The 51547-nt window shown below is 39.4% G+C and carries 53 protein-coding genes; 35 read left to right on the forward strand and 18 right to left on the reverse strand.

What is annotated here, in order from left to right:
* Positions 1 to 70 precede the first annotated feature (70 nt).
* Positions 71 to 634 carry a histidine phosphatase family protein gene (locus tag ACYQ28_RS08405; RefSeq protein ID WP_460049337.1) on the forward strand — a complete coding sequence of 188 codons (564 nt, stop codon included), beginning with the start codon at positions 71 to 73 and terminating at the stop codon, positions 632 to 634.
* A gap of 247 nt (positions 635 to 881) precedes the next feature.
* Here the strand turns inward: ACYQ28_RS08405 and ACYQ28_RS08410 are convergent, their stop codons facing one another.
* The 15 genes from ACYQ28_RS08410 to ACYQ28_RS08480 form a co-directional block, all read right to left on the reverse strand.
* Positions 882 to 1253: a hypothetical protein gene (locus ACYQ28_RS08410; protein ID WP_460049335.1), complete on the reverse strand. Its 372-nt coding sequence runs from the start codon at positions 1251 to 1253 to the stop codon at positions 882 to 884.
* Positions 1247 to 1513, reverse strand: coding sequence for an N-acetylmuramoyl-L-alanine amidase (locus tag ACYQ28_RS08415; RefSeq protein ID WP_460164703.1), 267 nt, complete (start codon positions 1511 to 1513; stop codon positions 1247 to 1249). The genes ACYQ28_RS08410 and ACYQ28_RS08415 overlap by 7 nt, the downstream gene beginning before the upstream one ends.
* Before the next feature lie 58 nt (positions 1514 to 1571).
* Positions 1572 to 1853 (reverse strand): hypothetical protein, encoded by a 282-nt coding sequence (locus ACYQ28_RS08420; RefSeq protein WP_460049333.1) that lies wholly within the window; start codon positions 1851 to 1853, stop codon positions 1572 to 1574.
* Positions 1846 to 2271 carry a hypothetical protein gene (locus ACYQ28_RS08425; RefSeq protein WP_460049332.1) on the reverse strand — a complete coding sequence of 142 codons (426 nt, stop codon included), beginning with the start codon at positions 2269 to 2271 and terminating at the stop codon, positions 1846 to 1848. The genes ACYQ28_RS08420 and ACYQ28_RS08425 overlap by 8 nt, the downstream gene beginning before the upstream one ends.
* A gap of 212 nt (positions 2272 to 2483) precedes the next feature.
* Positions 2484 to 2693 carry a DUF7336 domain-containing protein gene (locus tag ACYQ28_RS08430; RefSeq protein WP_460049330.1) on the reverse strand — a complete coding sequence of 70 codons (210 nt, stop codon included), beginning with the start codon at positions 2691 to 2693 and terminating at the stop codon, positions 2484 to 2486.
* A 503-nt stretch (positions 2694 to 3196) separates the two neighbouring features.
* Positions 3197 to 3775, reverse strand: a complete 579-nt coding sequence (locus ACYQ28_RS08435; RefSeq protein WP_460049329.1) for a hypothetical protein — start codon at positions 3773 to 3775, stop codon at positions 3197 to 3199.
* Positions 3776 to 3875: 100 nt separating this feature from the next.
* Positions 3876 to 4412, reverse strand: a complete 537-nt coding sequence (locus tag ACYQ28_RS08440; protein WP_460049328.1) for a hypothetical protein — start codon at positions 4410 to 4412, stop codon at positions 3876 to 3878.
* A 1-nt stretch (position 4413) separates the two neighbouring features.
* A complete protein-coding gene (locus tag ACYQ28_RS08445) occupies positions 4414 to 4668 on the reverse strand; it encodes a DUF4747 family protein (protein ID WP_460164704.1) in 255 nt (84 codons plus the stop codon).
* Positions 4599 to 5312, reverse strand: a complete 714-nt coding sequence (locus ACYQ28_RS08450; protein ID WP_460049327.1) for a DUF4747 family protein — start codon at positions 5310 to 5312, stop codon at positions 4599 to 4601. Before ACYQ28_RS08450 ends, ACYQ28_RS08445 begins: the two co-directional genes overlap by 70 nt.
* Positions 5313 to 6009: 697 nt before the next feature.
* The gene (locus ACYQ28_RS08455) at positions 6010 to 6696 is read right to left on the reverse strand and encodes a nucleotidyltransferase family protein (protein WP_460049326.1); all 687 of its coding nucleotides are present in this window, start codon (positions 6694 to 6696) and stop codon (positions 6010 to 6012) included.
* Between the two features lie 23 nt (positions 6697 to 6719).
* Entirely contained in the window at positions 6720 to 7850 is a 1131-nt protein-coding gene (locus ACYQ28_RS08460) for an XdhC family protein (RefSeq protein WP_460049324.1), read from the reverse strand.
* Positions 7783 to 10119: a xanthine dehydrogenase family protein molybdopterin-binding subunit gene (locus tag ACYQ28_RS08465; protein ID WP_460049323.1), complete on the reverse strand. Its 2337-nt coding sequence runs from the start codon at positions 10117 to 10119 to the stop codon at positions 7783 to 7785. The genes ACYQ28_RS08460 and ACYQ28_RS08465 overlap by 68 nt, the downstream gene beginning before the upstream one ends.
* A 2-nt stretch (positions 10120 to 10121) precedes the next feature.
* On the reverse strand, positions 10122 to 10583 hold the full coding sequence (locus ACYQ28_RS08470) for a (2Fe-2S)-binding protein (RefSeq protein WP_460049322.1): 462 nt from the start codon (positions 10581 to 10583) through the stop codon (positions 10122 to 10124).
* A 292-nt stretch (positions 10584 to 10875) separates the two neighbouring features.
* Positions 10876 to 11853, reverse strand: coding sequence for an AraC family transcriptional regulator (locus tag ACYQ28_RS08475; protein ID WP_460049320.1), 978 nt, complete (start codon positions 11851 to 11853; stop codon positions 10876 to 10878).
* Between the two features lie 392 nt (positions 11854 to 12245).
* Positions 12246 to 14135 (reverse strand): sigma-54 interaction domain-containing protein, encoded by a 1890-nt coding sequence (locus ACYQ28_RS08480; RefSeq protein ID WP_460049319.1) that lies wholly within the window; start codon positions 14133 to 14135, stop codon positions 12246 to 12248.
* A gap of 267 nt (positions 14136 to 14402) precedes the next feature.
* Here ACYQ28_RS08480 and cynS point away from each other — a divergent pair, with 267 nt between their 5' ends.
* From cynS to ACYQ28_RS08495, 3 genes are all read left to right on the forward strand, one after another.
* Complete coding sequence (gene cynS / locus ACYQ28_RS08485) at positions 14403 to 14843, forward strand: cyanase (protein ID WP_460049318.1); 441 nt, start codon at positions 14403 to 14405, stop codon at positions 14841 to 14843.
* A 267-nt stretch (positions 14844 to 15110) separates the two neighbouring features.
* Positions 15111 to 15584 carry a nuclear transport factor 2 family protein gene (locus ACYQ28_RS08490; RefSeq protein WP_460049317.1) on the forward strand — a complete coding sequence of 158 codons (474 nt, stop codon included), beginning with the start codon at positions 15111 to 15113 and terminating at the stop codon, positions 15582 to 15584.
* Positions 15585 to 16359: 775 nt separating this feature from the next.
* On the forward strand, positions 16360 to 16764 hold the full coding sequence (locus ACYQ28_RS08495) for a hypothetical protein (protein ID WP_460049316.1): 405 nt from the start codon (positions 16360 to 16362) through the stop codon (positions 16762 to 16764).
* Positions 16765 to 17044: 280 nt separating this feature from the next.
* On the opposite strand, the gene metE is transcribed toward ACYQ28_RS08495, so the two are convergent.
* Complete coding sequence (metE, locus tag ACYQ28_RS08500) at positions 17045 to 19324, reverse strand: 5-methyltetrahydropteroyltriglutamate--homocysteine S-methyltransferase (protein ID WP_460049315.1); 2280 nt, start codon at positions 19322 to 19324, stop codon at positions 17045 to 17047.
* Positions 19325 to 19436: 112 nt separating this feature from the next.
* Between metE and ACYQ28_RS08505 the strand changes: the two genes are divergently transcribed.
* From ACYQ28_RS08505 to ACYQ28_RS08530, 6 genes are all read left to right on the forward strand, one after another.
* Positions 19437 to 20333 (forward strand): LysR family transcriptional regulator, encoded by an 897-nt coding sequence (locus tag ACYQ28_RS08505; protein WP_460049314.1) that lies wholly within the window; start codon positions 19437 to 19439, stop codon positions 20331 to 20333.
* Between the two features lie 356 nt (positions 20334 to 20689).
* Complete coding sequence (locus tag ACYQ28_RS08510; RefSeq protein WP_460049313.1) at positions 20690 to 21253, forward strand: DJ-1/PfpI family protein; 564 nt, start codon at positions 20690 to 20692, stop codon at positions 21251 to 21253.
* A gap of 101 nt (positions 21254 to 21354) precedes the next feature.
* A complete protein-coding gene (locus ACYQ28_RS08515) occupies positions 21355 to 21819 on the forward strand; it encodes a ribbon-helix-helix domain-containing protein (RefSeq protein WP_460049311.1) in 465 nt (154 codons plus the stop codon).
* A gap of 399 nt (positions 21820 to 22218) precedes the next feature.
* Positions 22219 to 22974 (forward strand): molybdate ABC transporter substrate-binding protein, encoded by a 756-nt coding sequence (gene modA / locus ACYQ28_RS08520; protein ID WP_460049310.1) that lies wholly within the window; start codon positions 22219 to 22221, stop codon positions 22972 to 22974.
* Between the two features lie 249 nt (positions 22975 to 23223).
* On the forward strand, positions 23224 to 23718 hold the full coding sequence (locus ACYQ28_RS08525; RefSeq protein WP_460049308.1) for a TOBE domain-containing protein: 495 nt from the start codon (positions 23224 to 23226) through the stop codon (positions 23716 to 23718).
* A 160-nt stretch (positions 23719 to 23878) separates the two neighbouring features.
* On the forward strand, positions 23879 to 24307 hold the full coding sequence (locus ACYQ28_RS08530; protein ID WP_460049307.1) for a TOBE domain-containing protein: 429 nt from the start codon (positions 23879 to 23881) through the stop codon (positions 24305 to 24307).
* 264 nt (positions 24308 to 24571) lie between these two features.
* Here the strand turns inward: ACYQ28_RS08530 and ACYQ28_RS08535 are convergent, their stop codons facing one another.
* On the reverse strand, positions 24572 to 25384 hold the full coding sequence (locus ACYQ28_RS08535) for a TOBE domain-containing protein (protein WP_460049305.1): 813 nt from the start codon (positions 25382 to 25384) through the stop codon (positions 24572 to 24574).
* A gap of 269 nt (positions 25385 to 25653) precedes the next feature.
* A complete protein-coding gene (locus ACYQ28_RS08540) occupies positions 25654 to 26571 on the reverse strand; it encodes a LysR family transcriptional regulator (protein WP_460049304.1) in 918 nt (305 codons plus the stop codon).
* Between the two features lie 109 nt (positions 26572 to 26680).
* On the opposite strand from ACYQ28_RS08540, the gene ACYQ28_RS08545 reads away from it, so the two are divergent.
* From ACYQ28_RS08545 to ACYQ28_RS08665, 25 genes are all read left to right on the forward strand, one after another.
* The gene (locus ACYQ28_RS08545) at positions 26681 to 27706 is read left to right on the forward strand and encodes a zinc-binding alcohol dehydrogenase family protein (protein WP_460049303.1); all 1026 of its coding nucleotides are present in this window, start codon (positions 26681 to 26683) and stop codon (positions 27704 to 27706) included.
* A gap of 762 nt (positions 27707 to 28468) precedes the next feature.
* A complete protein-coding gene (locus ACYQ28_RS08550; RefSeq protein ID WP_460049302.1) occupies positions 28469 to 29227 on the forward strand; it encodes a hypothetical protein in 759 nt (252 codons plus the stop codon).
* A 5-nt stretch (positions 29228 to 29232) separates the two neighbouring features.
* Positions 29233 to 29991 carry a TerC family protein gene (locus ACYQ28_RS08555; RefSeq protein WP_460049300.1) on the forward strand — a complete coding sequence of 253 codons (759 nt, stop codon included), beginning with the start codon at positions 29233 to 29235 and terminating at the stop codon, positions 29989 to 29991.
* Positions 29992 to 30227: 236 nt separating this feature from the next.
* Positions 30228 to 32117 (forward strand): bifunctional glutathionylspermidine amidase/synthase, encoded by a 1890-nt coding sequence (gss, locus tag ACYQ28_RS08560; RefSeq protein WP_460049299.1) that lies wholly within the window; start codon positions 30228 to 30230, stop codon positions 32115 to 32117.
* A 1150-nt stretch (positions 32118 to 33267) separates the two neighbouring features.
* Positions 33268 to 33618: a hypothetical protein gene (locus ACYQ28_RS08565; RefSeq protein ID WP_460049298.1), complete on the forward strand. Its 351-nt coding sequence runs from the start codon at positions 33268 to 33270 to the stop codon at positions 33616 to 33618.
* Positions 33619 to 33732: 114 nt separating this feature from the next.
* A complete protein-coding gene (locus ACYQ28_RS08570) occupies positions 33733 to 34575 on the forward strand; it encodes an AAA family ATPase (protein WP_460049297.1) in 843 nt (280 codons plus the stop codon).
* Between the two features lie 30 nt (positions 34576 to 34605).
* On the forward strand, positions 34606 to 35379 hold the full coding sequence (locus ACYQ28_RS08575; protein ID WP_460049295.1) for an ATP-dependent nuclease: 774 nt from the start codon (positions 34606 to 34608) through the stop codon (positions 35377 to 35379).
* 91 nt (positions 35380 to 35470) lie between these two features.
* The gene (locus ACYQ28_RS08580) at positions 35471 to 36799 is read left to right on the forward strand and encodes a GmrSD restriction endonuclease domain-containing protein (protein WP_460049293.1); all 1329 of its coding nucleotides are present in this window, start codon (positions 35471 to 35473) and stop codon (positions 36797 to 36799) included.
* Positions 36800 to 36944: 145 nt separating this feature from the next.
* On the forward strand, positions 36945 to 37343 hold the full coding sequence (locus tag ACYQ28_RS08585; protein ID WP_460049292.1) for a molecular chaperone DnaJ: 399 nt from the start codon (positions 36945 to 36947) through the stop codon (positions 37341 to 37343).
* Between the two features lie 104 nt (positions 37344 to 37447).
* Positions 37448 to 37801 (forward strand): hypothetical protein, encoded by a 354-nt coding sequence (locus tag ACYQ28_RS08590; RefSeq protein WP_460049291.1) that lies wholly within the window; start codon positions 37448 to 37450, stop codon positions 37799 to 37801.
* 167 nt (positions 37802 to 37968) lie between these two features.
* Positions 37969 to 38325, forward strand: a complete 357-nt coding sequence (locus ACYQ28_RS08595; RefSeq protein ID WP_460049290.1) for a hypothetical protein — start codon at positions 37969 to 37971, stop codon at positions 38323 to 38325.
* A 561-nt stretch (positions 38326 to 38886) separates the two neighbouring features.
* Positions 38887 to 39417 (forward strand): hypothetical protein, encoded by a 531-nt coding sequence (locus ACYQ28_RS08600; RefSeq protein ID WP_460049289.1) that lies wholly within the window; start codon positions 38887 to 38889, stop codon positions 39415 to 39417.
* Entirely contained in the window at positions 39414 to 39941 is a 528-nt protein-coding gene (locus tag ACYQ28_RS08605) for an endonuclease V (RefSeq protein WP_460049287.1), read from the forward strand. The genes ACYQ28_RS08600 and ACYQ28_RS08605 overlap by 4 nt, the downstream gene beginning before the upstream one ends.
* Before the next feature lie 124 nt (positions 39942 to 40065).
* Positions 40066 to 40263 carry a hypothetical protein gene (locus ACYQ28_RS08610; RefSeq protein ID WP_460049285.1) on the forward strand — a complete coding sequence of 66 codons (198 nt, stop codon included), beginning with the start codon at positions 40066 to 40068 and terminating at the stop codon, positions 40261 to 40263.
* Positions 40264 to 40424: 161 nt separating this feature from the next.
* Positions 40425 to 40838 (forward strand): hypothetical protein, encoded by a 414-nt coding sequence (locus ACYQ28_RS08615; protein ID WP_460049283.1) that lies wholly within the window; start codon positions 40425 to 40427, stop codon positions 40836 to 40838.
* A 318-nt stretch (positions 40839 to 41156) separates the two neighbouring features.
* Positions 41157 to 41498 (forward strand): hypothetical protein, encoded by a 342-nt coding sequence (locus ACYQ28_RS08620; protein WP_460049282.1) that lies wholly within the window; start codon positions 41157 to 41159, stop codon positions 41496 to 41498.
* A 1528-nt stretch (positions 41499 to 43026) separates the two neighbouring features.
* Positions 43027 to 43302 (forward strand): hypothetical protein, encoded by a 276-nt coding sequence (locus ACYQ28_RS08625; protein ID WP_460049281.1) that lies wholly within the window; start codon positions 43027 to 43029, stop codon positions 43300 to 43302.
* A gap of 100 nt (positions 43303 to 43402) precedes the next feature.
* Positions 43403 to 43717: a hypothetical protein gene (locus ACYQ28_RS08630; RefSeq protein WP_460049279.1), complete on the forward strand. Its 315-nt coding sequence runs from the start codon at positions 43403 to 43405 to the stop codon at positions 43715 to 43717.
* A gap of 469 nt (positions 43718 to 44186) precedes the next feature.
* Positions 44187 to 44543 carry an ATP-dependent Clp protease adaptor ClpS gene (locus ACYQ28_RS08635; RefSeq protein WP_460049277.1) on the forward strand — a complete coding sequence of 119 codons (357 nt, stop codon included), beginning with the start codon at positions 44187 to 44189 and terminating at the stop codon, positions 44541 to 44543.
* Positions 44544 to 44663: 120 nt separating this feature from the next.
* Positions 44664 to 45023, forward strand: coding sequence for a hypothetical protein (locus tag ACYQ28_RS08640; RefSeq protein ID WP_460049276.1), 360 nt, complete (start codon positions 44664 to 44666; stop codon positions 45021 to 45023).
* A gap of 68 nt (positions 45024 to 45091) precedes the next feature.
* Positions 45092 to 45457, forward strand: coding sequence for a hypothetical protein (locus ACYQ28_RS08645; protein WP_460049275.1), 366 nt, complete (start codon positions 45092 to 45094; stop codon positions 45455 to 45457).
* 516 nt (positions 45458 to 45973) lie between these two features.
* On the forward strand, positions 45974 to 46603 hold the full coding sequence (locus tag ACYQ28_RS08650; RefSeq protein ID WP_460049274.1) for a hypothetical protein: 630 nt from the start codon (positions 45974 to 45976) through the stop codon (positions 46601 to 46603).
* 1639 nt (positions 46604 to 48242) lie between these two features.
* The gene (gene hflK / locus ACYQ28_RS08655; protein ID WP_460049272.1) at positions 48243 to 49301 is read left to right on the forward strand and encodes an FtsH protease activity modulator HflK; all 1059 of its coding nucleotides are present in this window, start codon (positions 48243 to 48245) and stop codon (positions 49299 to 49301) included.
* Complete coding sequence (gene hflC, locus ACYQ28_RS08660; RefSeq protein WP_460049270.1) at positions 49298 to 50272, forward strand: protease modulator HflC; 975 nt, start codon at positions 49298 to 49300, stop codon at positions 50270 to 50272. Before hflK ends, hflC begins: the two co-directional genes overlap by 4 nt.
* A 546-nt stretch (positions 50273 to 50818) precedes the next feature.
* Complete coding sequence (locus tag ACYQ28_RS08665) at positions 50819 to 51436, forward strand: D-alanine--D-alanine ligase family protein (RefSeq protein WP_460049269.1); 618 nt, start codon at positions 50819 to 50821, stop codon at positions 51434 to 51436.
* The last annotated feature ends 111 nt before the right edge of the window (positions 51437 to 51547 follow it).

Below are 51547 nucleotides of genomic sequence, written 5' to 3' on the forward strand. Positions count from 1 at the left end.
TTTATTCCTATCTAGAGTTATTCTTTTTTTGGGATTTTTGGAAAACCTTCTATTAAATAAGGAAATTTAAATGCATAAATATGTATTGGTATTATTCGGCATTTTGTTCTCTCACATATCATTTGCGGACAACGACAGCAACGTTTGGCAAGCACTTAAATCACCAGGCGCGGTTGTTGTTTTAAGACACAGTCAATCACCTAAAACTATTGATCCAGCGCTGGCTAAAATTGACAGCTGTGCAGAAGAACGTAATTTAGACGAACAAGGGCGCTCTCAGGCAAAAGCGGTGGGTGAGGCGTTTAAGGCGCATGCAATATCGGTAGGTACTGATTTCTCAAGCCCTGCCTGTCGAACCCGTGATACCGGTATTCTTGCCTTTAAAGAAGTCGAGAATTGGGAAGCCTTAAAAGGCTCAAAATCGGATGAAAGTCTGCTTGCAGTACGCATGGCAGAAACTAAAGATAAATTACAAACCATTCACGAAGACAAACCCATTGTTCTTGTTACCCACGGCAGTGTTGTTTATGAATTGGTTGGTAAAAATCTTGCGATGGGAGAATTCGCTGTTTTATTACCCGATGCAAACAATTCTTATACCGTAGCGGGTTCTGTTTTGGTTCCAGCACAATAATTATTGTTTAACCTCACAAGAAGCCGTCTTAATGGCGGTACTTTGCGTTTATTTTTAGCCAAAACTTAAAATCTAATTATTTAAACGTTCAATTTTATATTTACGTGATTATGTAAAACCATAGACGTTATTGGCAGTACTCATACGCGTAATTAAAGTTACAATTCAGATAAGAATTACCTAAAAAAATGGCTTTAGATAAGTTACAGCAGGGAGTTAGCGTATATCCACTTCTCTACAGTGCACGTTAGTCTGGTATAGACAAACAGTCTTCACAAGCCATGGTAATTGATCTATCTTCACACATAATGCTGCTTGTACCGCCAGCTCTAATTTCCCATTCACACTTTTTAGTGCCCATGTATCCCACGCCTTTTACAAAACAAGGCAAAAATGAATAGTTATCATGTATATCTTTTGGGGAAACTTGCATAGCATTGTTGAAAAAGTATTGAGCTTCATTTTTTGTTAAAGAAAAATTGACACAAAACTCGCCAGATATACCATCGTTACCCTTAGCAACAATATCAGTCACATTAATAACAGAGTTCTTGGTATCTAACCCTTTACATGCAGCCAAGAATGTCAAAAACAAAGAGATTACAACTATCCTTACCATGTCGCAGTACCTGCTTCTGTTGGCATTTTGTACGATACTTCTGGGTGACGGTAAACATCTGCTTTAGTAATAGAAAATAGCATAAAAAGTTCTGCAATGAGCCACTGTAACGACTGGTTTTGTAATGGCGCCACATTTTCATAGGCTTTTGTTTTGATGTCGTAATTTCCAACAATTTCTATACCAAGCGAATCAGAGTTTAAAGGGTATCGATCTGGGTAAGCTTTAATTTTTTCGTTATTGCAATCGAGCGAAGCGATACATAAAAACTAACATAACAGTATGTGTCAGCGCCAGTGGTTCGTTATGTCACTTAATTCAAATATCAAATCCGGCTTCGGTTAATACATCTGTCACTAAGTAAACAATCATTTCTGCATCTGCGTTTATGTCTTCGTCTACACCTTCAATATCAGGATGATTTTTAACAACAAGCTGACAAATAGTAGATGCAAAGTTATTTAACAGCATTGCCTCTTCTTTATTTGATACAATTATTTCAGTGGGGCCACCTTTTGAAATAATTTCGTAAACTTTCACATCATACTCCTCAGCTAAAGACAAGAATGCGCTTTTCTGCTCTTTTGTGAAATTACTCATAGCGAACAAACCTTCCCATTATTCTCCAGTTTTTAATAATACCTTGAACTTTTCGTTCATACTCTTCTTTAGCCATTTGACGCGTTACAACAATTGACCAATGATGTGCATTGTCTTGTTGCAATCTAAAGCCCTCTGGCATTACGCTGTTACGATCTACAGCTAAGAGCCACTTTTTAATTCCTGGCCGAACTATTCTATCTAATTGCTTGAAACTTGCAGCAAGCGAAATTCCCGTTCTGGAATTTGGTAGTACGTACCTGCCAGTTGAATCGTAAGTGATCTCTTTCCCAGATCGAAGCGGATTCTGTGGATTCTGCTTAGAATTGGCAGTGCGAATTACATTTTCCTTTAGCTCCCTTTCTATGAGTTCGAGCTCTTGCTCAAATATGAGCAAAGACTCATTGTTGTGTTTCATGTTTACTCCTATCTTTGATGATGGTTTGCATATAACACCTGCATTTAGGGTCGGTTTGGAGCTAGGTAGAAAACCAGTCACGCAACAAGGCATTGTTATGTATTTTCTTTCGCTTTAATTGCACATTTTTTATGTAGAGCTCTATATTATAGAGATAACCAAAAACAGATGCTGACTTGTATTGCTATTGACAACAAAAACTCATTCTCACACTACACGCCAAAACCTTCACTCCAATTTGTTTCATTAATTTCGTATTCATCAATACTGAAGCCGTCTGGGTAGTCTTTGAAACCCGGCAATTTAATAAGTCGATTAATAGCTTCCTGAGCAATATTTTTGGAGCTATATACACCGATTAGTTTTACATCTTCGTGTGTATGATCTTCGTAGGAGTGTTGTAATACAATTATTTTTCGCATACTTTCCTTACTGTCTATATATAACGCCTCGTGCATCGGCTGAGTGGAGTGAAGATTAAGGAAATTCAGACCAAAGCCCGAAAGTGGTGGCGCTTGTTATGAGTTTTACTGACCATTTCTTTCTGGGTTAATATTTTTTGGACTTGAGTTTATTATCTTGTCTACCATGTCACAAACTTGTTTTTCAGGGACATAAAAAAACTATTAACTGCCAGACTGAACAACAAAACCCACGAGCCAATTAAGAGTCCCGATTATAGGCCGAATAATTGAATGTCAAAAATTTGAAGAAACATAAAAAGCACAACCAAAGACACAATATACTTTTGTATAGCAAGCTGCTTCTTAGCGCGCTTATATTTCTTAAGTTCAACCGTATTAAATGTCATACGCAGTATACTCTGGGTTCGTAACGGCTTGGTAAATTGACCCCATTTGAGAGTGAAGTTTTGCGGTAAAGTGGCGAAGCCACCGCAAAACGTATCGTAGGAATACGGTCAATTTTACCGATTTGTTAAGCGTGACTTGCCCCATGCTACAAGCTTTTTTATATTTACACCAATGCCAGCAAAATTTGGCTCAAGGATTAAAGCGTCCACGAGCGCACCATGTTCGGAAGCGCGTAACTCTTTAGCGATCGTGAAGTTTTGGATCTCCTTCTTTTCACTTATATCGGTAAATATTTTTTCAATTAGATTAATCACATCAGATGGCTGCTTGCAAACCTCTCGAATCTTTAAGAATATTAGTGAATCACTGATTTTTGATTCGGGTTTGATTTCATCAGCGTCTATAAAATATTTTGGATGAATCGTAGTTATCATCAATGCTGGTAATATTGTATTCGGTCCCTGACCATTAATTTTTACCCAATTAAGTACCTCAGAATAAAAATGACTATCAGGAAGACCACGCACCATAACAGAATTGTGTTTTGCACATAGGGATTCTATTTTTGGTAAATTATCTACCAACGTATTCGATATTGGTTCTTCCCAATTGTAATAATCGAGCACGTACAGATAGTAATCTCTTTCTTCTGAAAGAGGTAAATCTGAGATTGAGTTTACGTGAAGTCCCATGTATTTCCTATCCGTTTAACGTCGCCAACACAGTCCTCGCGTAGCGAGGTGCAACGGGTTTTAGCATTGTATGATTGTGCTTGGCGTTGTTATACCTCACCTATTTGCCCTTCATAAATTCGTCATACCATGATGAGACTCTGAGAAGCGATAAGGTCGCCGCAACAGCAGAGAGAAGAGCGTATATAAAGATAAAATAACCTAAAAATGCACCAAATTTGCATATGTAGTAAAAATAATGGCCAAAAATTTTTAAAATACAACTATCTTTTGGCAATGTAAAATTATATGCGTCCGCAAATAACGCTGAAAGGATTGCGAGTATTTGTAGAAGGATAAAATGGACAAAAGCCGCATTGACTGACATAAATGGCGATGGCCCACCGGACTCTGACCCACCACTAATTAACTTTCTAAAATTTTCGTCACCCAAAGCTATCCACATTGCATAACCACCTAAAGAAAAACCAAGTACACTGGGCATAATAGATAGCACGTGCTTCCACCACTCAGAGTTTAACCAATGAGGAGCTAATATAAGACTGATAAAAATTGCCCCATAAAAGTAGTAACTACGGAATAATGCTTTAAACCCTCCATAAGACTTCCAGTATCTTTTTATAATGCTTTCGTTCATCTCATTTAAACCAAGACGCTATTTCATCTTTTACAGAGAGAACTTTTACTACGAGCATATCGAATGCTCTCTCCACTGCCGGATCGTAATAAAACTTATCTTTCCAAGGGTGACTTGAGGTCGTATATTCAATTGGTTTTGATAACGCATCTTTTCCTTTTGCATGTACATTACCAAATTTAGCAGCTATGTTAGCAAGAGTTCTAAGATCTTTATCCGGTTCAATTGAATGTCCGGGTATGGCTTTGTATTGTATTCTTGCTTTTGCTCTTCAACCTTGAGAGCGTTCATCCTTCGCAATACCTCTTTCTCTGCTTCACTTTGGTCATCCGGGTTTGGCCTTCTAATTTCCAGATCAAGTCGTTCTAATGTTTCCATACCAAGCGCCTTTTCAAGTTCGTCCTTACAAGGCATTGAGACGACATCCACCTTCCCATAATCATCAAATAATTCCGGGGCGTTAAACAACCGTTCAATCAGAGCCACCGCATTGGTATGACCGAATGTATGCCCATCGTAATATTGCTCATAAAATAAGATATGTGATTCTGGAAAGAAAATATAACTAAAACGAGAAGAATTTGGTTTAAGGTGTTCTGGAATAGAGATATCAACCAAATCATCATCTTCGGCTTTATCAGACGTTTTTGTATTGAACCAATCGCCGTCAATCTGTATCTGAGTAAACCTGTAAATATCACCGTATATTGGACCAAGATCACCAAATTTATTCCTATCCAAATAACTTACCGACGTAATCATTCCCAACTTATCTGATCTTATTTTTTTAATTAACCTTAGATTCTTTGCCTTTTTAAATAGCTCTAAATATTTTTTAGGAGAATGAGGGTGCATTGTAATATTTAGCGCACCAATTTCAATTTTCTTTTCTCTAGCCATTCTTATTTGTTCCTAAGCAGACTATATTTTTGTAATAACAGTTTAATAGACGCTGTAACCACGCCTTTCCCAAATATACCGTCGTTACGACGCGTGTTTCGCGCATGTTTTTCTGGAAATTATCTCGAAAGTTTTGTTAGGTCAATATTTTCAATTAGTTGGCGCAAGTTTCATTTTTATGTCTTCTGTAATTGCATATTTATCTAAAAAGTAGGTGTGTATACAGCCTTTTGAGTTGGTTGTTTTTTGTCTAATTTGAATTTGTTAAGTGAACAAATGTAATTCGATGAACGTTTTTGATTGGGCTTTTAGATTTGTTTTTTTGGGCGAGGTTGGGTTTTTAAAATCAGATTAGGGTTTAGATTGCGTTTGTAATTTCAAAAAATATTGTGCGAGGATTTTAATAAAAAGCACTTTAGGAACCTCTGATTAACTCATCCATGAGTTAATCAGAGAACAGAAATTGAAAATACAATTTCCAATTTCTTCACAATTTCAATCAGTTACCGTTCTTGAAATTGGCAACACATCCATGTATCGCTGGAAGCTCTAGATTAATCAGAGCTTCCTATAAATTACTTAAATGACTTTTTATTTAAATGCTTTTAACGATGTACGACGGAATAAGTAAAACGGATATTTAGAGATTTAAATTAATAAGTAGCAGAGCTATTTGAATGAAGCCATTTAAATAGTGTTATTTATGATTTAGGTCTTCTTTAAAGTCGATGTCTAAGATTACGCCTAGGTCGTCAACTTCAATTAATGATAGGTGTTGGGTGTGTTTTTTTATAACTGCCGCGGCGCCTGAATCTCCGTTTAAACCGGCTAATTCTTGCCAAAATTGTTTGCCAAATACCACTGGGTGGCCAAGTTTTCCGTATCGATTTTTGAATTTAAGGTTGGCATTTGTGAGTTGTTGTTCTGTAAGGGTAGGGCGATGTATTTTATGCAAGTCACAATTGTTGGTGACAAGTTGAATGGTTTCATTTTTGATGTGTGGCATGTCGGCTAAAAAGATTGCGGCGCTGGCGAGGCAATTGGGTAATGCCTTTTGGTTGACTTCGCTAAAAACATTGCCAATGCTACTGCCCAAACCAGTATGTGCATTTTGCGCATAAAATACGTAATTTGCGGGGTTTGATTCGGCGATTTGAATGGACGATAGATCTGTATAGTTCTGCTGAATATTAAGGTCTACCAAGCTGTCGTTACTCGATAACACCAAAACGTGATGTTGAAATAACGCTGTTATTTTATTAATAAGTGTATTTAACAGCGTGGTATTTTGAAATTCTGCTAAGCGTTTGTCTTCAACACCAAAGCGTGATGAAGAACCCGCAGCCATTATTACGGCAAGGCATTGTTGGTTTTTTACAGTCACAAACTAATTCTGCGCTTTAATGTTTATAGCGCATCGCGGGGTCGGCCACGATATACTCGCAAAATATCGGCAACTACGGCGAGAGCAATTTCGGCAGGGGTTTTACTGCCTAACGCTAGGCCAATTGGCATTTGAATTCTGGCGAGTTGTTGGTCATTCAGTTTGGCAATTTTTTGTAATCTCTCGGCGCGAGCACTGCTGGTTTTTTTAGAACCCATAACGCCAATATAAAAAGCGTTGGTGTTGATTGCGTCCATCATTGTCAAGTCGTCAATACGTGGGTCGTGTGTGAGTGCAACAATTGCCGTTGATTTAAAATCTATGGTCGCGCTAAAAAGCGAGGAGGGCATTAGATTTTTAAAATCAACGCCGTTTACGTCAAAGTCTTTAGTGATGTTTTCACGCGGGTCACAAATGGTTACCGCGTAACCCAAAGTTTGCGCAAATTGAGCACAGTAAATAGAGACCATCGATAACCCAGCAATAATAATTCTAACGGGGTTATTTAAGCGAATACTAAAAATACCATTGTTGTTATGTTCAACAACGTCACCATGGCTGTACAGCCACTCAAAAGATTTTTGGTTGGTTTTTGTATTAATGGTTCTACGTAAGCAAGACGGGCGACTAGTTGTATTTATCTGGTTTGCACTGTTTGGTTTGCTATTAAATGCAGTTACTTCAGACTGTAATTCTGTATAGGTAACGCCACTGAGTGATAATAAAAATATCTTTAAATAATGCTGATTAACCGGCGTAGGTTCTAGCTTTTCAACCAATATTTCTAAAATGCCGCCGCAAGGTAATTGAATTTGTGGTGCGTTAATATCATTAGTATCGCCGTAGCGAATAACCGTATTTTGTTCGGTAAAAGCGCCGTCGCGAATTCTGGCGAGAAAGTCTTCTTCTACGCAACCGCCAGAAAGTGACCCTACCGAGTCACCGTCTAGGTTTGCGACCAATAAAGAACCCGGCTCGCGCGGTGACGATCCAAAGGTAGAAAGCACCGTGCACAAATAAATTGTGCACGATTGCTCTGACCAAGCTAGCGCTTGTTGTATAACTTCTAGATCGAGCCGCTGCATATTAACTTGAAAGTTGGTTGGCAATGGGCAGGGTACGAATCCGTTTGCCTGTGGCAGCGAAAATTGCATTACACAATGCCGGTGCTACGGGCGGTAAACCCGGTTCACCAACGCCACCCGGTGCAATGTCTAAATTGTTATTAACCAGATGAACGCGCACTTTGCGTGGTGAATTTACCATGCGCGGCAGCAAGTATTGATGGAAATTATCTTGCTGAATTTTGCCGTCTTTTGCAGAAATTTCATTTTGCAACGCAATGCCAATACCCATAACAATGGCGCCTTCAAGCTGCGATCGAATACGCTCTGGGTTAATTTGCGGGCCGCAATCGTAAGCAATATCGGCAGAATGAATAATAATATTGCCGGATTTTTCGACTTCTACATCCATCACCACCGCTGCGTAAGAGACAAAACTGTAGTGCATGGCCAAGCCCATTCCGCGACCCGCGGGAAGCTTTTTACCCCAGCCAGCTTCATCGGTAACTTTTTCGATAACACCGCGCATTCTGCCAATATCGATAGGATAATCTTTAGGATTTTCACCGTAGTTCCAGTTGGCACCAACACTTGGCGGATCAATTTTACGGGCGGGGCCGAGTAGATCGAGAATATATTTTTTATGATCAACACCCGCCTTATGGGCACATTCTGCAATAAAGCTTTGAATACCAAAGGCGTGCGGCAGGTTATACACCGAACGGAACCAGCCAATGCGAACGTGGGCGGGCGCTTCTGGGTTTTCTATGCGCATTGCGGGAATGTCATACGGAAAGTTTGCCAAACCCATGCCTAATTCGAAAACGGCCTTGTGCATTGGGTCTTGCGTAAATAATGATGAAATTGTGGGTGCTAGAGAGCGGTGTAACCATGCCGTGGGCTTGCCTTTTTTATCAAGGCCCGCTTCGAAGTGCTCCAAAGAAACCGTATGAAAGTACGAATGGTGCAGGTCGTCTTCACGCGTCCACTGTACTCGTACCGGTTTACCCACTTGTTTGGCAAGAATTGCGGCCTCGGCGGCGTAGTCTGGTTTTGATTTACGACCAAAACCGCCACCCAATAAGGTCACGTGTACGGTTACTTGTTCTGGTTTTAAACCTATTGCTGCGGCAACCGTGCCTTTGGTTGCCTGCGGATTTTGCACCGGTGCCCAAACTTCAGCGCTGTCGGCAGTCACTTTAGCGATGGCAACCGGTGGTTCCATTGGCGCCTGTGCCATGTGCGGCATATAGTACTGCGCGCTTATGGTATCGCTGGCTTTTTCGAATCCTGCGGCCAGATCACCGTTTTCACGAATGACTTTTCCGGGTTTTTGCGCGGTTGCTTCAAGCAGTTTGCGATATTCCACCGAGTCGTATTGGGCATTTTCACCGGCTGGTGTTTCGTCCCAGTCTATTTTTAAGGCATTACGGCCTTTAATGGCGGCCCAAGTGTTCGATGCAATAACCGCCACGCCACCTAAAGGACTGAATCCTGCCGGTTGGCTTGCGGTATCGAGAGTTAGGGTTTTAATAACGCCCGGTACTTTTTTGGTTGCAGAATCATCCACCGATTTTAAGGTAGAGCCGTACACAAGTGGTCGCTGAATAACGGCGTAAACCATGCCTTCTAAATGAATATCAGCGCCGTACAGAGCTTTACCTTGAACAATGTCTTCGCCGTCAATCGCTAATGGACGAATAGGGTTGTTGCGGGTTTGATAGGTGTCGCCGGTCTCACGACCCATGTAACGCCATTCATCGCGAGATTTAAGAACAAGGCTATCGCGCGCAGGAACCGGCATTTTCCCGGCAGTTTCTGCAACTTCGGCAAAACCCAGCTTTTTGCCCGATGGCGTATGAATAATTTCGTGTACCCCGGCCTTACATTCGGTAACTGGCACCTGCCATTTTTGCGCAGCCGCTTGTTCAAGCATGGTTCTGGCACTGGCTGCAGCGCGACGCATAGGATTAAACCAGTGACGCATACTGCGTGAGCCGTCGGTATTTTGGTTGCCGTATTTTTCTTCGTTGGCGTCAGCCTGTAACACGGTGACTTTATTCCAGTCGGCGCCGAGTTCATCGGCGACAACCATCACCAAACTGGTACGAATACCTTGGCCCATTTCTGAACGGTGGTTAACAATGGTTACCGAGCCATCGTTGTGAATACTGATAAAAACGTTGGGATCATCCACCCAACCGTTAGGCATTGCATCGGCACCGTATTTTTTTTCTTCGTCCGCAGCTGCAAAATCCCACTTGGCAGCCAACACCAAAGCAGCACCGGCCAGCGCGCCTTTTAAAAATCCACGCCGGCTGATATTTTTAATCAGTAAGGTATTTTCTGAATGACTCATAATTATACCTCCGTCTTTTCAGCAGCTTTATGAATGGCTTTTTTAATACGGTTATAGGTACCACAACGACAAATATTACCGCTCATAAATGTGTCTATATCTTCATCGCTGGGCTTAGGATTCTTTTTGAGTAGCGCCGTGGCACTCATAATTTGTCCCGCCTGACAAAAACCACACTGAGGTACACCAACATCTAACCACGCTTCCTGAACTTGTTTACCAACCGGATCAGCCTGAATAGCTTCAATTGTTGTAATTGATTTACCGTTGGCTAATGCCAATGTCGTGACGCAAGAACGAATTGGCTGACCATCCATATGAACAGTACAAGCGCCGCAAAGCGCCATACCGCAACCAAATTTGGTGCCGGTCATACCCAAAATATCGCGCAAGGCCCAAAGTAGTGGGGTGTCATCGGGAAGGTCTAGCTCGTGTTTTGTACCATTCACGGTAAGAGTGGTCATTTATTTTCCTCAAGGTTTGGTCACGAGTTTAAAAATAGGTATAGGAAACTTTACTTAACTCAGAGTTTCCGGTGACACACGGATGTGCCATCAATTTAAAGAACGGTAAGTGAATCAAAATGTAAAGAAATTGAAAAATCACAGTGTCAATTTCTGTCTTCTAACTAAGTTAGAGACAAATTAATCAGCGGTTCCTAGGGTTTTATTGTTTAGGTAATTTTAAAAAATCGATTTGTTACCGGTTTTTATTAATTAAGTAATAACAAATTTATTCATCACAAAAAAATTACTTTTAATTTAATATGCCTTGACGAAAGGCGTTAACATCTTTGGTTGGCGAATTGCCAAAATATCGGCTGTATTCGCGACTAAATTGCGAAAGACTTGCATAGCCAACCCGTAAACACGCTTCACTAACATCAACGGTTTGATAAAACATAAGTTGTCTTGCTTGCTGCAACCGTAAGTTTTTTTGGTATTGAACCGGCGTCATAGACGTGATGTTTTTAAAATGCTGATGGAACGAAGACGGGCTCATATTGGATAAGTTCGCCAACTCATCAACCTTAACGGGCTGTTCGAAATGATCGTTAAGCCAATTGATTGCTTTGGTAATTTTCAGCATGTTCGAGTCGGCAACACCCAATTGCGCAACGTGAGCACCAACCGGGCTTTTCAATAAGCGGATTAGAATTTCCTCAACAATTAACGGATAGAGCAGGTGCATTTCATCTTGATTGGTGTACAGCTCTAACAATCGCGTAGCGGCATCAATAATTTTGGGATCAGCATCACCAACATATAAAGGTTGAAACGATTTAGTCATTGGTGCTTGAGAAACAAAAATCTTACTGACTAGCTCCGTTAATTTATTAACGTCGATATCAACAACCACACACAAATAGGGTTTTTCTGGGCTGGCGCCGACAATACTAGAATTAACCGGCAGCTCTGCTGGGTAGATTGCAATGCTTGACTCACCGTATTCGTATTGGTCTTGACCAATTTTTACGCACTTTTGGCCTTGAGCAACAATACATAAACCCGGTTTGCTCAATACTGGCACTACATCGTACAGCTTTTCAGTCGATTTAAAGACTCGAACTCCTTCCATCGGCAGAACTATACATCCAGAGTGAGGCGTACATCGGTCAATCAAAGAGGCCAGCTTTGACAAAGCGGAATCTTTTCTTTGGGCGCTAATGGAGGACTCCTTGGTAGATACTATACCGAAAGGCTGGGCCGGTACCGGCGTTACAGTAATAGTCATGAGGTCTCCCAAGCAAGAATTTGAAAATCTAAAACGGGTGTTACTAAGGTATGACATTCAAAGACGAATTACTTGCCTAATCCTACAAACATATTGCCTGATTTTGTAGACACGGCGCCTTACAAACAGGAACCTATTTGGAATAAATAGCGTTGATATAACTGATATAAACGATTGATAGATGAGGGATAGTGATAAGAACCGAAAACACAGTGATACATTTTTGAATGAAAGAGTTCTAATCTATTGGCCAAAATAATCAAAAAAGTACGAGCTTTATCCTATTTTAAAAATCATCTTAAATGCATTATTTATTAATTTTAATTATTCTAAAGGTAGAAAAAATCGAACACTGCATTTCTAATTTTTACCCAAAAGACTGAATGAATGATTTAGTCATCATTTAACCCCCATTTTTTTATCCGCGATATCAATGTTGTGGCTTTTATACCCAATAACTGGGCCGCGCCATCACTACCAAATACTTTACCGTTGCAATGGGTTAGGGCATTTTGAGTATTGACTCGCTCAAATTCACGAATTGCCTCTTCGCTAAGAATATCCACTTTTGCTGGTGAAGATTTTCCTTGAATGCTCGGTGTTTGCTGAAAATCCGGGAAACGAAGTTTGTTACCTGTCGCTAAAATAACTTGTCGCTCAATAATATTTTCCAGTTCACGAATATTTCCGGGCCAACTGTAACTTTTGAGTTTTTCAACTTCACCTATCGGTAACTCTAGTAACTCCTTGTTAATTTTTGTGCATACTTTTTTCAAAAAATGATGCGTCAGCAATGGAATATCATCAATTCGATCGCGCAATGACGGCGAGGCGAGAGGAAAGACGTTGAGTCGAAAATACAAATCTTCTCGAAATAATCCTGCGGCCACCAGCTGTTGCAGATTTTTATTAGTAGCCGCAATGATACGCACATCGGTGATACGAGTTTTTGCATCACCAATGCGTTCGAATTGCTGTTCTTGCAGCACTCTTAATAATTTACTTTGCAAATGCAGCGGAATTTCTCCAACCTCATCTAAAAAAATGGTACCGCCATCGGCGAGTTCAAAGCGTCCGGCGCGATCTGCGGTTGCACCGGTGAAGGCACCTTTTATGTGACCAAAAAATTCGCTTTCAAATAAATCACTGGGTATTGCTGCGCAATTAACACGAATAAGCGGTCTATCACGCCGTGTACTCGACTCGTGGATCGCCCGAGCAATCAGTTCTTTACCGGTACCAGATTCACCGGTAATCAACACCGTTGCATCGGTTGGTGCAACCAGTTCAATTTGTTGAATAACTTTTTGAATGGCTAAAGACGTACCAATAATTTGTTGATGATTAAATTCAGAATTAATTTCTTCTAACAGATAGGCATTTTCTTGCTCTAGTCGATTTTTGAGTCGTTCGACTTCTTCTAACGCTGCAATTAGGTTTTTTTGATCGTTGATTTTTTGCGAAACATCGCGAAAAACAATAACAGCACCAATAATTTCACCATTATCTCGAATCGGTGTACTGGTGTAATCGACATACACCGGCTGGCCAGATTTACTCCAAAAAACATCTTGCTCAACGCTGTGCACTACGCCGTCTCGAAAGGCTTCATAAATAGGGCAGTCCTTTGCATCGAAATGGTCACCATTTTTAAAACTGTGGTGAATCATTACATGCATATTTTTACCGGCAAGTTCTGCGGCGGTGTACCCTAAAATGCGCTCAACAGCCGGATTAATAAAGGTCGTTAAGCCGTTGACATCTACGCCGTAAATTCCCTCTCCGGCGGCATCCAACAGCAATTGATTTTCGCGTTCAAATTCTTGAAAAACCTGCGTTGTTTGATTCCAATGACCCAACCCCGATAAAAAATATCGCTGCGCCTCCTGTTGATCACGTAGGGTTTTTAATTCGCTGGCATCTTGAATTAGCGCCAAAATTACGGTTTCGCTCGGCTCATTTATACATCTTGCTAAGATTTCTAATTGAACAGTTTTCGACGCAAATTCGTACGTTAAAGAGTCCGTCCAAGCGGTATCTTTTTCGAGCACTTCTTGGGTAAACAACAGTAGTTGATTGAAATTGTTTTTAAATAAACTGGAGACTTTTTGACGAACAAGCTCGGTTTTGTTTTTACTCAACAAATCCGCCAAGACATTATTAACGGCGATAATTTCATCATTAACCGGATTAAAAACCATGAAACCACAGGGCAAATGTTCACCAAACTTGGTCCACAAGTCCGGCGAGGGCGCTTGTACTGAGTTATCCGTAGAGATCATTTTGCGATCGGCCTAGAAATAATGATGAAATAAATCGGGTTTAACCATACTACGAAATTTCATCAACTCACGCTACGAAATATCATAAATTACGATATTTCGTACATTATAAATCACTTAAATATTTTATATTTTCCATAAATATCAATACATTATGAAATACTTCTAGACTGGTTCTTATATTGCTTAGGAGTATGCATCACGCACTAATGATTTTTCATTGGCCGAACAAACGATCATACAATTTAAAAAAACAGGAGCAGTATTGTGGACAAATTAACCATGACCGAAAAATTAATGGCCGCCAAAGCTGAAAAAGGCGTTACTTGGGAAGAGATTGGTCAGAGCCTTGGTATGTCACCGGTTTGGCTTGCATCGGCCTGCTTGGGAATGAACAGTGCTCCTGCCGAAAAAGCCAAGGCGATTGCCGAGTATTTTGGCTTTGGTGAAAAAGTGGCGGCGGCATTAGAAGCCTACCCAACCAAAATTTGGGATCAAGCCGTACCTACCGATCCATTAATTTATCGCCTGTACGAAGTTGTTGGCGTGTACGGCGAAACGCTCAAACAGGTTATTCAAGAAAAATTTGGTGATGGCATTATGAGCGCCATCGATTTTTCAATGGAAGTTGACAAAATCGAAGATCCAAAAGGCGATCGCGTTTTGCTAACGCTAAATGGCAAATTCTTACCGTATAAATCTTGGTAAAAATTTTATAGCTAATTGCCGCTGATGAAAGAAACATGCTTTGGCGGCGTTTATTGCCTAAGCTAATTTTTTCTAATTTACGCAACCTCTGACTAAGTCATCCATGATTTAATCAGAGGACAGGAATCGCAAATACGATTTCCAATTTCTTCACAATTCTAATCACTTATAATTCTTGAAATTGACGACATATTGCTGTGTCGCAAGAAACTCTAGATTAATCAGAGTTTCCTTAAAATAAGAAACAAACAACTTTGAGAGAAAGACATGACTGAATCAGCTCGCCCGCCGTTGCCTCCGTTTACCGCACAAACCGCTGCCATTAAGGCCCGTAAAGCCGAAGATGCTTGGAATGGTAAAAATCCCGAAGCCGTATCCTTGGCATACACGCCGAATAGTAAATGGCGCAATCGATCAGAATTCATTAATGGCCGTGCCGAGATTGTTGAATTTCTGGCTAACAAGTGGCAAAAAGAAACCGGCTACAAATTAATTAAAGAAGTATGGGCCTATAGCGACAATCATATTGCCGTTCGTTTTGCCTACGAATGGTACGATGATGATGGCCAATGGTACCGATCTTACGGTAATGAAAACTGGAGTTTTGACGAAAATGGCTTAATGCAAGAACGCCACGCCAGCATCAACGACGTTAAAATTGAAGAAGCGGATCGGAAATTTACCTGGGAAGGCGCTGTTCGACCGGATGATTTTCCGTCACTTTCTGAACTGGGTTTATAGGAGACTCCGATTAAACCGGAGACGAGTTAGTCGAAGGTTACTATAGAAGGTTCCTATAAATGTCTTCGATAGGTTAAATTACACCGTTATTCGAATTGCAAAAACCGGCTGGTATTTTTATAAGAATCTGTGATCACTTTATTTTTAGGAACCTCTGATTAACTTATCCATGATTTAATCAGAGGACAGAAATTGAAAATGTAATTTCCAATTTCTTCACAATTTCAATCACTTACCGTTCTTGAAATTGGCGACACATCCTTGTGTCGCGGGAAACTCTAGGTTAATCAGAGTGTCCTTTAATACGTTCACGGGTTCTTATGACTTATAACACCGTCAAATTAAATTCTTTGTCAGCGTTGTATTTTTTCCAGTATTCAGCTTTTCCAAGACCAAATTCATTCGTAGGTATACATCTGCTTTTCATCTCTTAATGGCTGATATTCTTTATTCGGGGTGATGGAGGTGATTACACCAAACTGCTAATTCAATCATTTGCTGCTGGATTTTCGGAGCGCTTTATCACCGATATTATTAGCAAGTTCGAAAACAACACCGTAAATAAATAAAAGATCGTTTAGTTACGGTTGCCCATATATTCCGTCAACATAACGGCATAGTTTTATTGGCAATTATGCTAATAATAAATCCAAATAGGGGAAATTGATCAATTAACAACCTAAACTGGCGTAAAATTCAAACCTTCGGCTTATTGTGCGTGCTTAGGAGTAAGGTTTACCATCGGTTATCTAATAATAACTTCTTGAGAAAACCTATGTTTATTCGGATTTTAGCTACCGTTTTTATTGTTGCATTAACGGCATGTGCAAATGTACATAGTTCTGAAACAACACCTCAACAACATTTCACAACACTTCGTTCAGACGCTTCTATCAAGCATACTCTAGACAGTAAGCAAGATGAAATGATTGCGATTTACCATGAAGTTCGTAAAAACGACCCTCAACTTGCTGTTAAAATGTTCATTCACATTATTATCACGCCCGATGGCGAAGTAGACAGCGTATACCCTACACGCAAAGAAATCACCGGTGGTAGTCTTGATTCTGTTGATGAGTTTGAAGAAAAACTCATGGCTTATTTAGCTGAGCTTAAATTCGAAAAGCTCTCTGCACCACAACGTGGTTACAATTATTCTATTCAATTTGCGGGTTATTAATTAATAACTGGTCCTTTATTAAGCCCACAAATGACTCCAACGTGGGCTTTTTCTTAGAAAAAAACACTTCCTTGTGTGGCTAAACGCTCTTAAATTGTGAAGAAATTTGAAATCGCATTTTTAATTTCTGTGTTCTGATAAAATCATGGATGAGAAAATCAGAAGTTCCTTTAAAGAGTCTCTGGTTAACTGACCTAGAATTTTATTAGAGAGAATAGAGCGGCAGTTAAATCTTATATCGCTCAAAGCGCTAACCTAATCTTCGTTTCCCTCTGTACATTCAAACGGCTCCGCGAAGCGTTTTGGCTGCTGCAACCATGTTTGTTAATGCCGGAATAACGTCATCCCACTGACGAGTTTTTAACCCGCAATCTGGATTCACCCAAAGTTTTTTAGCATCAATTTTTTCACTGGCCTTTTTCATAAGCGCAACAATAGAGTCGCTACTTGGAATATTCGGCGAATGTATGTCGTAAACACCAGGGCCAATTTCGTTGGGATAATTAAAGTCTTCAAAGGCGTCGAGTAATTCCATATCCGATCGAGATGTTTCAATAGTAATTACATCGGCGTCCATATTTGCGATGGCTTCAATAATGTCGTTAAACTCTGAGTAACACATATGCGTGTGAATTTGAGTTTGGTCTTTAACTCCATTAGCCGTGATACGAAAACATTCAATCGCCCAATCCAGATATTGATTCCATTGGCTTTGCCTTAACGGTAAACCTTCACGTAACGCAGCTTCATCAATTTGAATAATGTTTACACCCGCACTCTCTAGATCAAGCACTTCTTCACGGATGGCCAACGCCAATTGATAACAACTTGTTGAGCGCGGTTGATCATCGCGCACAAACGACCAATTTAAAATCGTCACCGGGCCGGTTAACATGCCTTTCATGGGTTTTGACGTTAATGACTGCGCGTATCGTATCCATTCAACGGTCATGGCTTTAGGGCGACTGATATCGCCAAATAAAATTGGCGGTTTAACACAGCGCGACCCATAAGACTGCACCCAACCGTATTGGCTAAATGCGTAGCCGTCTAACTGTTCACCAAAATATTCAACCATATCATTACGTTCGGCTTCGCCATGCACCAATACGTCTAAATCAAGCTCTTCTTGCACACGCACACAATGCAAAATTTCTTGCTGCATTATGTGTTGGTATTGCTCAAAATCGATAACGCCGTTTTTAAATTGCGTACGCGTTGCGCGAATTGCTTTTGTTTGCGGAAAAGAACCAATCGTTGTGGTTGGAAATTCTGGCAATTTAAATAAATTGCGCTGTATTTCTGCACGTACTGGATATTGACTGGTTCTTTTACCTAATTGCGATGTAATTTTTGCTAAGTTTTCTTTAATTTTGGGGTTATGAACACGCGTAGAGTTTTTACGTGACTGTATTGCTTGGGCATTTTTGGCAAGTTCCGTAACAACGCTCTCGCGGCCTTCATTTAAAGCCGTTTTTACAATCTCTAACTCTTCTAATTTTTGTAACGCAAATGCCAACCAGCTTTTAATGTCAGAATCCAGTTGTATTTCACTTTCTAGATCAACCGGAACGTGCAATAAAGAGCACGAAGGTGCTAACCACAAGCGTTTTTTCAGTAATCGCGCAAGAGGTTCCAACCAATCGAGCAGTGCATTTAAATCTGTTTTCCAAATATTTCTACCATTAATAATACCCAGCGATAGAATTTTATGGGTAGGTAGCCAATCAATAACTTTTATAACTTCGTCTTTTGCATTAATTGCATCAATATGAACACCTGCCACTGGAAGGTTGCACAAAAGCTGTAGATTTTCTTGCAAGGTACCAAAATAGGTTGCCAATAAAATATTAATATTGACGTGTTTTAGGGTGTGATAACTTTTTTCTAAAGCCGTTTGCCATTGCGCGTCTAATTCTGTCACCAAAATAGGTTCATCAATTTGAATCCATTCAACACCGGTTTGCTTTATGTCGAGTAACAATTGGCTGTAGACCGGCAGTAAACGCTCTAGCAAATTTAATCGATGAGATTGATCTTTTGATTTACCTAGCCATAAATAGGTAACTGGGCCAATAATGACGGGCTTAGTGTTTACACCTAATGCCCGAGCTTCTTCAATTTGCTCTAAAATACGCGTGGCATTTAGCTTAAATTCGGTATTTTCATCAAACTCCGGCACAATGTAATGGTAATTAGTATCAAACCATTTGGTCATTTCGCCAGCATGAATCTGTTCACAAGAGGAGCAGGATTTTGAGGTTTGCCCCCGTGCTACGCGAAAATAATTATCAAGCTCTTCACCGGTAAAGTTTCGGCTGCGCTTCGGTAAATTACCCAAGGTAAAACTCATATCCAGCACTTGATCGTAGAATGAGAAATCTCCAACCGGCGTAAAATCGAGTTTATTTTGTTCAAGAAGATGGATTTTACGCAGCGCCGCCGCTTGTTGTTTTAAAGATTCGAGCGACGATTCGCCTCGCCAATAGCTTTCTAGCGCAAATTTAAGTTCACGCTTTTTTCCAATACGTGGAAATCCAAGATTATGAGTTAAGACCATGGTTATATTGCCCACCAATCAATGTATTTAAGTTGCCGGCAAGAATAGGTAAGTTTATTTATGAAATAAAATGGTATAAATTCACACATCCATTACTTTCATTCATAGAATTATGCTAGAACGAATACATTTACGCCTTGTAAAAACCGTTGAAGAGCAGGGCTCGCTTACCTCTGCAGCCAAAGAGCTGTGCTTAACCCAATCCGCTCTAAGCCACACCATTCGTAAGCTGGAAGATAAACTGGGCACCAGTATTTGGATTCGTGATGGAAGAAAGCTTCGTCTTACGCAGTCGGGTCAATATCTATTAAATGTTGCCAATCGTATATTGCCCCAATTGGAGTATGCCGAATCAAAACTGCAACAATTTGGCTTGGGCGAACAAGGATTGCTTAGAATTGGAATGGAATGCCATCCTTGTTATCAATGGTTATTGAAAATTGTCTCACCATTTTTGAAACAGTGGCCCGGCGTTGATGTGGATGTAAAGCAGCGTTTTCGCTTTGGTGGTGTTGGTGCTCTTTTTGATTATGAAATTGATCTATTGGTAACACCCGATCCATTTTTTAAAGAAGGTTTGCATTTTGAACCCGTGTTTGATTACGAACAGGTCTTAGTAGTTAATAACGGTCATCAATTAAGCCACAAACAATGCATTCAGCCAGAAGATTTACGCGGCGAAACATTAATTACCTATCCGGTTGACGTGGATCGTTTGGATATTTTTACCGAATTTTTGAAGCCCAGTGGCGTAATTCCTAAAAGACATAAAACCATAGAAGCTACAGACATTTTATTGCAAATGGTCGCCAGTAATCGTGGTGTAACGGCATTGCCAAAATGGTTGGCTTGTGAATATCAAAATCAGCTTGGCTTATCGATTGCCAGTTTGGGTAAGCAGGGTGTGTTTAAAAAAATATATTTAGGTACCCGCGAAAGTGATAACGATGTACGTTATTTATCGAACTTTGTGGAATTGGCTCGCAGCTTTTGGACGGATAAAGTGTAGGAAATTGAATGTGTTTTCGGTGTATTATTCAAACATACTAATTAAAGCCGTTTAAATATGACTAAACACTCATATGCGTAAAAATAAATTTCGCAGTTTTTGTATAACGTATTTTTAATGTAAACAAGCGAACTGTTTTGATTTAAACAAACGAGCCCATTGAATTTAAAAAAACGAATTTCTTTAATTTAAACAAAGAATAACAAACATAAACTGCATGCAACCCTAAAATAATTTTGTTAAAAACAGCCATCAACCGCATTTGTAGTAACATGCTATTACCTCTTCTACCTACCACCGTGCTGTAATGACCTTATGAGTCAAAACCTTCAAATAATAAGTCTAGAGGTCACACAATGAAAAAAATTCTTATGATTACCGGTGATTTTGTTGAAGATTACGAAAACATGGTACCTTACCAAGCGTTAATGGCGTTTGGTTATCAAGTTGATGCGGTTTGTCCGAACAAAAAAGCCGGAGAAAATATCGCCACAGCCATTCATGACTTTGAAGGTCATCAAACCTATACCGAAAAACCCGGACACAATTTCACATTAAACGCATCATTCGATGAAATTGACGTAAGCAGCTACGACGGACTTTATATTCCTGGTGGACGGGCGCCTGAATATTTACGGTTAAATCCCGAGGTATTAAAAGCGGTTCGCCACTTTTTTGAGTTCAATAAACCAGTGGCATCGGTATGTCACGGCTTGCAGGTATTAAGCGCGGCTGGCGTTTTGAAAGAGCGCTCAGTGTCGGCCTATCCTGCGTGCAGACCCGAGATCGAAGCGTGTGGTGCAAGCTATGTTGATTTACAAATGGATCAAGCCACTACCGACGGGAATCTGGTCAGTGGACCTGCTTGGCCTGCGCACCCAGAACTTATCAAACAGTTTGTAGCTTTGTTAGAAGCGTAATTTAAAAACAGAAAACGCTGATTAAACTGGAGTTTTCTGCTATACATTTCTGCTATACAAAGGTGTGTTGCCAATTTCAATTTTCATCCTCTGATTAATTTATGAAAGAGTTAATCAGAGGCTTTTGGATATTCAATACTACTCGTACTATTTATGAGAATACTATGTGCCAGCTCTTTATAGCTGCCGACAGCGAACTTTGGAAATCTTCAACTCGATCTATTCGCATTGACGGCGTTGTTACCTCAATTCGGTTGGAACAATTTTTCTGGAACATGTTAGAAGAGATTGCCGACCGCGATGATTTATCGGTAGCTCAATTGATTACTAAATTGTATTTAGAAGCCATCGATGCCGACCATGATTTGGGTAATTTCACATCATTCTTGCGCGTGTGCTGCTCTCGTTATTTATCGTTAATTGCCGATAGAAAACTCGAAAGAGACTCAAGAAAACCCCTAGGCACAGTAGACGGCAAGGCTCTTATCGATTTTGAAAAAGCAAATACCGACAAGCGCCAAAGTGATATCGAGAAACGCCGTAAGCCCAATATCACGCTTAACTGAGCTCATAATCGTATTAGTTAGGTCACGCATATCCGGTGAGGTAATCGTCGCCACTAAGTGGTGATACCTACAACGGGGTTGTTGAAGATTAAACGCGCAATGTTGATATCGATATTATGGGAAGGTAAATATAATCTTAATAGTCCATATATTTCAATTAGTTAACGATATTATCTCATGTAATTTGTTATTCTAAATCTCCGTAGTTATTCCTGTTTTTGATCAGGTTTTAGCCATCAACTTCTTTATACGTCTCTGGTATACATTTCGCTAAACTCATCTCTGTTGTGGTTTCTTTAATCAATTTAACTTGACTCAATTCGTTATATATTAAATTATATAACGCAGTGGTGTTGTACCAGAGCTTTGATTGTGTGAAATCAATCCGTGGAGAAACCGATGAGTATTGTCAGGCGTTTAATGGCGCTGGCCGTTGGCCTTATTATGATAAAAAGTGTATGCGCCGACGAAGTACACATAGCTGTTGCCGCTAATTTTACGGCGGCAATGAAAGAGGCTGTTGCCGACTTTGAGCAAAAATCCAATCACAAAGTGATAGAATCATTTGGCTCCTCTGGAAAAATATACTCGCAAATTAAAAACGGCGCGCCTTATCAGGTGTTTTTATCAGCCGATCAAACCAAACCAGAATTACTCGAGAATGAAAAATTAACCGTTGCAGGTAGCCGTTTCACCTACGCCATTGGTGCGCTAGCCTTATGGTCTGCAAAAGAGAATTTTATTGATGACCAATTTACAGTGCTTAAATCGGGGACATTTAATAAATTGGCGTTAGCAAACCCAAAACTAGCACCTTATGGTGCCGCAGCCCTTGAAGTACTTGAAGCATTAAATCTCACTCAGCAAACTAATCCGAAATTAGTAAAAGGCGATAACATCGCTCAAACCTACCAATTTGTTGCTACAGGCAACGCAGATTTAGGCTTTGTTGCGTTATCACAAATAATGAATAAAGGGCAATTGATCTCAGGTTCCAGCTGGATTGTGCCCACAGATTTATACAGCCCCATTCGCCAAGATGCTGTTTTATTAAAAAATGCTCAGAATAATCAAGCCGCTTTAGATTTTTTAACCTATTTAAAATCCGATGCTGCTCGCGAAATTATTCACAGTTATGGCTACAAAACGCAGTAGTGATATTTAATTATGAATGCTGTTTAAGAATCTCTGATTTTAGGAATCTTTGATTTTAGGAATCTTTGATTTCAGGAACCTCTGATTTTAGGCGCCTCTGATCAACTCAACCGCGAATTAATCAGAAGACAGAAATTGCGAATAGAGTTTCCAATTTTTTATTGGTTTCAAACGGCCTTCAAAGAATTCTATAATAATTAAAAAACACGCTTTGGATAACGTTTAACGCCAAATACAAAAGGGCGCTTCATGAATAAATTTATGAACAATATCAACCACAATCTTAATTTAGCTCGTAATTCACCAACAAGGTTTAGTGTGGTTAATCAATTACGTGGTCGTGTTGCCGTTATTAGTCTTGGCGAAGTCAATGTTGAAATTGTGGTATTGTTGTCGGGTCAAGAAACCCTAGTAGCCACGGTAGGTTTAAGCGCGTTTGAATCGATGAATCTACAGCTCAATTCTAGAGTCATTGTTTTGGTTAAAGAAAACTCCATCTTGATTTCAAACCCAGAGAGCTGCTCGCTACTATCAACTCGCAACACTCTTGCCGGAACTGTAATAGACATTAAATACGGCTTAATTAACAACGAAATTGCGCTACAGACCGATTCCGGTATTAAACTACTTGCGTCCATCAGTCACGAAGAATTAAGCGAGTTTGACTGTAAAATGGGTGATCAGGTTTGTGCTAACTTTAAAGCTAATGATGTAATTTTGGTTACAAGCAATACCAATATTTGATTCTAGAATATTTTAATAATGACAACACTCAACAACCCAGTATTTCCAACAACTTAAACCAGTAACTCAAACCAGTGACACAAGCCAGCAACACAAAAATGCGTCGTAAATTTTAAGAATGGTAAGTAATAAATATTGATTGGTTTAGGTGAGGTAACCTATGCTTAACATTAGCGCACGGAATCAATTAACCGGAACGGTTACCAATGTTGTGAAAGGTGCAGTGAATGGCGATGTGTGGATCGACATTGGTAATAACAATACATTATTTGCCAATATTACCAACGACGCCATAACAGACCTAGCCATAAAAGTAGGGGACAAATTAACCGCCATTGTTAAGTCCAGTTCTATTATTTTAACGGCCACACCAGATCTAAAAATTAGCGCTCGCAATCGTTTAAAAGGTAAAATCAATACAATAAAAATAGGCGCGGTTAACAGCGAGATCTCCATTCAATTATCGTCCAATCAAATTTTGACCGCCATTGTCACCTGCGAAACAGTTGACGATTTAGCGTTATACGAAGGCAGTAACTGCACAGCGTTAATTAAAGCCTCACAAATTATTGTTGCGAAAAACATTTAGGAACCTCTGATTAACTCATCCCTGATTTAATCAGAGGACAGAAATTGAAAATGCGATTTCCAATTTCTTGACAATTTCAATCACTTACCGTTCTTGAAATTGGCGACACATCCTTGTGTCGCTGGAAACTCTAGGTTAATCAGAGTTTCCTTTAATATTTTGAGCTTAAGACCAACAGAAGCGAATCGTAAAACCAGTCATTACTGGTAAATTTTAGATGATTTAACATTCAATGACAGGAGCTTTTGATCGACTCTGTATTTATTAACGACCCTTAAGCAATACAACATTGGTGGATGTGAAAATAGCAGATGCTTGAATATTCTGCTCTAACTTTAACTCCCGTGCACTTACATCGGTGATAATTGCACAAATGGCTTTGCCTTCGCCAAGATCAAGAATTATTTCACTGTTCACAGTACCTTCGTTAACGCGCGACACCACACCGGTTAAACAATTTCTTGCACTGGTTTTAAGGGTTACATCCGTTGAAATCATCACGGTTGGCGCCTTAACCAGTACAATAACTTCGTCACCAACATGAATTGGTAAGGTGTTAACGCTGTCCATAGTAACAACTGAATATACCGATTGATTAACACCAATATCAACTTCAACTTCTGCGTTAACTTTACCCAACGCAATATTTTTAACGATACCTACAAATTGGTTTCTTGCACTCGTTTTTACCGACTCACCACGAATAAAATTTGCAACATCATTAAGTGATTGCAGTTTATCGCCTATACGTTCTAAAAAAAGTTGATGCTCTTTTTGCAAAGCTTCAAAACCTTCAACCACCTGCACCCCAAGCTCGGTTAATGTTGTGCCACCACCTTTAGCACCACCGGTAGAACGGTTAACCAAGGGTTTAGCCGACATATTATTCATGGCATCGATTCGGTCCCACGCAGTTTTGTAGCTAATACCTGCCATTTTTGCCGCCTTAGAAATAGAACCACAGGCTTGAACAGCGCGTAACAACTCTATTTGCGCAGACGCAAACGATTGCTGATTATCGGTCAGCAAAAAAATATTACCGTGTAATTGGGCTTTGTCTAATGTTTTAGATGCCATAACAAACTTCAATTAAATTATGAGTGACTCAGCTCATCAGTTTACGGTGTTTTTTCCGTAAAATCTTTGCTTTGTATTTTATTTTCATGGAAAACTCTAATTAACCCAGAGCTTCCGGCGATACAAAGATGTATTGCCAATTTCAGGAACCGTAAATAACTGACTTTGAGAAAAAATTAAAAATCGTGTTGTCTATTTATCAATTCAGATAAAATCACCTGCGAATTAATCAGAGATTTTTAAACGTTGGTTATTCTGCCAAATTATTTTTACAATAACTGACTCCGTTTTAATTCCTTCAACACTCTATCGCAGCGTTCTGTTATGTGTTCGCGAAGGCATCGAATTGCCGGTGTGATCAGTTGTTTGGTAGGGCATATAAGCCAAAGTTCTGTGGGTTTTGGGGTGTAGTCGGGCAGTAATTTTACCAGTTTTCCGCTGAGTAGATCGGTTGATATGTCTAACGCGGATTTTACGGCGATGCCTTTACCCGATACGCACCAACGTCTCACCAAATCGGCATCGTTGGTTGCTCGGTTGCCTTGCATTTTAATTTTCGTTTTTTTGCCGTTTTTTTCAAATTCCCACACATCGTAAATAATGTCGTGCAATTGATAAAATAATCCGTTGTGTAAAGCTAAATCTTGCAGATTATTTATTGGTTCAAACTGGTTTAAATAACTGGGGGATGCGCATAATATTCTTGGAATATCGCAAATTTTAAAGCCATACATTCGAGAATCTTTGGGTGGCGCGTAGCGCAGTGCAATATCAACGGGTTCGCGATAAAAATCGACATTGCTATCGCTAATATGAAGTTTTAACGAGACTTTTGGGTATTGCTCCATAAAGTCGTCAAGCCATTCTAAAACGACATTACGACCAAAATCAGACGGTGCAGCAAGTCGAATTTCGCCATCAATTACACCCAAATCATTTTTAGAATTCTGTTGAATTTGCGTTAGTAGCAACACGGCTTGTTCAATTTGCGGAATAAAACGTTCACCGGCCGGTGACAGCTTTAATTGTCGAGTAGTGCGTTGAAACAGCTCAACACCTAAAGACTTTTCAACGCGCATTAAAGCCGCACTGGCTGTAGCGGTTAGCAAATCTAGACTCTCTGCTGCTTTTTTAATGCTTTTAAATTCAGCTACTTTTAGAACGATATTAAGATCACTTACCAACATTTTAATCAAATATTTTTTGATAATAAAACAAATACTATGGTGTTTTTAGTGAACAAATCAAGCGTTAAGATTCGCACATTGGTTTTATTAGCAACTACTGGAGCAAACAATGAAAGCCATCGGTTACCAAGTGTCTGGCCCATTAAACAGTGCAAATGCGTTGGTTGATGTAACGTTAGAACAACCTATCGCTACCGGCAGAGACCTGTTGATCAAGGTTCATGCAATTGCCGTGAATCCCGTCGATTACAAAATTCGCCAGAATGTGTCTGCCACCGGAGACTCATACAAAATATTAGGATGGGACGCCGTGGGTGAGGTGATTGCTATAGGTGACGATGTATCTTTGTTTAAGGTAGGTGATAAGGTTTATTACGCTGGCGATTTAACTCGGCAGGGTTGTAATGCTGAGTATCAACTGGTTGATGAGCGCCTAGCGGCCCACAAACCGAAAAGTTTAAGCGATGCCGAGGCCGCCGCTATGCCGCTTACCACCATAACTGCCTGGGAATTGTTGTTCGAACGATTAGGGGTACACAAACAATCCCACGCTAACCGATTAAAATCGGAAGAAGTCTTATTGGTTGTTGGTGCATCAGGTGGTGTCGGTTCTATTTTGGTACAACTCGCCAAAACACTCTCCGGCGCTACGGTTATTGGTACCGCGTCGCGCGCCTCCAGTCGGGAATGGGTCACAAATCTGGGCGCCGACTATGTTATTGATCACAGCAAATCACTGCCCGAGCAAATTAAAGCACTTAACATCGGCCCGGTAACTCACGTGGCGAGTTTAACCCATACCGACAGTTACCTAGAGGCGTACGTAGAAGTACTAAAACCAATGGGTAAGCTGGCTTTAATTGATGATCCCAATGCACTGGACATAAAAAAACTTAAACAAAAAAGTTTGTCTCTTCACTGGGAGTTTATGTTTACTCGATCGATGTTTAAAACAGAGGACATGATTAGACAGCACGAACTCTTAACCGAGGTTGCAAGCTTAATTGATCAAGGTCGAATTAAAACAACCGTGGGACAGCATTTAGGAAAGATTAACGCAACCAATCTTTTAGAGGCACACCGCATAATGGAATCGGCAAGTTCAATTGGGAAGGTCGTTTTAGAAGGTTTTTAAATCTAATCCCAAGAACTGCAAATAGATTTTAGTCGCAAACAACACTAACAATACAATCAACGCATGGATGCGTTACCGGGCTGGATACCAATCCAGATCTAAAACTGTCGGGAAATTAACAATCACATTTTTAGCAGATGACTCTAAGAGATCAAAATGAATTAGCCAGCCGGTTTATGCAGTATGAAACAGGCAAAGCCGAAAAGCTCAACCACAACGGTAGAGTTTTGATCGCACGTTAACCGTGCCGTATTCTAATAACCCGCAACTTTGTAAAAAATCCTTTCATAGAAAAATTTATTTGCAGAAAAATAGAAAACTAGATAGTAAACAATGCTCCATTTCGCGTATTCTATTTAACATCTTTCACGTTTCGCACGTTTACTGCTCAGCACACTCCCTCTATGCAACGCGTTTCCAGTAGCTATCGACCTTTTCGCACCGCTCTAAAAAGTCGTTTGTATTTAATCGGTGTAGAGAATCTGAGTTTTCTTTGCTCAACTTTAAACCGAGCGTATTCTTACACGAAAAAATACCACGCATTTTGTTGTGCCATGGTTATGTTAGATGTTCATGGTATAGGTTTTAACAACAGCCAGCGGTTTCCAAATACTCCACGGCGGATTGTGTCGCATCATGCGTTGATGATTTAAAGCTTTAAAAAACGCGTTTAGTTTCGATTTTATGGTTATTCCTAGTGAATAACCAAAGCAGCTAACAACTGCCGGCAAACACATTTATTGATAGGTTGAAAAAATTTTTATGTTTAAGACGATGTCTTCATTGTCGCTTTTAACGCTTTGCAGCTTGATACACCCAACCGCAAACTCAAATCCCAAAATCTACGTAGAACAAAAAGTCGACGAAAAAACGGCCAGCGCCATATGCGGCGAACAACCCGTGATTCGTGTGAGAGGGGCTTATGCCTGCGCAATCTGCCCGACATTCGCAGACGCCGACATCCCAGAACCCATGCTTTTGCAAAAAATGGTCTTAGGTAAATTCAGCAACTCTGAGGCCAACGAAATAGTTGTAGATACCGAAGGCTGCGAACCGCACAGTAATAATTTTGGCGGCATGATTCTGCTTGAACAATTAGATGAAAAACTGTCGATACGCTATTACGAACCCGGTTATCGACTTAACGAATGCTTGAAGTTTGAATCTTCAAAAGGGCGCGACGTGCTCGTTTGCAACGAGATTTACCAATCCCAAGGCAACGTTTTTGGTCAGTACGCGGCCTTTCGATTTGGTCTTGAAGAAGCCTCATGGCGAGACCTGCAAAACTGGATATACACCCAAGACGGTGAATTCATCATTGAACCCACAAAAGCCCAGCAAGCTGATTTAAATGACGATGGCATTCTAGACTTAGTACTTAATTTTAATGCGCGCGGCACAAAAATATCGACTAAGAAATACACTATCAACTATTTGTTTGATGGCCATATTTTTACACTTGCTGATGACTCGGAAAATACCAAAGAACAACTGGATGCTTTATTTAGTGAGTGGAACTAACCATCATGGCATTATTGTCAAATCCTGAAATATATTTTGCGTTTTTAACACTAACAATTTTAGAAATTGTTCTTGGTATTGATAACATCATTTTCATCTCAATTCTGGTTGGTAAAGCACCCAAACATTTAAGAAGAAAAATTCGTCTACTCGGCCTATCAATGGCCATGATAATGCGCATCATATTGCTGTGCGCTTTGGCTCCGTTGATGACCTTAACAAATCCTGTCTTTGAAATATTGGATCAAAGCTTCTCGTTTCGAGACTTAATCCTGATTGGCGGCGGTTTATTTTTACTGGCCAAAAGCACAAGCGAAATTCACGGCAGTTTAGAAACCGAAAGTACGGTAAAAACTTACGGAAACACCATGTTAATTTGGGTTATTCAGATTTTAATCATCGATCTGGTATTTTCAATTGATTCAATCATCACCGCGGTAGGCATGGCTCAGCACGTAGAAGTAATGATCGCAGCCGTAATTTGTGCAGTTGCCATAATGATGTTGATGTCTGGGTACATTGCACAGGTAATTGATAACCATCCTTCGTTAAAAATGTTGGCTTTAAGCTTTTTAATGTTAATTGGTATGGCTTTAATTGCCGATGGTTTTGGGATTCATATCCCCAAAAACTACTTATATTTTGCAATGGGTTTCTCATTATTCGTAGAAGTATTAAACATTCGGTTACGAAAAGCCCAAAATCCGATCAAATTAAGAAAGCCTTTGAGTGACGACGAGAAGTTCGTTCGCAGTGAAAATTAGTGATTAAAAACAACCTCGAAAGAAGCTCTTGTAGTTAAGAGCTTCTTTTAAACTGTTGAAATTATTAAGAAAGTAGATTCTTCTACAGAAACCTCATCAATCCAGCTTGTCGTTAAAGATCTTTACTGGCTTATTTTTTTGATTTAATCCGAGTTTCATAGTCAAAAGATAGCCACTAGACTGAATAACTACGCCATCGCATAATTATTGACAAAATAATACCGAGCAAATACCTCATGAGTAAAAACAATAAACAACCGTTCGGAGTCGTTTTGGGCCACGCTCCCGGAAATGTTCCCGCCCATTCGTCTGATTATGATTCTGCATTAAAAAGTGATTACCCATCGCGTAAATCCTTTCGTAGTTATCACGACGGCATCTACATGGGCTACAAATGGCAGTGTGTAGAATTCGCACGCCGATGGTTGTACGTGAATTTTGGCTACATCTTTGATGACGTTGCCATGGCATACGATATTTTTGATTTACGTAACGTACGCGACGTAAAAAACAACGTGCTTTTACCATTACAAGCCTTCGAAAATGGTAATAAAAAACATCCCGAATACGGCTGTTTATTAATCTGGCAAGAAGGCGGCGAGTTTGAAGACACTGGACACGTAGCCATTGTTACCGAGGTTTCTGATACTTGGATAAGAGTCGCCGAACAAAACGTAGATCATCAAACCTGGCCACAAAACCGAAATTACTCCCGCCAGTTGTCGGCAAAAATCAGCGAAGATGGTGAATACTGGATAACCTGTTCGTTTGGCAATGCTCAAATCTTGGGTTGGATGATTCAAACCGACGATACAACCTATGCAAACCCAACGCACACCAAAGATTTAGCGTTGTTTAATATACAAAATCGTCACGCCGAAGGTTACCAAACCGAGAAAAAAACCTGGTTAAACATCGCCAATAAAGACGAAGAAGCCTTTGTACAAATGATGGGTGGCCATTATTTAGCAACGCTCCCTGAAGACCGATCACGTTACTTTACAATTTCGCGCACAGCATTCGAACGCTTAGAAAAAGCCACCAACGAACTGCACGGCATGTTTATGCACGCAACCGACTACGTGCTAGAAAACGACTGGCTATTGCAATACTTTAATTTTCCAGAAGCCATTATTCCGAAAATAAGACAATCGTGGAACAACCGCCTAAACCAACTCATCACCAGCCGATTTGATTTCGCCTTGCGACCAGAAGGCTTAAAAGTGTACGAATACAACTGCGATTCGGCTTCGTGCTTTATGGAGGCAGGTAAAGTACAAGGTAAATGGTCAAAACATTTTGGCGTAGACGAGGGCACCGACGGCGGTAATGAATTATTTACCGACCTCGTTCGTGCTTGGAAAAAAAGCCATGCAAAAAATACAGTGCATATTTTACGTGACGACGAACCCGAAGAAAAATACCACGCGTACTTTATGCAAGCTGCTATAGAAGCCGCTGGCTTAAAATGCAAAATTATCGAAAAAATTGAACGCCTAAAATGGTCGGATGACGGCGCCATTATCGATGAAGAAGGCGAACAAGTGCACTGGGTTTGGAAAACCTGGGCGTGGGAAACCGCACTCGATCAAATTCGTGAAGAATGCGAAACAGCCACCCAAACCGATGGCACCTATGAACCACTTTGCAAGCCGGGCCATTCACCACAACTTTCCGATGTACTGCTGCACAAAGACATCATGGTATTCGAACCAATGTGGTCTTTAATACCAAGCAACAAAGCAATATTGCCTGTACTGTGGTCGCTATTTCCTAACCATCCGTTTTTATTAAACTCATCGTTTGAACTTAACGACGAGTTAAGTGCAACCGGTTATGTAGAAAAACCCATTGTTGGTCGCTGTGGTTCAAACATCATTATGTACGACAGCGAAAATACCAAAATGGAAAGCTCAAAAGGTGCCTTTAAACACCAACCAACCATTTACCAACAATTATTCTCACTGCCAAACATCGACGACTACTACACCCAAGTGTGCACTTTTACCGCCGCAGGCATGTACGCAGGCACCTGCATAAGAGCCGATAAAAGCATGATCATAAAAAGCGAAAGCGACTGCTTTCCGTTAAGAATACTCGACGACAAACTTTTTTTAAAATCTTAAAACTCACCTAAAATTTTTAAAACCTCTGATTAACTCCGTCATGAATTAATCAGAGGAAAATCATCACTACACCTTTTTATAAATGTGAAAATTAATAATTTTCGAATAATTCTTAATTAAAACCATTAGCTAAAAAACCATTAATTTCAAGCAACAACTGCCATCAATTATGCTTAACTGCATAAGCCACCCAAACTCTAAAAAACAAATCACCTAAAAGCAGTCATTCACCAAAACACACAGTACAAAATAAGAAAAATGAATTCCCCGCCAATTTGACAAACAAATTGACGAAGAAAGCCTTTCAAGATAGTTTTCAGAAAATTACCTGAGATAGGTGTCACCATGACGATAAGTTCTGGAAAAAGCGTCGTTAAAACATCTATTAAACTGTTAGAACTATTCAGTGGTTCTATCAGTAGTAAATTTTAGGTGATACGTAAGCTGAATGTTTTTGTTTTTGTGTCTTTAAGTAAGGTACGAAATCTAAACAATTAGAAAATCGTGGCAGCCAATTTGTAGTAAAAAGTAGATTTATCTTGGGCAGTTTTGCTCTTCTTAGTTTCAATGAGTAATGTAGTTGCGTAAGGCATAGCAGTTTCGTTCTTCGTGGCTCAAATTGGTAAATTTGGTAGCAGAAAGGGAGGTGGCTTAAATGTTTAGTGGTACACATTTAGCAATGAGAAATAGCTATTTTTGTACTTGTTCTAACAAGTTGCTCTTATTCGTTCCGGCCACAAAATGTGGCCTTCACCGGACGCGCTAACGCGCGCCGCAAAGCAAAGCGTTATACGTATTCTTTGTATTATTCTTGGTGAATTTAAGAACTGTTTTGTCGCTGAAGTTTGTCATTCTTGGTAGCTGAAGCTTCAGTAAACTAAAGCGTTAAATGGCTAACGTGGTAACCAATATTTTGCATCTTTTAGTCTGAAAATTAATCTCGTTCGTTCTTCATAGTCCGCGTCAAACTGTGGTAAGTTTTCAGTTTATTGGTCCGCATTTTAAAGCGGTAAATTCAACAATAGTGGTGAAGGTTGGTTATGTTAAAAACGTATAACAAACCGCTCAAACATCAGGCAAAAACAGGTTTTTGCCTTGGACTCGCCACTGTGTGGCTCGCTGTTTAGCGGGGCGTTAGGCATCCATACAGATGAAATTGCGTACCATAATATTTATTACAATTTTTGCTTTTTCGGTCATCGCTTTTGCAGGCCCATCAAAGGACCTAAGAATGGGAACAATAAGCAAAAGTGATTTCTTCTTTTATAGCTGTGTGAGGCAGTACATGCTCGCAAATTCTATAAAGGTTTTTGATGGTAGCGTAAACTTGGGCGTTGAGTACTCTAATTTAAATTATCAAGAGCTCATGGAAATTGGTAATAAATCTAAAGCATACGCAGCTTCAATCAGGGCTCCAGATTACTCTGATAGTGAGCATGGTTTATCCGCTGTACTAATTCTGTGCCAAGAAGAAGGTGAGAAAATATACGGCGCTGAGTAAAATGCCTAACAAGGCCATCAAAAATCGCTCCACTACGTTCCGCTGGACCTCCTTACGCTGCGCTCCAGTCGGCCCTTTATGGCAGCGTTAAGCCCTATCAATAAGGATGTTCCCATGAAACTATCTGCATTACTTATCTCAAACTTTAAGGGCATTAAGGACGAGATAAAAATACTCATCGACAATATTGTTGTTTTGGTCGGCCCGAATAACAGCTGCAAGTCTACAATTTTAGATGCATACGAAGCCTATGTTTCAATGGGAAGCGCGTTAAGCTTGGATCATTTTCACGGTCGATATGCTAATACACCCGTGATAATTACAGGAGTATTTAATGATGTTACGCAGGACGACATCGAAACTTTAGGGCAGGAATGGCATTTGCAAAATGATCCTGAGTTTGGGGAGTGTGCAAAATTTCAAATTCGTTGGGAAACTCCCGATGAAAGCGGTGTTAAATATAGTTTCAGCAACAAAACAAATGACTGGAAGAAAGGCGGAGCTGGCGGCTGGAATACTTTACTACAAAGCAGGTTGCCAACCCCTATAAGATTAAACCCAAATGATGGTTACGATGCGCTGGAGAAAGTTGTAAAGGATTTGGCATCAAAGAATGCCGCAAAAAAATTAAAAGATGACAAGAGTAAAATTGCTGGAATTGTAGCTGAAATCGAAAAACTTGCTCAGGAAGTTGATAAAGAGCTCTCGGGGAGTATTGGACAGCTAAGCAACAAAATAGAGGTTGAGCTAAATAAGCTTTTTCAAGGTGCTACCGTAAGCTTTGAGACTGGTGTTGGTAAGTTTAAGGCAGAAGATGCCATTAAAGATGGCAGTAAGTTTTTTGTTAAAACGAGTAACCACCCATCATCGCTAGAACACCAAGGTACTGGATTAAAAAGAGCTTTTTTGTGGTCTGCTGTGAACGCTTTATGTAGCGAAGGAATGTACAAAAAATGAGCAAAAGTAATACAAGATGAAACTCCTAAAGTGCTACTGATTGATGAGCCAGAAATTAATCTTCACCCATCAATAATAAGAGCTGCTAGGAAAGCCATTTATACACTCGCGGATCTAGAAGGATGGCAAGTCATCTGCACTACACATTCACCAGTATTCATCGACCTGACTCAAGATCACACAACGCTAATAAAAGTATCAAATAACCAGCAGGGAGTTTTCTATTTTCAGACGGATAAAGCTCATTTTAGTCCTGACGAACGAGATAATCTCAAGATGCTTAATCGTTGTTGCCCAACTGTGAATGAGTTCTTTTTTTATCCAAATGCAATATTAGTCGAGGGCGATACTGAATATTTGGCGTATCAGTACATCATTGAAAAGAGTGGAATAGAGGGAAGTTATTGCGTAATCAACTGTAGAGGTAAGGCAAATATACCGACATTCATCAAGATTTTTAATCAGTTCAATGCTAATGCCATTGCCGTCCATGACTTAGATACCAAACTCAGAAAAGATGGTGTAGCAAATGCCATGTGGACAATTAACATAAATATTCGAGCGTTAGCTGACTCTACAAATGGACGAGTCAAAACCGTTGTTCACAACCCTGATTTTGAAGGCTTCTATCTCAACGAATCTCCGACTAAAGATAAGCCATACAATTTATTTACTCACTTAACGTCAAATGATTTTGAAACGAATGCCAGATATAAAGAGTTAAGGGAATCTCTAAGTTCAATTATTGATGGAACTCATAAAGGCTTATATAACACGCAGGCTGAGTTAGATGCCATGGCTTAACAAGGCGCTGCACACGGATAAATTAATCTCTGCGCTCATAATTTACCGGTGAGCGCGGTGTTAGGAAATGCACGTTCAAGAGGAGAGTTAAATGTCCGAATACGAAGAAAGCAACGAAATTACCGATCACCAATTTGACGGCGACGATGAAGGCGAAATGCCAATCGAAAGTAAAATCAATAAAATCAGTTTGGAAAAAAATGATCGCAGTCTTGCCGAGTTAAATCGTTGGTACACAACTGGGAGAATAATAGTTGATCCTGAATGGCAGAGAAATTATGTTTGGGACAATTCAAGAGCATCTAAATTAATAGAGTCATTCTTAATTGAACTTCCCGTTCCGGTAATATATTTAGCTCAAAACGTAGAAAGTAAATATGAGGTTATTGACGGCCTGCAACGGCTTACTTCTACGTTTAAATTTTTTAATAACGAGTTTTCGTTGTCGGGGCTTGAAATTCGTCAAGAGCTTAACGGTAAGTATTTCAGAGACTTAGACGGGCCGGTTCAATTAAAGCTAGAAGACACAACGTTAAGAACTTTCGAGCTTTCAAATACAACTCCTAAAGACTTAATGTTTCTTATTTTTGAAAGGCTCAACACTGGAGGCAAAGCCTTAAATGATATGGAAATCCGAAACTGTATGTATCGTGGCGTTTTAAATGATCTAATCAAAGACTTATCAAAAAACAACGACTTTATTGCATGCATCAATCAAAAAAATATTGATAAACGTATGGCTGATAGAGCGTTGGTACTTAGGTTCCTAGCTTTTTATACCATGACTTATCTGAAAGCAAAAAAAGGCTTGAAGCCTTTTTTAAACGACTTCCTTGAAACCTATAAAAATGCGCCGCAAGCGAAACTTAAGGAATTTGAAGCTACTTTTAACAAAGCAGCCAAATCATCACTTACTATTTTCGGAGAAAAGGCATTTAGGCTGAGAAAAACATCTGAAAAGGGAGCAGGCGAATGGGCTCCAAAAATTAACGCTTCAGTTTTCCAAGTTATTGCTGTTTCATTTTGTGATTACGACCTAGGACAAATAACGCGGGCATCAGATGCTATATATGAAGAGTATTGTGATCTAATAGCTAGTGATGCGCGCTGGGTTCAGGCTGTATCAAATAGAACGAGTCATTACTCAAATGTTGAGTATGCTTTTGAAACTTGGCGCGCACGCCTGAAAGAAGCTATAAAGGACTTTCCTGCCAATGACAAGCAGCGGTGTTTTTCGCGGTCTTTAAAAGAAGAGCTCTTTTCGCAAAATAATAGCTGCTCTATCTGCAAAAATAAAATTGTTTCATTGAACGACTCTGCTCTGGATCATGATATTCATTATTGGCGTGGCGGCAAGACAGTTCCAGAGAATGCACGCTTAGCTCATCGTCTATGTAATGCCAAAAGGGGCGGTTCCTAACAAGTCGTTGCAGCACCGTTCCGCTTCGTTTCAATTCACTGGACAGTTTTTAGTAGCGGTTTTATGGTTTAGCTGCGCAAAAGTATTCCATAAAACCATAACTAAAAACTGCCGCTGAATTCGGTGTTATGTATGAGAAGAAGCAATGAAAAAAATCATAATTTCTATAGTTTCTATATTACTTTTTGGCTGCGGAGCTACATCGCCAGTCAAAGAGGATCTTGGATACAAAGGGCAGAATCAAGAAGGCTTCGCTGTCGGTGAACTGTTAGAGAAATTGAAATCTGACCCTAATGTTCAAGTCAGGGAGGAGCGTGGCTGGCAAATCGCAGAAGTCAAATCAGAAAGAGCGCTGTACTCCTTTACTCCAGAAACGCATCCAGCTCATCCATCATATGTAAAGAGAGAGGTTGTTGAAAAAGACGGCTCTATTTATATCCAAACAAGCGTTAGTTGCGGTGCAGAGAAAAGTGTTTGTGATCAGCTTGTGAGAGATTTTATCGAGCTAAACAACAAAGTAAAAAGTGGCTTTAGCGACGGATAATGCATAACAAGCCAGCCAAAATCGTGCGCTTCGTGCACTGGACTCGCAACAAGTTGCTCGCCTTTGCTGGCGGCGTTAGTTTCCATAAATACTGGAGTGTGTAGGTGGAACATAGAAATTTAAAATATGATCAGGAATGGACCTTGCCAAAGGAGTTCAATGAATCCCGATCAAGAATCATGTACATTGAAGAAAAATCTTCCGGTTTAGATGGTCCTGCCCGTATTGGTAGAGTTTACTTTTCAAAATCCGGCAAAACTCTATATTACAAAGGTTTAAAGTTTCAAAGCCTAAAAGGAAATGGCTTTAAGGCAAATTACTTCGAAGTAGATTCAGGACATGAATACTGGATCTCTGGGCCCCGGAAAGATCAAAACGATCGGCTTTACGGGGGAAACCGAGATGTTGAAATAGATGAAGATGCATACGAAGAATACCAAAAAATTATCCAAAGCTAACAAAGCTATAAACCTGACAATTTGGACTACATTCCATGCTGTGCAATCGCTCAGCTCATTATCGCACAGCATCCAGTCTGGCCAAATTGTAGGTTATAACGACGTTATGTGAAGTCAGAGTCGTGAGAAGGAAGAGATTCAAGCATCAAGTACATATTTTCTGTCACATGTTTTGTGGATGGCAGTTAGCGAATGATTTTGAACAGCTGAATAAGTTGGGTTCAGGTCGACTTGAAATTGACGTTAAAACAGGAGGTTGTCTTTTTAATGGTGAGCCTCATTCAAAACTAACCATGCCACTTGTATTAAATGATTGGTTCCTTTCTGATTTAAATGAACATGGCATTCAGCTGCCTGATATAGATCTCGCCGAACTCAAAGTAAATTTCAATATGAACGAGTTCGGCAAAAAGAATGGAAAGCCACCGGAGTTTCAATGTTCAAGTAAGTTAGTGTCCGGAGGCAATACATATACATTAAAATACAAAGGTGAAAAAGGTAGTAATGAAGTTGAAATCACATAACAAGTCAAAGCACGTGGGCTTGGAAAAGCTGTCATTTTTTTTGTTCCAAAAAAGTCGCCAACCTCACCAAACCAGTGTTTGAGACGTTAAAATTCTTATGAAAAAGTGCTGTAATAAATATCTAATACCTAAAATAAATTATCGGGCCAGCATCATTGACTCCATCGGTCTTACGATGCTTTTTAGCTTCTTTTTGGGTATTGCTTTCCTTGTTGCTTGGCTTGGTGCTGCGTCCCTAGTTTCATCGGTGGAAGACGGCTCTATTGCAGAGAGGGGAATTTTAGGACAGCCTACGATCACGGGCGGGTTAATCGTTTTTGCTTTCTTGTATTACTTTCTACCCAAATTTATAAACGCTTGCAGTTATCTGGTTAACTACAAGCTCAAAATTAGCTCGGTGTGTAAGTACTGTGGAAAACAGCATGAACTGGCAAATTATCCAAAATCAGATGACCCGTTTTAACAAGGCCGTCAGATGCGTTCCGGCCACAAAAAATGTGGCCTTCACCGGCCTCGCTAACACTCGCCGTTTAGTTGGGCGTTATATATATTAAAAAAACTATGCACAAATATAGCCTAGACAAGTATCCGTCTTCCTTATTTTTGGAGGATTTCAATTCTACAGAGTTGAAAATCGTTCCGTATCAAAAGGCCGGTTTATATCGCATTCAAAAGGGTAAGAAAACAGAGATTACCGAGCGGGACCGAGATTATACGATGGTTCAGCTTGAGCAAATGCGCCACAGAGGTATTGTGGAAATATACCTTCACGAGCAAGCGGAGCATGGATTTTGTGAAATTGGGCCAGAGGATAGGTCATTTGAAGTGATACTAGAGGCACAAGGTGGACGCATCGACGAAAAAATTATGGAAAATGCCAAAACTATCATTTCTCAGATTGTTGAAATGGATATAGAAGCACGAAATAGATCTTATAGCCCTAAAGAGAGCTATGAAGAAGAGCTTGCATATATTGATATAAAACTCGATGAAGTAGAGCTGCATTATTTTGCGACTACTGTAAATACCGAATGGGGCGCCTATTTCAAGAAAAATGAGGATGGGAGTTGGCACTATGAGGGTTTAGGGTGACTATTCTAGCAGTTGATGTTCAATACGATGATAATTCGGCGTTTGTAGCTGGAGTATTATTCGATGAATGGAATTCTGAAGAACCAAAAGCTGAGTACATCTCTTTTTTGCGTAAAATTGAAGAATACATTCCAGGAGATTTTTACAAGCGCGAATTGCCCTGCATCTTGAGACTATTGGATGAGCATAGGATAGCGCCTTCTTGTATCGTTGTTGATGGGTATGTCTATCTCGATGGAAAGCAAATACCAGGATTAGGCAAAAGGCTTTTTGATGCTCTGGATAAAAGAATAGAAGTCGTTGGAGTGGCAAAGAAAGGGTTTAAAGGCATAGCCTCGGAGTGCGAAATACTTAGAGGGAAAAGTGAAAAGCCACTATATGTCACTTCAACGAGCGATATCGAAGTAGCTAAGTATAGAATAATGAATATGTTCGGCGGCAATCGTATTCCATTTTTACTAAAGCGTGCCGATCAGCTTTGCAGAGAAGCAGCTAAAAAGTCAAAGCATTCTGACACAGTATAGCCGTGCTAGTGTTAGCACTCTTTGTGAAACCGTTGATGAATCGAGGAGAAAATCCTTTTGGGCAGTAGCACTCCCTAAATTAATTGAAAATCACGAGTTTCGAATAAAAATAAACGAAGCGAAAATGAAGGTTGCAAAAAGTGCGCTTGCGATAGCAAAGTTTGCTGAAAAAAATGAAGCTCATTTTTTTCTTGATGATGAAATGTTTAAAACTAAAAACGCCAGCCTCCAGTTAGAGTGTGATAATTTAGTTTCAAAATTGGATGAGTTTCTTGAATTGCAATATCAATTAGGTATGGAACAAAAGAATAGGTACGAGTAAATTATTACAAATATTCGAACAAGAAGCCTTTCATAACGTGATGGGAAATCGTGTTATTTACACCATGCAAGTAACTCAAATCGACCTCCACTGTGCTGCTCGCTTTGCGCACAAAACCGCCACTTAAAAACTGCTGCTTAGCTCGGTATTAAAAGGAAACCATGAATAAGCTCTGTACCACATTGTTATTTTGTTTGCTGACAAATATCGCATCTGCTAATGACTTTTTAGGAATGTGGCAAGTAACGAAGGTTGACATGCCGGAAACTTATTTTGGAGAGATTAAATATCCAAAGTATTTCGAGATTACAGAGACTGAAAGCGGGGTTTCAGGCTACTACAGAGATCAATACGATCTTGAGTGTAATTTTTTACTCTCAGAGTTAGTAAACGATGGGAATGAACTCCTTCTAATGAATTGCGGTACAACCAAGTCAGAGCAGGCATGGGCACCATTGCACAAAGTAAAATTAATCAACGGAAAGCTTGTGGGATCGGTGGTCACTTATGGACAGGTCTTTGTTTGGTATGCTTCTCCTGTCAAAAACCTGCCTTTAACAAGGCCGTCAAATTGACCACTTTACCTGCGCCTTAAGCAGTAATTTACGACGGCGTTATACGTATTCTTCTTGATGAATTTAATAACTATTTTGTCGCTGATGTTTATCATTCTTAGTGACTGAAACCTCAGCAAACTAAAGTGTTAAATGGCCAGTTTGGTAACCAATATTTTGTGTTTTGCTATCTTAAAATCGATTCAGTTAGTTCTTCTTTGTACACGTTAAACTGTGGTAAATTTTTAGTTTATTGACCAGCATTTAAAGCAGTAAAATCAATGATAGTGGTGAAGATTGGCTATGTTAAAAACATATCATAAACTGTTAGGAATCAAATTGAATCGAGTACTTGGCATCGTTATTCTCGCTATCAGTCTTTCTGCTTGTGTATCGCCGTTTAGCGATGATGAGAGTGTAGCGAGAGATGAATTATTGTCCATTGCTCCGATTGGTTCCGATGCAAGAGAAGCTAAGCCAAAGCTAGAGGCCAAGGGATTTAAGTGTCACTGGGCTGAAAATCGATCTTTCTTAGGCTTAGAGGGAATACATAATTATCTCTATTGTGACAAATCAATTTTTGCTGGACCTTTGGTTACTCAACGCTGGCAGCTTGCATTGGTGCATGAGTCTTTTGTGGTTACAAATGCAAAATTTGGTATTGGCCTCACTGGACCGTAAAATTCCTAACAAATACACTCCAGCACAAAAGCGTAGCCTCCGTGGACAACCTACGCTATAGGAACCTCTGATTAACTCATCCCTGATTTAATCAGAGAATAGAAATTGAAAATGCGATTTCCAATTTCTTCACAATTTCAATCACTTATAGTTCTTGAAATTGGCAACACATCCATGTGTCGCTGGAAGCTCTAAGTTAATCAGAGCTTCCTATATTCGATTGCCACTTAGCAAGGCTTTATGAGCCCAGAGTGTACAATGTATGACATTCAATTATTCGGCCTACAAACAGGACTCTTAATGGGCTCGTGGGTTTCGTTGTTCGGTCTGGCAGTTAATAGTTGTTTTATGTCCCCTGAAAAAAACGTTTGCGACATGGTAGACAAGGTAATAAATTCAATTCCAAAAAATATTAACCCAGAAAGAAACGAGTAGTAAAACTCATAACAAGCGGCACCTGTATCGGCCTTTGGTTTAGACCTCCATACGCTACATTCCAATCGGCTGGTGTGCCGGGCTTTAGTACCCTGTGAGCTAGATTAGGTGAAGAATTCGAAAATTTATATAGGATATTATCTAACGACAGAAATCCTGCCCATATCCAAACTGATTTTGATACGAGGGCTTCCTTTCATTTTTGGTCTGTTGGTAGTTTTATATGGCTCTTCTTTGTACAACTCAGGCAGCAACGAATATGCGTGGGAGAGAGTCTTAGAAGGATATATACCTACTATAAAGTGGACTTTAATATTGTTTATCTTTGTATATTTACAGCGTGTTTACTCAAAGTGGCTCTTTCTTAAAGAGTATCTAAAAAGCCATAGTTGTATTCCCAATAATCCAATTAGGTTGCATAGTCTTTGGTCAAATTGGAATGAGAGTTAAAAGCACTAACAAAACCATTAAGAGATGGCAGCATTACGCTCAACTAGCGAAAATGTATGATTATTTATATGGACATGGATGACGTTCTTTGTAGTTTTAAAGAAGCGTGTGCAAATTCGGTAGCGCAGAATTGTGATCTTGCATTTCCTCAATTTTAAGAAGACTTCTTTCTAGGCCTTGGCCCAAAAAGCGGAGCATTAGAAACGGTTGAGTTGTTGGAGAAATCACTGAATTTTGACGTGTACATCTTCACCGGGCCGCCTACTTGTACACGGAAAAGCGATTATGGGTTGAAAATCGGTAAAACCTTTCGTTATATCGCATTTCCAACAATTCTGAATTGAAAATACAAACTAAATTCTTGGTTAAACCAATAACTACCATTAATTATGCTTAACTACATAACCCGCCTAAATCACAGAAAAACAAATTACTCAAAAAAAACAATCACTCACCAAAACACACTGCACAAATAATTAAAATGAATTATCTGCCAACTTTACAAAAAAATTGACGGAGAAGAGCTTTCAAGATAGCGTGCAGAAAATCACCTGAGATAGATGTCAACATGACGGTAAATTCGGAAAAAGCATCGTTAAAACATCTATTAAACTGTTATAGCCATTAAAAAGAGAGAAAGGAATTGAAACTTAACCTTATAAATTGCGCGGTTGCATCAGATGGTGGTTCGATTGCTTTATCTTTTACAACCGAAACAAATGATGAGTTTTGGGTTTCTCTAGACAAAGGCCTTCAAAGCCCAACAAGAAACAAAATCTTTGCAAGTACTTACGGAGAATCTCCTTTAACTTCAGAGCAAGAAAATGAGTTGCTCCCACTCTTAGAAACGGCAGAGATTTCAGAGGCAGATTGTGAGCAATTACTTCGGCAAATAATAAATGAAATAAAATGCAGATAAAAAGCTATAACAAGTTTGCGCACAATCGCGCAATTAATTGCGCTGGACTGCCACTGCTTCGCAGCGTCAGCCTGTGGCAAAGGCGTTATGGCTCTAAATCATGAAGTTACTATCCATCGTAATTTTAATATCGCTAATTTCCGCTTGTGGATCCATTGATAAGAAAATGGCGTATTGGGAACAGGAATTAAGCAAGAATACTCCAGTTGGCACATCAAAATCTGATGTAGCAGCCTATCTAGACTCAAAGAAATTATCACACGGTTGTCATAGGGTAGAACTTCAATGCTATGCCTTAGATAAAGATATTGAGAGTTATATATTCGTTACATTTAGCGCAGTTCTAGTATTTAAGTTCAATGAAGAACTAAGTTTATTATCATATGAAGTCAACCAAACTGGCGATGGGCCTTAGCCATAACAAGGTGGTCAAGTACACTCCGTCCACAAAAAGCGCGGTCTGCGCGGGACAACCTACACTGCGTTTCGGTTGCCCCTTACCAAGGAGTTATGGCTCATAAATAGTATGATGAATATCAAACCGATAATCTCGATATTCGCTCTGTTGCTCAGCATAGGGGTTGCGCCATATTTAGTGCTAATCTGCGATGATAGATATTCTTGGAGTGAAATGGATATAAACCAAAATGGAATCGTATCCTACGGTGAGGTCTATGAGTTCCTAGATTCAGGAAAGCGAGAAATCACCTCGAATGGAAGGAAATGCGTTGAATACTATACGTATAAAGATGGCCTTCCATTTCATTCGGTTTGCTCTGAATAATCAACTATACAAGTTTGTTAATAATCGCCCTTCGAGCTGGACCGCAAACAGCGCTACTTCGCAGCAATGCGGCCTATTAAAAAAGCGTTAGGCAATAAAGATGTTTCTCAAGCACCTCACCAACTGGCTCACCAAAGCATTCAATGATGAAGAAGCACTTCCTCAGAGAAGAGGCAGCTTCTTTACTGTAAGTAACGGCTACGGAATAAAGATTCTCAACGATGACGAAACGCCAATGAATTTCGTTGCAGCCGCATTCAGGAAGTATTTGAAGCTCGGTCAGTCGCAGGCGTTTAACCTAATGGCAGAAGTTCACGAACATGGCGAAGCTGTTTGGTATGGTACCGAAGCCGACATAGCAGAGGAAATATGCTCACTAATTACCACGACAACCCAAGAGCGAGGTTTTCCACTCAAATGTTATGTGGTTCCACCACTGAGCACCTTGTCTGCCTAACAAGCAGCCCAAATCGACCTCCACTGCGTTGCTCGTTTTGTGCTTTTTCGCTACTCTCGCACAAAACAATCAACTCCGTTCCGGCGGATTAGCTGGGCATTAACTCTTATCGGAAAGACTATGGATTTATTCGACATATTCCAACAGTACAGAATAGAAAAGACGAGAACTGAAGCTTTATCGAAAGCGGGGGAGGCTAAACAAAGGACTATCTCCAACGAAATAAATATCAGCGAATTAGAAGCTAAATTAGACCACCTCTCTTTGGTCTGTATGGCAATGAGTGAGCTTTTTGAAGAAATCGGTTTCTCAAAAGCAATGCTACTAAAGAAGATAGAAGAAATTGATCTCAGAGACGGCAAACTAGACGGTAAAATAGCACCTACAAATACGTGCTCTAGCTGCAACAGAATCGTTGCTCCTAGGCACGTAAGCTGCCTGTATTGCGGTACTAAAATAAACAAGACAAATGTATTCTAAATTAACAAAGCCAGCGATTTTCGCCTTATCGCTTTGCGGTAGGGCTGGCAGCGTTATAAGGATGTCTAATGCTCAAGTCTATCGCTGTTGTTCTGCCACTATTTTTTTCGGTCAATGCATTCGCGGACTATTGTGGCGCTGAAGTGCTAGCTGAGTTGAATCGGATTCTTTCATCAGACACTAAAGTGGATGTAGAAAAGGACTACGCGTCAGGGGAGTTCAAATTTCTGGCCACATACGGTTTGACGCTCAACTTCCCTGGGCTCATTAAAGTCCAAGCGAAGCAAGTACGGGCGAACGGGCAGTTCAAAGCAATAGAGGGTTCTGGAGATAACCTATGTTTTGTATCGTGGTATTCTCGTAGTGAAACGGCTTGCATCAATCAATATATTTCAACATGCAACACAGTCCTCGCTGCAAAACTCGCCTTATAGCAAGCGACAGCACAATCGCGCTTCAAGCCGAGCTGGACTCGCATTGTGTGCTCTATTGCGCGCGGAGCGTTAAGGGTTAGGTTACGTATAGCAATCACGATAATCATTACGATCTGCTTTGCTACTATGTATTTCACGCATAACATCAGAGCATATTTACTGGTTGGCACTTTTAAAATTATTTCCAAAAATCCTAAATTAAAAACGCAAACTAAAAATTCTTGGTTCAATCAATAACTGACATTAATTGTGCTTAACTTCATAACCAGCCTAAATTGCAGAAGAACAAATCACCTAAACTGCCATCATTCACCAAAACACACGGTACAAAATAAGCAAAATAAATTGCCTGCCAACTTGATAAAAAAATTGACGAGAAAAGCCTTTCAAGATAGCTTTCAGAAAATTACCTGAGATAGATGTGCTATGACGATAAATTCTGGAAAAAACACCGTTAAAATTAACCGGATTGTATCGAGCTTAATTTTCTAAAATTATAAATAATGGGTAGATGATATGGTTGAGTTGATATTCAACGTTCCCCCTTATTCGCGCTACTACTCTAAACGAAAGCGTGCTGTAAGTGTTGCCTATTTGGAGGCGAACAACTGGGATGATTTTGGTTTTAAATCTACATTCCATCTGGTGGTTTATGACGCAAATGGAGAGGAATATGATATCGGAGGAGTAAAAATTGGCTATATCGGTCAAGAGGGTGGATGGACTCAAGAAAAACTTCCCAAAGAATTCCCAGTATTAGATAAAGCTTTCTTTGCACTTGGTCAAAGCGACGAATACTATCAAAACCTATATGCTTTAGATCAAGAGCTCAGGGATTGCATTTTAAAAAGCTTAAATGATGTAGTGCATGATCATAGTGCTTATGATCTCGCTTTCAATGAAAAGGTAATGAAGGAATCGTTACTGCGTGAAGTAAGTATTGCTTCAATAAAAGGGCAATTTAAGCGATTGCTTAATGGCGGAAAGCTGCGTACCGAGTTTGATTTCTCTTATTCGCTTCCGCGAGGAAAACGTTCTTCTGGATTAGATTTGGATTTTTATGTCGATGCTACATTACGGCCGCGAACCTTTATTGAAGAATTTATAAAAGTTAAAATAACTTGGGTATTTTTAAGTTTATTTTAATAAACATTTAAACGAATACCGATACACAGCTTCAACTGTGAAAGCGTAACTGTAGCGATATGGAAATAAAACCTCTGTTTTGCAGTCAGCAATGTCAAAGTAATCAAAATAGATCTTTTAAGGCTTGCCCGAGGTGCCATAAAACATGGCACTCAGAAAATAAAGAATCAGAATGTTACTACTGCAATACAGCATGGACTATGTGTAAAAATTGCTCTATAAAAAGCTCCCAATGCGCCGTCTGTGGCAAGTTCCTTAAATCTAGTCTTCTAGGTAAAGTAGCCCAAATACTAAAAGGCATTTTCTGTCTGCCAAAATAAATACATAAAAGAATTATTGGATTTTACAAACGGTTATAGCATCCACCGCAAAAGAATAATCAGAACGATAAATGATCTCAAATCGTTATAAAATACAAAATATCTAAGGTATAAAGAAGTGCAAAAAATAAAATTATGGATAAGCCGAGGCGAAATCGGGTTTGGCACTCTACTTATTGTTCTTTCTATGATTATTCATTTCCGAAGTTTGGTATGTGATGTAAATAATTCTACCTGTGGTTACTGGGAAGGTACTTATGCCGTATGGTTCCTAATATTTGGCGCCTCATTTATAGCTTCAGGGCTTATATTAAAAACTCAGGGTATAAAATCACACCTCGGCCACATTCTTATTTTTTATGGGTTGTTTTTAGGACTTACATTGCAATGAAATGCCTAACAAATTGCCCAACCTCGTTTCAGCCACAAAGAGCTCATTCTCCACTGAACTAATTTACTTTTAGTGTTTCTGGTATAGTGCTTACCGCTCTTCTATGGTTTATTCGCTATGTTCGCCAGATATAGCTCGCTCAGTAAAGTAGCCGATAAAAATATTAAAAAGGTGAAAATAGTTTATCGGATTTTAGCTGGGAAAAGCCATAACATACCAAACTAGTATGAATTTATATGCCGCTCCATTTTATACATTAAAACTAAATATCGTAGTTGGCGTAGAGAAATATCTTGGAATATTTTTGAAACTGACACTGGATAACCATGTCTGTTTTTAAAGGTAATTCTCAATAAATTTTTTGAAGAAATATAGGTAAATGAATTGGAGTAACAACCTAATTTCAAGCTTGCACTGCGCAAAAAAATATTAATGTTTATTAAATACTTTTTCTGAAGTTTTACGCTGTAAGCATCTTCGTGATTGTTAGTTCAGTTGCATGGCTATTTGATTGTACTGAAGTTGTATCAGACCATCTATATCTTGATATTTAGGTAAATATTGCCAGATTAATTCATTAACATTTTCACTAAAACCACGCTCTCAACAATGTTGGGATATGGAAAAATAAAAATTATATTATTAAACACCGTCTTCTCGGTAAACAAAGAAAATGTGTATTTCAGCTTACTTTTATTGATAGAAAAATATCACGATTAGTTTATGAATAATATGCAGCTTATCGTTATAAAATTGAATAAGGCATACTTAACGGTCTTATCAATGCGTTATTCTTTAATGTTATATTAATAAAACATACTCATAAGTGTAATCTTTGTAACAACCACCTTGATTTTTACCTCAGCGTCCCCATTTAATGATATCTAGGTGAGATGCTCTCGCCTCATATCATAAAAAGGCAACCTACATGCCAAAAAATATCGATGGCTCTAATTCCCCATGGGGATCAGGGAATAATTCTCCACCAGATCTCGCTAAAATACTTTCTCAAATAACTGGCTTTTTGCAAAAATTTCTCTCCGGCGGTAGCCCCTCAAAAGTTTTTATACTCCTTCTGGTTTTTCTAACCGGTGTTCTCGCGTGGACAGCAACGTTTACTGTACCGAGCGATTCTGTCGCAGTAATTCAACGATTTGGTAAGTATATTCATAATGTACCACCGGGTTTACATTTAAAATTCCCGTTCGGTATCGACTCAGCAACCATCGTTCCTATTAAGCGACAGTTGAAGCAAGAATTTGGGTTTTCCACTCCGGGCGCAACGGATCCATACCAAAACTCTGGAAGATATAATAACGAACGAGAAACACAAATGGTGACAGGAGATTTAAATGCCGCATTAGTCGAATGGGTGGTGCAATATCGTATTTCAGAACCTGTAAAATATTTATTTGAAGTTCGCGAGGCCAGTGAAACATTGAGGTATGTGTCTGAGTCTGTGATGCGTGAAGTTGTTGGAGATCGCACAGTTGATGAAGTAATCACTGTTGGACGTCAAGAGATAGAGTCCGAAGCGTTAGTTAAAATGCAGGAATTATCAGCAAAATATACAATGGGCATTAGTATTGATCAAGTTCAGCTGAAAAATATCAATCCACCAAAACCTGTTCAAGAATCATTTAATGAAGTAAATCAAGCGCAGCAAGAAAAAGAAAAATTAATTAATGAAGCGCGTCGAGATTACAACAAAGTTATTCCACTTGCACTTGGTGAAAAAGATCAACGCATTCGAGAGGCCGATGGTTATCGTTTAAAGCGAATAAACGAAGCTGAAGGTGATAGCGCTCGATTCAATGCTTTATATGCTGAGTTTATTAAAGCACCCGAGGTAACAAAACGGCGGATATACATAGAAACAATGCAAGAAATTCTGCCCAGAATTCAGTCAAAAATAATTATCGATGAGAGAACGAATAATATTCTACCCTTGCTCAACCTTGGAAGAAATTCCGGAGACATTCAATGAGTTTAATAAAAACAACTCTAGTCATGACCATAGTAGCACTTCTTGCATTTGCTTTAAAAAGTGGACTTTATACGGTAAGTGAGGTTGAGCAGGTTATTATTACTCAATTTGGCAAGCCTGTTGGTGAACCTGTTGTAAATGCTGGACTGAATATAAAAATTCCTTTTATTCAAGAAAGCAACGTTATTGATAAACGCGTTTTAGAATGGGATGGTGATCCTTCTGACATGCCAACTAAAGACAAACTCTACATTTCTGTAGACTTATATGCTCGCTGGCGTATTGTCGATCCTCTACAGTATTTTTTAAGATTAAGAGATGAGAGAAGCGCACAATCAAGACTGGATGATATTTTAGGAAGTGAGACACGCAACGCTGTTGCAAAGCATGAGCTTATCGAAATTATACGCACCACTAAAGATCGAGAGCCTTCCCAAGCTGAAATATTAAGCAGCTCTGATTCTGACTTAAATGTAGGATTACTTGTTCCCATTAAAAAAGGCAGAAAACTGGTAGAAGAAGAAATTTTTTTAGAAGCCGCAAATAAAGTTAAAGTTTTTGGAATCGAACTTTTAGATATTCGCTTCAAACGAATTAATTATAATGAAAGTGTTAGACCAAAAATTTACGAGCGCATGGTAAGTGAACGACGACAAATTGCTGAACGCTTTTTATCTGAAGGTAATGGTGAAGCCGCAAGAATTCGCGGTGATAGAGTGAGAGAACTTGATAAAATACAGTCAGAAGCCTATCAGCAAGTCGAAAAAATAAGAGGTCTTGCAGATGCCAAAGCAGCAGAAATCTATGCTGACGCTTACAACCAAAGTAAATCGAGTGAAGATTTTTACACGTTTACTCGAACAATGGAATCTTACAAATATATTATCGATAAAGACTCTACTGTGGTTTTGTCAACCAATAGCGATTTGTTTAGGTATTTAAATGGCATTTACCCAAAGGAAAATAATTAACAAGTTTTCTATATAGGAACCTCTGATTAACTCATCCTTGATTTAATCAGAGGGCAGAAATTGAAAATGTGATTTCCAATTTCTTCACAATTTCAATCACTTGCCGTTCTTGAAATTGGCGACACATCCTTGTGTCGCGAGAAACTCTAGGTTAATCAGAGTTTCCTATAGACAATAAATTACATCGAAAATTAAACGCATTATTCATATCAATAACGACAAATTTACAAAATATTATAGAGCTTGGAATTTTTTCTAAGCTCTTTTTTTTGATTAAAACCTGAAGTAATTAATCATATTTTACTTAAAGTAGAACTGCATAAATAACTTCGACTGACCTTGCAATGAGCTGAAATTTTTATCCTTAACTTAGCAAAAAACTCCAACAAAGACTTGATAAATGTATACACTCTCATTCTTAGAGCGCATACTGAAGCACTGAATTTGGTTTCATCATTGTCGCCTCGTGTATATTCTACTGCACAATCGTGATTTTTTCTTGATTTCGTCAATATCAGCCTAACTTCACTCTCTTTTCGGACTATTATGAATATAGAAATTGTTACCACACCAAATAGTGCACTAAATGAAACAGGTTTCGGCAGCCTTCAAGCTTGTCAGAATGTCCTTGATTCAGTGCTGAAAATGGGTCATCAATGTCTACTTTCTTCCTGTAAATCACTGGAGGATCTAGAGGGTGTGTTAACAAGAAAGCCTGATTTAGTTGTCATTGCCGTTAAATTTATTCCAATTGAGAACAATGAAAACGTTTGGCTGTCAGAATATTTTGAGAATAACAACATAGCATATACCGGATCGTCGAAAAACATATTAATGTACGATTCTGACAAGGTGTTGGCAAAACAGTATTTAAAAGAAAACGGAGTATCTACCGCTTTATTTTTCACAGCTTACGAAAATGAATTTCAAAGTAATAAAGAATTACCACTCGAATATCCATTATTTTTAAAGCCTATTTGTGCAGCAAACAGCAACGGTGTGGATGAGCATTCATATGTATCTTCATTCGACGAATTTGAGCGTAAAGTATTGTCATTAAAAAATAACTTTAACCAAACTTCTCTCGTTGAAGAGTATTTAGATGGGGTAGAATATACAGTTGCTATATTAACCGCAAAAAACGGAGAACTTGTAGTGGTTTAATAATCTCGTACCAGCTTGTAGGGTAAACTGCCCTAAACAAAGGAACCTACAAATGGCCTATAAAAACTATCCTCCTAAATTTAAACACGAATCAGCAGCTCTAGTTTTAGA

The sequence above is a fragment of the Sessilibacter sp. MAH1 genome (assembly GCF_054658315.1).

Bases quoted from the DNA above. Each gene is read 5' to 3' on its own strand.
- ACYQ28_RS08615 (WP_460049283.1), top strand. From the start codon at position 40,425: ATGAATAAGCTCTGTACCACATTGTTATTTTGTTTGCTGACAAATATC.
- ACYQ28_RS08410 (WP_460049335.1), bottom strand. From the start codon at position 1,253: ATGGTAAGGATAGTTGTAATCTCTTTGTTTTTGACATTCTTGGCTGCA.
- ACYQ28_RS08565 (WP_460049298.1), top strand. From the start codon at position 33,268: ATGAAATTGCGTACCATAATATTTATTACAATTTTTGCTTTTTCGGTC.
- ACYQ28_RS08435 (WP_460049329.1), bottom strand. From the start codon at position 3,775: ATGGGACTTCACGTAAACTCAATCTCAGATTTACCTCTTTCAGAAGAA.
- ACYQ28_RS08550 (WP_460049302.1), top strand. From the start codon at position 28,469: ATGTTTAAGACGATGTCTTCATTGTCGCTTTTAACGCTTTGCAGCTTG.
- ACYQ28_RS08540 (WP_460049304.1), bottom strand. From the start codon at position 26,571: ATGTTGGTAAGTGATCTTAATATCGTTCTAAAAGTAGCTGAATTTAAA.
- ACYQ28_RS08430 (WP_460049330.1), bottom strand. From the start codon at position 2,693: ATGCGAAAAATAATTGTATTACAACACTCCTACGAAGATCATACACAC.
- ACYQ28_RS08440 (WP_460049328.1), bottom strand. From the start codon at position 4,412: ATGAACGAAAGCATTATAAAAAGATACTGGAAGTCTTATGGAGGGTTT.
- ACYQ28_RS08630 (WP_460049279.1), top strand. From the start codon at position 43,403: ATGAAGTTACTATCCATCGTAATTTTAATATCGCTAATTTCCGCTTGT.
- ACYQ28_RS08645 (WP_460049275.1), top strand. From the start codon at position 45,092: ATGCTCAAGTCTATCGCTGTTGTTCTGCCACTATTTTTTTCGGTCAAT.
- ACYQ28_RS08545 (WP_460049303.1), top strand. From the start codon at position 26,681: ATGAAAGCCATCGGTTACCAAGTGTCTGGCCCATTAAACAGTGCAAAT.
- gss (WP_460049299.1), top strand. From the start codon at position 30,228: ATGAGTAAAAACAATAAACAACCGTTCGGAGTCGTTTTGGGCCACGCT.
- ACYQ28_RS08665 (WP_460049269.1), top strand. From the start codon at position 50,819: ATGAATATAGAAATTGTTACCACACCAAATAGTGCACTAAATGAAACA.
- ACYQ28_RS08650 (WP_460049274.1), top strand. From the start codon at position 45,974: ATGGTTGAGTTGATATTCAACGTTCCCCCTTATTCGCGCTACTACTCT.
- ACYQ28_RS08505 (WP_460049314.1), top strand. From the start codon at position 19,437: ATGCTAGAACGAATACATTTACGCCTTGTAAAAACCGTTGAAGAGCAG.
- ACYQ28_RS08635 (WP_460049277.1), top strand. From the start codon at position 44,187: ATGTTTCTCAAGCACCTCACCAACTGGCTCACCAAAGCATTCAATGAT.
- ACYQ28_RS08470 (WP_460049322.1), bottom strand. From the start codon at position 10,583: ATGACCACTCTTACCGTGAATGGTACAAAACACGAGCTAGACCTTCCC.
- ACYQ28_RS08405 (WP_460049337.1), top strand. From the start codon at position 71: ATGCATAAATATGTATTGGTATTATTCGGCATTTTGTTCTCTCACATA.
- ACYQ28_RS08450 (WP_460049327.1), bottom strand. From the start codon at position 5,312: ATGGCTAGAGAAAAGAAAATTGAAATTGGTGCGCTAAATATTACAATG.
- ACYQ28_RS08460 (WP_460049324.1), bottom strand. From the start codon at position 7,850: ATGCAATTTTCGCTGCCACAGGCAAACGGATTCGTACCCTGCCCATTG.
- ACYQ28_RS08465 (WP_460049323.1), bottom strand. From the start codon at position 10,119: ATGAGTCATTCAGAAAATACCTTACTGATTAAAAATATCAGCCGGCGT.
- ACYQ28_RS08495 (WP_460049316.1), top strand. From the start codon at position 16,360: ATGTTTATTCGGATTTTAGCTACCGTTTTTATTGTTGCATTAACGGCA.
- ACYQ28_RS08585 (WP_460049292.1), top strand. From the start codon at position 36,945: ATGAAAAAAATCATAATTTCTATAGTTTCTATATTACTTTTTGGCTGC.
- ACYQ28_RS08580 (WP_460049293.1), top strand. From the start codon at position 35,471: ATGTCCGAATACGAAGAAAGCAACGAAATTACCGATCACCAATTTGAC.
- ACYQ28_RS08530 (WP_460049307.1), top strand. From the start codon at position 23,879: ATGCTTAACATTAGCGCACGGAATCAATTAACCGGAACGGTTACCAAT.
- ACYQ28_RS08570 (WP_460049297.1), top strand. From the start codon at position 33,733: ATGAAACTATCTGCATTACTTATCTCAAACTTTAAGGGCATTAAGGAC.
- ACYQ28_RS08480 (WP_460049319.1), bottom strand. From the start codon at position 14,135: ATGATCTCTACGGATAACTCAGTACAAGCGCCCTCGCCGGACTTGTGG.
- ACYQ28_RS08490 (WP_460049317.1), top strand. From the start codon at position 15,111: ATGACTGAATCAGCTCGCCCGCCGTTGCCTCCGTTTACCGCACAAACC.
- ACYQ28_RS08425 (WP_460049332.1), bottom strand. From the start codon at position 2,271: ATGAAACACAACAATGAGTCTTTGCTCATATTTGAGCAAGAGCTCGAA.
- ACYQ28_RS08640 (WP_460049276.1), top strand. From the start codon at position 44,664: ATGGATTTATTCGACATATTCCAACAGTACAGAATAGAAAAGACGAGA.
- metE (WP_460049315.1), bottom strand. From the start codon at position 19,324: ATGGTCTTAACTCATAATCTTGGATTTCCACGTATTGGAAAAAAGCGT.
- hflK (WP_460049272.1), top strand. From the start codon at position 48,243: ATGCCAAAAAATATCGATGGCTCTAATTCCCCATGGGGATCAGGGAAT.
- ACYQ28_RS08525 (WP_460049308.1), top strand. From the start codon at position 23,224: ATGAATAAATTTATGAACAATATCAACCACAATCTTAATTTAGCTCGT.
- ACYQ28_RS08535 (WP_460049305.1), bottom strand. From the start codon at position 25,384: ATGGCATCTAAAACATTAGACAAAGCCCAATTACACGGTAATATTTTT.
- ACYQ28_RS08555 (WP_460049300.1), top strand. From the start codon at position 29,233: ATGGCATTATTGTCAAATCCTGAAATATATTTTGCGTTTTTAACACTA.
- modA (WP_460049310.1), top strand. From the start codon at position 22,219: ATGAGTATTGTCAGGCGTTTAATGGCGCTGGCCGTTGGCCTTATTATG.
- ACYQ28_RS08610 (WP_460049285.1), top strand. From the start codon at position 40,066: ATGAAGGTTGCAAAAAGTGCGCTTGCGATAGCAAAGTTTGCTGAAAAA.
- ACYQ28_RS08600 (WP_460049289.1), top strand. From the start codon at position 38,887: ATGCACAAATATAGCCTAGACAAGTATCCGTCTTCCTTATTTTTGGAG.
- ACYQ28_RS08475 (WP_460049320.1), bottom strand. From the start codon at position 11,853: ATGACTATTACTGTAACGCCGGTACCGGCCCAGCCTTTCGGTATAGTA.
- ACYQ28_RS08515 (WP_460049311.1), top strand. From the start codon at position 21,355: ATGAAAGAGTTAATCAGAGGCTTTTGGATATTCAATACTACTCGTACT.
- hflC (WP_460049270.1), top strand. From the start codon at position 49,298: ATGAGTTTAATAAAAACAACTCTAGTCATGACCATAGTAGCACTTCTT.
- ACYQ28_RS08510 (WP_460049313.1), top strand. From the start codon at position 20,690: ATGAAAAAAATTCTTATGATTACCGGTGATTTTGTTGAAGATTACGAA.
- ACYQ28_RS08595 (WP_460049290.1), top strand. From the start codon at position 37,969: ATGTTTTGTGGATGGCAGTTAGCGAATGATTTTGAACAGCTGAATAAG.
- ACYQ28_RS08420 (WP_460049333.1), bottom strand. From the start codon at position 1,853: ATGAGTAATTTCACAAAAGAGCAGAAAAGCGCATTCTTGTCTTTAGCT.